Here is a 46410-nt window from a genome sequence, read left to right as displayed (position 1 = left end):
GCGAACCCTCTCTCACCCACCGGGCCCCACCGGCGAACCCTCTCTCACCCACCGGGCCCCACCGGCGAACCCTCTCTCACCCACCGGGCCCCATCGGCGAACCCTCTCTCACCTAACGGGCCCCACCTGAGGCCGCAGCGGTCTGGAACGCAAAACGCTTACCCACAAGTCGATGTGGGGAAGCGTTCGTCGATTGGTGAGAGAGCGTTCCCAGCCTGACCTCTTTTTCCCACGGAGCCTTCTTTCACCAAAAGGGCAGATGACGCCGGAGCGCTAGTCGACTGTCGACGTCGATCCCCGCCTGAGGCTGCAGCGCCTGGAACGCAAAACGCTTCCCCACAAGACGATGTGGGGAAGCGTTCGTCGTTCGGTGAGAGAGCATCCGCTCAAACACAACGATCAGTGAGAGAGCATCCGCTCAAACACAACCATCAGTGAGAGAGCATCCGCTCAAACACAACCATCGGTGAGAGAGCATCCGCTCAAACACCACGATCGGTGAGAGAGCATCCACCCAAACACCACGATCGGTGAGAGAGCATCCACCCAAACACCACGATCGGTGAGAGAGGGTTACTTTTCCACGAGCGTCAGGACGTCGTAAGTGGCTACGATTTCGTCGTTCTGGTTGGTCAGGACGGCATCCCAGGCAACTTCACCGTATTCGTCGGTTTCGCGAGGCGTGATCTTCTTGGCCGTCAGTGTCACCCGGATGGAATCGCCGGCTGCAACAGGCGTGATGAAGCGCAGGCTCTCCAGTCCGTAGTTGGCCAGGACGGGGCCCGGCGCAGGCTCCACGAACAGGCCCGCCGCCCAGCTCAGCAGCAGGTAGCCGTGGGCCACGATGCCGGGGAAGAACGGGTTGGCTTCGGCGGCCTCCTGGTTGGTATGCGCGTAAAAGGTGTCGCCCGTGGAGTTGGCGAAGGCAGTGATGTCCTCGAGCCTGACCTCACGGAGTTCAGACCGGACGGCGTCGCCGATGCGGAGAGTGGAGAGGTGCTTCCGGAAGGGGTGCTCCCCCTCGGTCTCCACCGTGAAGTTGCGATCGGCTCCGGTGTGCCACTGACCGGTAACAGCAGTGAGCATATTCGGGGAGCCCTGGATGGCCGTGCGCTGCATGTGGTGCAGTACTGAGCGGATGCCGCCCAGTTCCTCGCCGCCACCAGCGCGGCCGGGACCACCATGAACCAAGTGCGGAACGGGTGAGCCGTGACCGGTGGACGAGCGGGCGTCCTCCCGGTTGAGCATGTGGACGCGGCCGTGGTGTGCGGCGATTCCGGTGACGAGTTCGCGGGCCACGGCAGGATCGTTGGTGCACACGGAAGCCACCAGGGAACCGGAACCGCGCGCCGCCAAACGGATGGCGTCGGCGAGATCCGAGTAGCCGATCACCGAAGACACAGGTCCGAATGCTTCCAGCGAGTGGACTTCTTCGGTTTCGGCGTCGGCCCAGCTCAGGAGGACCGGGGACATGAAGGCGCCGTCCTCCACCACACCGACGGCGCCGCCGACGGAGGTGACCGACGGCGCGTCGAGAGATCCGTACGCGAGCTCACCACCGGCGTCGAGCATTGACTGAACGGCGGCACGAACGTCCGCGAGTTGCTCCAGTGAGGCCAAGGCGCCCATGGTGACGCCCTCCGCACGGGGGTCGCCCACCACCACGCGCTCGTTGATGCGGGCACCAACAGCGGCCGCGACCTCGGCGGTCAGCGCCTGCGGGACGATGATCCGGCGGATGGCAGTGCACTTTTGGCCCGCTTTAACGGTCATCTCGGTGACGACGGCCTTGACGAAGGCCTCGAACTCCGGCGTACCGGGCACAGCGTCGGGGCCAAGGATGGCGGCGTTCAGGGAGTCGGTCTCGGACGTGAAACGGACGCCGCCCTGAACTACGTTGCTGTGGCTCTTCAACGAGTTGGCGGTGGACGCCGAGCCCGTGAAGGATACGAGGTCGCGGTAGTCGAGTTCGTCCAGGATGGTGCGCGCGGAGCCGGAAATGAGCTGAATGGAGCCGGCCGGCAGGATGCCGGACTCAACGATCGCCTTCACTGCCGCAGCGGCGACGTAGCCCGTGGGCGTCGCCGGCTTCACGATGGTGGGAACACCGGCCAGGAACGCAGGAGCGAACTTCTCCAACATGCCCCACACAGGAAAGTTGAAGGCGTTGATCTGCACTGCGACGCCGGGAATACGGGTGTAAATGTGCTCGCCGGCGAAGGAGCCGTCCTTGGACAGGACTTCCATGGGGCCGTCCACAACAACCTGCGAATTGGGCAGTTCGCGGCGCCCTTTGGAGCCGAACGTGAAGAGCACGCCGATGCCGCCGTCGATGTCGATCATGTTATCGATCTTGGTGGCACCGCTCTGCGAAGAGGACTCGTACAGCTCCCCGCGCCGGCTGTTGAGGTACTGGGCAAGCTCCTTGAGCTTGAGGGCACGCTGGTGGAACGTCAGTTTCCCAAGTTCAGCCTGGCCTGTGGTGCGTGCGTAATTCACGACGGCGGCAAGGTCCAGTCCGTCGGTGCTCACGTTGGCCAGGACTTCTCCGGTGCTGGCATCGCGGACCGGGACCTTCTTGGCGTCAGGCGCCGGGGTCCACCAGGCATCCTGAACGTAGCTGGGGACGGTTGCAACGGCTGTGGTTTCCGGGGCGACTGCGGTAGTGGTCATCGTCGACGGGTCCTTCCAAGGCACGTGAAATCGGCACGGTCACTGCTGACTGGCGCCAACATTACTGACCGGCCGTTCGGTAATATATACAGGGTACATGAATGCCCGGAGGAGTACAGCAGTAATTTCCCGGAACGCCGAAGGGCCGGCCCCTTTGGCAAAGAGCCGACCCTTCGTTTCCCTTGTTGGACGCCGAGCCTAGTTGGCGCCGAACTTGGTGTTGTAGCGGAACATGAACGCAGCCATCGCGTCACGGTTCACCGGCTGCAACGGACGGAACGACTTAGCGTTGCCCGTCTCCGCCCAGCCCGTGGAAATCCCCTGCGCAGCAAGCCACGTGATCTCCTTGTAGAACTGCGCACCCACCGGAACATCAACAAACGGCGAAACCTTCGGCGCCGTGAACTCAGGCTCCCCCGCCAAGCGATACATAAAAGCAGCCATCGCATCACGGTTCACCGGCTGCAACGGACGGTACGTCTTGGATTTATCGGCCTCAACCCACCCCGTGGAAATCCCCTTGTCCGCAAGCCAGGTGATCTCCTTGTAGAACTGCGTACCCACAGGCAGATCCTTGAACGGAGACACGGCAGGAGCCGTGAAATCAGGTTTCCCAGCCAACCGATACATAAACGCCGCCATCGCATCACGGTTCACCGGAGATAACGGCTGATACGTCCGGGACCCATTGGCCTCCCACCCCGTGGAAATGCCTTTATCCGCCAACCACTGGATCTCATCCTGGAACTGCGCCCCCAACGGAACATCATCAAAACCCCGGGCACCCTGCGTCGCCGTGGCGTAGCTCAACGTCCCAATATCCGAATTCTGACCCACGGCGGCAGCAACCGACCTGGCATTAGCCTCAGTAAGAACATTCCCGGAGAAAATCGGTCCGGACTGGCCCGCAGGCTCAGCCGAGACAAAGTACAACCCCGTGGTCAGACCAGTGACCTTGAACGTGCCGTCAGGCGCGGTGTACGCACGGCGCGTCACAAGGAACCCGTCCTTCGTGTAGACGTTGACCCGGGTGTCGAACAACGGAGATCCGTTGGAGCCCAGCACCTTGCCTGTGAGTGTTCCGCCCAAGCGAACCGTTGCATTGATGTTGGAGACACCCTGTCCGGCAGCAACCGTCACAGGTGTCGCATTAGCGGTGCCACTGGACTCGGGAAGATCCCTGTACGACTGGGCCTCATACGCGGATACGAATCCGAGGGTCCGGTTGAACTGGATTTTGTAGGATCCGGGGAGCAGGTTCTTCAGCGCGTAGGTCGTTTGCGACGTCTCCATGACCGTGGAAGAAGCCACGGTTCCGTTTGCAGTCACCGCGGTGATGCTCATACCGGGGCCATTCTGTACTTGCCCCGGCGCCGGGGCACCAGCGATGGAACCAGCGATACTGGCAGCTGCCACTGCAGAGTCTTGGATTCCGGTGAGCTTCTGTCCGTCGGTCACGGTGATCCATGGCGAGTTGGCGGGGTCGGCGACACCTTTGTGCCACATGGTGGCCCAGGTGTCGTCATAAGCGCGGTAATGGAGCTTGTACGTTCCTGCTTTGAGGCCACCAATAGTGAAGTTTCCCGCGTTGTCCGAGCTGAGGAAGGCTGAGCCAGCGAAGTCATTCTTAGTGAAGTCCGGCCCGGCCTCCACCATGACCTGGCCGTTATAGGCGGCAGCTCCAGCCGGAACCGAGATTTTTCCGGAGATCGTTGCTGCTGGTTTCAGCGTCTCATTGATGCCGCTAACAGTGGATCCTTCGGTGACAGCAACCAAAGTTGCCGTCTCTCTGGAAGCATTCGGGTAGTACGAGTTCAGGACCGGCGACGATGTTCCTCCGTAGAAGAAGGCAACTTTGTACCCACCCGTTTCAAGCCCTTTCACCACGTAGGATCCGTCGGCGGTGACAGTGTCCGAACTCGTGCCACCGGGGCCCTCGGCTATCACGGTAACCGCTGTCGGATCGACTCCGGAGGGAACGGTCACCTTACCGGCAATGGCACCTCCCATACGCATGGTCTGGTTGATGCCAGTGACAGCCGCGCCCTCGGCCACAACAACCACTGTCGCCTGCTCCCTGGTAGAGCCCCCATAGAAGGTGGAGAGCGTCTGAATCGGGTGTCCAGCCTCTGAAAATTGCAGTTTGTACTGCCCGGCGACCAGTGCCGGAAAGGTGAACTTTCCGTCCGCATCCGGCCGAACGTCTTCCTGGCTTGGTCCCTCCAGGGTGGCGATGTCAATCCTGGTCACATCCACGCCCGCGGGAACAGTGACCGTTCCTGAAATACTTCCCGTTGCCGCTGCAAACGCCGGGGATGCGAACCCGGCGGGCAGTGCACCCAGGACAAGTGCTCCTAACAGAGCGAGAGCGAGCCGAAAACGGCCGCGAGCAATACCCTTCATGGGTCCCCCAGTTTCATGCGAATGAAGGGGTCGCAGAGTTGGCGACCCGTCGCGATCCTAGTGCACCAAACGGGTTAGTCGAAACGCCGCAGATATGTGAAGTGAGAGAAGGCTTCGGGCCGTACTAGCCCTTGCCACCCAGCTTCTTCGCCAACAGCAAGGGCTTCTTGAGGAATTCCCCCACGCTGGTCCTCGCAATGACGGTGGCGTTGAGGGCGTCCAGGCGCTCCAGCACATGGTCAAGCTTCGCCGCGGATTCGTCGAGGCGGCGCTGCTGGGCCCGGATCAGCTCCTCCTGCTCAGCAAGGACACGGGACACGTACAGCATCGCGCCCAGACCGCCCTGGGCGACTCCATCGCGGAGGTGGTCATCGCGCACCAAGGCGTCGTAACGTGCGTGCTCTGCGGCCTTCGCGAAAATGCTGTTGCCGTCATGCCCCTCGGATTCGGGCCGCTGCGACCAGAAAGCCAACGGATCACCGTCCAGGAACCCCACGCGTGAGTGGCTCAGGACCCGCAGGTGGAACTCCCAGTCGCCCACCACGGGCAGGTCCTCGTTGTAGTAGCCCACGGCGTCGTGAAGGCTGCGGCGGTACAGGAAGGAAATGGGGACGGCCCGGTTGATTCTAAGCATGTCCGCAAGCGTTATCTGGCGCATGTCCGCCCAGAAGATTTCCCGGCGGATCGGCTCAATCCTGTCCCCCACCAACTCTTCGATGACGATCTCCGTGCGGACCATGACACCGCTCTCGGCGCCATGCGCAGGATCGTCCAGATAAGCCACCGTGTTCGCCAGGAAGTTCGGTGCCCAAAAGTCATCGTCATCGTGGATGACAATGAAGTCGCCTGAGCCGGCTTTGATGCCTGCGTTGGACGCTGCCTCCATGCCCACGGATTCGGCGTGGTGGAGAGTGGTGATGCGCTCCCGTTCGGATTCCGGACGCTGGGAGGTGAGGTGATCGACGTCGGCCGGGTCGCCGCCGTCGTTCACAATCACCAACTCGAAATCCTGGAAGGTCTGGCCGAAAATATCGTCCAGGGCGCGGGCCAGGAAAATCGGGCGGTTCTTGGTTCGGGTCACGATGGTGACGCGGGCACCGGCATTCATGGCAGGTCCATTCCGTTCGGGAAGTGTGATCAATCCTGCATGGTAGCAGCGCGGGAGTCACCGGACGTGAGCTTCGCCCGAACCGCCTCGATCTGATGTGCCGAGACGCCATTGACTGCCAGGAAACCGCTCGCGTCGAACGAAGCAAGGAGCTCCCGCAGGCCTGTCCGCCGTTGCGCCAGCATCGCCTCGAGATCGTCCTCGGCAAGGTACGGATCATGGGCGTGTGGCGCACCGTGGGTACGATGCCGCTCGTTGATCCCGCGGGCGGCCAGCTCGTAGCCGTGCACGATCTGGTCATCGTCGACCCCCGCCAACTTCTGCAGTATCAATGCGATGACGCCGCTGCGATCCCTGCCCGCTGAGCAATGAACCACTACTTTTCCCGGTGACGCGGCAATGGCCTTAAACACCGCCGCGACCTTTTCTCCGAAAAGCTCCAAATAGTCCCGGTACTGCGACGGCTCCTTCAGGTAGGGGCCGAACAGCTCGCTGAAGCGGCTATGGTCCGGATCCTCCGTGGGGCAATGTACGACGTCGATCCGCGCCTTCACATTCTCCGGCACCTCGGGATCGGTATCGCGTAGATGACGCTCGCCCGAGGCGCGGAGATCAATCACGGTGCGGACGCCGTCGTCGTACATTTGCCGCCAACCGGCCTCGGTGACCCACTCGTGCCGGCCCATCCGGTACACATCCCCGGCGATCCGCCAGGCGTTCACGGCCCCGTCCCAGTGGACGCTGGTTGTCCCATCCATAGGAGCCAGCTAAGCACATGGACCGTGGGCTCGCCGAGGGGTTGCGTCCAGGGACTTGGACCTGCGCTGAGTGTCGAAAGCTCAGCCCTTGGCGCGGTATTTGGCCAACCGGAACTCCAGCCCGTTGCGCACCGCGGACCACTCGTGCTCCAGGATGGAGAACACCACTGTGTCCCGGAGAGCACCGTCGGCACTGCGGGAGTGGTTGCGCAGCACGCCGTCCTGCTTGGCGCCAAGCCGCGCAATGGCGTCACGGGATTGCTGGTTCAACCAGTGAGTGCGGAACTCCACAGCCGGGCAGCCCAGCGTTTCGAAGGCATGCCGCAGGAGCAGCAGTTTGGAGTCCGGGTTGGTCCCGGAGCCGTGGGCCGAGGCAGCATTCCAGGTTGAGCCGATTTCCACGCGCGGCGTTACGGCGTCGATGTTCATGTAGGTGGTCATGCCGATGAGCTTGCCGGTTGCATTGGAGCGGGTGGCAAACGGCAGCATGGATCCTTCAGCTTGCAGACCCAGGCGCCGCTCAATCTCGGCGGCCATACCGTCCGGGGTAGGAACGGACGTGTACCAAAGCTTCCAGAGATCGCCGTCGCGGGCCGCATCCACCAGCCCGTCATGGTGTTCCTGGCTCAACGGCTCCAGCGTCACGAATTGTCCGGTCAGGGTGATGGGTTCGATTGAAGTCACCCGGATAGCCTAACCGCCCGCGTGGTTTAGTCGGTCCAGTCGAAGAAGCCCTTGCCCGTCTTGCGCCCGAGTTCACCGCGGGCCACTTTGTCCCGGAGGATCTGCGGCGGTGCGAACCTGTCGCCCAGCGTGGAGTGCAGGTATTCAGCGATGCCGAGCCGGACATCCAGGCCCACAATGTCGGTGGTCTTCAGCGGGCCAGTGGGGTGCTTGTAGCCAAGGACCATGGCGGCATCGATGTCCTCCGCGGAAGCCACACCTTCCTCCACCATACGCATGGCCTCAAGGGCAATGGCGACGCCAAGTCTTGAGGACGCAAAGCCGGGTGCGTCATTAACGACGACGGCGGTCTTGCCGAGTGCCTCGGTCCAGCTTTTCGCCGCTTCAGCGAGTTCGGGAGACGTCTCCTTGGCCAGCACCACTTCAATGAGGGTGGAAGCGGGCACAGGGTTGAAGAAGTGAAGTCCCACGAAGTTGGCGGGACGGCGAAGTTCGTTGGCGAGGCCGGTCACTGACAGGGAAGACGTGTTGGAGGCCAGGAAAGCGTCAGCGGACAAGTGTTCCTCCACAGCTTTCAGTGCCGTGACTTTGAGGTCGAAGTCCTCGGGCACTGCCTCCACCACCAGTCCGCAGTGGATGAACGACTCGTAGTCCGTTGAGGTGCTGAAGCGGGCCATGGCTTCATCCGGGGTTTCGCTCAGGGTGCCACGGGCGGCGGACTTGGCTACGGCTTCAGCCACGCGGCCTTGGGCTCCGGCAGCTGCCTCGTGATCGCGTTCCACCACGATGACCGTGGATCCCTTGGTGAGGAACGCGTGTGCGATGCCCGCACCCATCCGGCCACCACCCAAGACTCCAACGACGTGCGGGATGGCGGGAACTGCTGTCATTTCTGGGTCCTGTCTTGCGTGGTAGCGGCCGTATCCGGAGAAGCCTTGGCCGATTTCTTATCGAGGAATGCCTGCATGCGATCGAACTTGGCCTGGGACTCAAACAGGATTCCCTGGGCGAGTGTGTCGATCAGCGGGTGGGCTTCAGCCGGGGCATGGAAGACGGATTTGGTGATGCGTACGGCCAAGGGGTCCTGGCGAGCGATCCGGTCAGCGAGCTTGTGCGCTGCGTCCATGAGTTCCGGGGCCTCGTGGATCTCGGTGATGAGGCTGATGCGCAGGGCTTCTTCGGCGCGGAGTACGGCGCCGGCCAGGAGGATTTCTTTGGCCTTCGGCTCCCCGACCAACTCTTTGAGCCGCCAGCTGGCACCAGCCGCGGCCAGGATTCCCAGACCGGTTTCCGGGTTACCAATGCGGACACTCGGCGTGCCGATTCGGAAGTCGGCTGCATAGGCAAGTTCAGCCCCGCCGCCCAGGCAGTAACCATCCAGGGCCGCGATGACGGGCATGGGCAGCTTGGCGATGCGGACAAAGATCGTGGAGTTGATCCCCTGCAGTGCATCATCGCGGCGGCGTTCGCGCAGCTGCCCAATATCGGCGCCCGAGGCGAAGACGCCATCGGTGCCGGCAATGATCAGCACCTTGGGGTTCCGCTCCAGCTCAGCGCACACGAGGTGGAGCTCATCCACCATCTGTTGGTCGATCGCGTTGCGGACCTCGGGACGGTTCAAGAGAACCGTCAGGCGGTCGTCGCGTTCCTCGATGAGGAGCGTGGTGAAGTCTTTCGGATCCAGGGCCATTACACGCCTTCCAGCAGCATCGCGGTGCCTTGGCCGACGCCGATGCACATGGTTGCCAAACCAAGCTTCGGTCCGGTGGCGGAAGCGAGTTCGCGCTCCATCCGGCCCAGCAGCGTGATGGCGATGCGTGATCCGCTGGAACCAAGCGGGTGCCCCAGACTGATGGCGCCGCCGTCGTTGTTCACAATGTCGGGATCCAGGCCAAGGCGGCGCATGCTCGCCAGCGACTGCGTGGCGAACGCTTCGTTCAGTTCCACAGCGCCGAGCTGGTCCACAGTGAGGCCCGTGCGTGCCAGGATCTTCTGCGTGGCCGGAACCGGGCCGATTCCCATGATTTCCGGTTCGCAGCCGGCCGATGCGCCGTCCACGATGCGTGCGCGGGGCGTCAGGCCGAACTTCTTGATGGCGGCCTCGGACGCGACGATGATTGCGGATGCGCCGTCATTCAGGGTGGAAGAGTTGCCGGCCGTCACCACGGAGCCACCCTGCACCACGGGCCGAAGCGCAGCCAGCACGTCCATGGTGGTACCCAACCGGGGACCTTCATCAGTGTCCACCACGGTCTCCGACTTACGGGTCTTCACGGTGACCGGAACGATCTCATCCTTGAAGCGACCCCCGGCGATGGCCGCCAGCGCGCGTTCGTGCGAACGGACCGCAAAGGCGTCGGCGTCCTCGCGGGAGATGTTGTCCACCCGGCCAACTTCCTCGGCCGTTTCCGGCATGGAATAGGTCATCTTGCCGTCGCGGGAGAGCTCGCCCTTGGTGAAGAGCGGGTTGGCGAAGCGCCAGCCAATGGAGGTATCGAAAATCTGGCCCGGCTTGGCGAAGGCTGTGGCCGGCTTTTCCTGGACCCACGGAGCACGGCTCATGGACTCGACACCGCCGGCCACCACAATGTCCGCAGCACCGGACTTAATCATCTGGCTTGCCATGATGATGGCGCTCAGGCCCGAGGCGCAGAGGCGGTTCACGGTGATGCCGGGGATGTGGAGGGGAAGTCCGGCCAGGATGGTTGCCATGCGGGCCACGTTCCGGTTTTCCTCGCCTGCGCCGTTGGCGTTGCCGAGGATAACCTCGTCGATGGCGTCAGGATCGACGCCGGCACGGGCCACGGCTTCCCTGACCACCAGTGCTGCAAGATCGTCCGGGCGGACGGAGGACAGTGCCCCACCGTAGCGACCTACAGGCGTGCGTGCGCCGCCAACAAGAAAAGCCTCGACCATGAGAACATCCTTCGCGAAGTGAAAGGGGCCGGTCCGGAATAATATACCGACCGTTCGTTCTATAAAGATTACACGGCACAGCGGGCCGGTCAACAGATGAAGCCCTCAGTGAAGGACAGCCTGCCCCGGCCCGCCCCACCATCAAACCACCCGGATCCCCAAATGACCGGCCAACAGCGGCGCCATGAGGCTCAGCTGATAGTCATCGATGACCACGCCCGCCAGACCGGCCAAACCGTTGATTCCGCGGAACTCAGATGTCCGCAAATCCACGTCCTTCAACTTGGCTCCGGTGACGTCCAACGACCCGATGGTGCAGTTTTTCAGGGCCACCCGCGTCCCCGCGCAGTTTCCAAGATCGAGCTCGTTGATGATGCAGTCGGAGATCTGAACATCCATGAGCTTGGACCCCCGCAGGTTCACGTAATCCAGCTTGCCGCCGTCGATTCGGACCGACCGCCAATTGCCCTCATAAAGTTCGGCCGACCCCCACCGCGGGTTGCTGATCTCCACGTCCTGCCAGGAACTCCGGGCCGCGGTAAACACCGGAGCGTACGGCTCGGCAAGGACGCACTCACGGAACGTTGCTCCGCGCAACTGGGCCTCATTGAAGGAGACCCCGTTGAACTCACACTCGATGAAATCCGAGCCACTCAGCTCTTCCCCATCAGCGGAGACCTTGGTGAACCTGACACCGTCATACCGTTCGCCACGCTGGAAGTCCGGAGCGTCGTCGTCGCGCAGTTCATCCAAACGCACCGGCGAAATCTTGGGCGCTGCAACCTTCGCTGCCGCCATTAGAGCGATTCCGCTTTCGCCGCGATCTCGGACAAGTCCTTAGCCAGGGCTTTCCGGGTCATGCTCATACCAATTTTCCCGAACAAGGCCATGGAGACCTTGCTGACAACGGTGGGTTTGATGACCTCCGCGCCGAACGTCATGGTGAGGTCCGTCCCGCCGTCGCGCTCGGACAGGTTGAAGCGCGTGGTGTAGTCCGCGCCGCCTTGGAGCGCCTTGATGGTGGTGCTTCGGGGCGGGTCGGTGTGGGACACCCACATTTCGACCGTTTCCTGCCTGCCCATCATGGTGCGGGTTTCCTTCCAGCGGGTGCCCTCACCGTACGGGCCCTCGCTGAGCATTTGAATTGCGTTGATGCCGGACAGCGTGCCGGCCGAACCTGGAATGTCCGAAAGGACGGCCCAGACCTTCTCCGGGCTGGCATTGACGTGCTGCGTCAGGGTGGTGGTGTGTTCCATACATCGAGCCTAGACCTGCCCCCTGACACTCCCAACCGAACGAGCTCCTTGCGAGGCCCGCTCTACGCCCCACACGCCCCGCCAAAGGCGCACAACAGGCCCCACAACACAGCACCCACCCCTTGCCAGGCCCGCTCTGCGCCCCACACGCCCCGCCAAAGGCGCACAGCAGGCCCCACAACACAAAACGGCGGGCGCCCCGCAAAGGAGGCACCCGCCGTCGAGCGTTTACGCTGTGGAACATTTACGCGGCGGAACCCGCGCCCAGTGGGAGTTAGCTGAACAGCTCGCTCTTGGGTTCGTTGTTCTTGACCTTCTGCCATCCCAGCCACAGGATCAAGGCGAAGAACGGAATGGTGGCCAGGGTCCAGAGGCCCAGCAGGAAGACCTCGCCGGTTTCCTTGTCCGTCATGGAGTCGAAACCGATCAGCACGGTGATCGCCAGCAGGGCAACCAGGCCCAACCAGCTGGTCCACGGAGAACCAGGCATGGGCAGGCTGGAAACCTTGCCACGCTTCTTCCGCAAGGCGATCTGGCTGGCAAAGATGGAACCCCACGTGAAGATCACGCCGATGGAGGCGGTGTTCAGAGCGAGGTCGAACGCGTGCGAGCCGCCCAGCCAGATGTTGAGGAGGATTCCGACGAGGTACACGCCGCCGATGGCCAGGATTGCCGCGTACGGGACGTGGCGGGTGGACATCTTGGTGAGCCACTGCGGGGCGTGGCCGTTGTTGGCCATGGTGCGGAAGATGCGGCCGATCGAGTAAAGGCCCGAGTTGCAGGAGGACAGCGCGGCGGTGATGACGATCATGTTCATGACGTCACCCATCCAGCCGAGACCCATCTGCCCGAACACGGTAACGAACGGCGAGGTGCCGGCCACGTACTGGTCGGACGGCAGCAGCATCGCGAGCAGCGTCACCGAACCAACGTAGAAAACCACAATACGGATAACGACGGCGCGGATCGCCTTGGGAACTTCACGTTCCGGGTTTTCCATCTCGCCAGCGGTGATGCCGACGAGTTCGATGGCGTTGTAGGCGAAGATCACGGCGTTGAGGACCAGGATCATCACCAGGCCGCCCTTGGGGAACATGCCGCCGTCTTCGTGGAAGAGGTTGGCCACAGACGCGTTTCCGTCGCCTACCTTGGCGTTGGTGACAACCATGAAAGTACCCACGGCCAGGAAGATCACGATTGCTGCGACCTTGAGGCAGGATGCCCAGAATTCGAATTCGCCGAACGCCTTGACGCTGAACAGATTCACGGCCACCAGCAGCACCAATGCGGCAATGGCGGACAGTTCAATGGGCACATTGGGGAAGAAGAACTGGAAGTACAGGCCGATCGCGATCAGTTCGGCGATGCCCGTCATGGCCCAGTTGATGAAGTACATCCATCCGGACAGGAAGGCGCCCTTCTTGCCGAACATTTCACCGGCGTAGCTCACGAAGGAGCCGGAGGTCTGGCGGTACATGATGAGTTCGCCGAGGGCGCGCATCAGCAGGTAAGCGATGACGCCGGCAATGGCGTAGGAGAAGATCAGGGCCGGGCCGGTGGAGGCCAGACGGCCACCGGCACCCATAAACAGGCCGACGCCGATTGCGCCACCCATGGCGATCATGGTGACGTGGCGGCGGCTCAGGGTCTTCTGGTATCCCTCAGCGCTGAGGGTTGAGCCCGCAGCTGCGGATGAGGCTTTGGAGCTCTGGAGATCTGTGGGAGTACTTTGCGGCACAGCTGTTCCTTGTGGGTTGGGGTATTGCTGTTGGGGTCACGCCCATGCCGGAACACAGGCGGCTTTGGCACACAAAATTCGAGCTTTTCCTCGTTTGAGGATCCCGAAGTGTGACAAAGAACGCAGAACATCGAAGGTTCGCGCAACCCGTCTATCTTACGGGATTAACCCCAATGCCCGTGACGCAGGCAACAAGAGGCCCGGGAGCCCACTCCGGAACAGGCGAACCCAGGTACTGCGACGACGTGTCAAAACCCGTCACGTGATCTGCCAGGACAGCAGCCTGCTCCCACAATGGCGCCACCGTCCCGTACACCTCGCCGCGGTGCTGGGCACACTCCCCCACGGCGTAAATATCGTCTTCGTCCAGCACCCGCAGGTGATCATCCACCACTATTCCCCGCTCTACTGCCAGTCCGCTGACGACGGCGGGAGCAACGTTGGGCCTGCTGCCTGCGGTGATGATCACCATGTCGCAGTCGAGGTCGGGTTGGTCGCGGAGGCTCATCCCGGTGACCCGCGCGGAACCCAGCACAGCGGTGGCCCGGCTCGCCGGGTGGACCATGGCAACGTCCAGGCCGCGGGCCTGCAGTCCCCGGGCCGCTTCGAGCCCGGGCAACCCGTCCCCCATCACCACGGCCCGCCGATGGTTCTCCTGGCGGGCGAACCGGATGATCTTGCGGGCATCCTCCAGACACCCAAAGGTGAAGACCCCTTGCCGCACACTTCCGCTGGGCGAGTAGAGCCCGCTGATGTGGGGCAGGAACGGGCGGCTGCCAGTGGCAATGATGAGGATGTCGTAGGGCACCACCCGACCATCCGCGGCGAAAACATGCCTGCTGAATTTGTCGATGCGGTCAACCCGGACCCCGGAATAGAGGGTGATGTTGTTCTCCCGGTACCACGGCAACGCGTTGAGGAAGATGTCGGCGTCGTCCGCCTGGCCGGACAGGACGTGGCCAAGCATGGCCCGGTTGTAGTTCCCGTGGGGTTCCTCCCCGATCATGGTGATCTCAAAAAGGTCCCCACCACCCCTGGCCAGGATCTCCTCCACAGCGCGGGCCCCGGCCATTCCATTGCCGATGACCACCAGCTGCGTGGCCATCAGAACTCCACCATGCCGAGGTCCACCACCACGGTTCCCCGGACTCCGGCGGGCGCCACGACGAAGAGCTCAATGACCGAACCGCCGTCGATGTCTTCAACCACCCGCAGGGGCACATGAACGTCCCCTTTCGCGCCAATGGGGAAATAGCGCATCGGGATGCGGTCGCGCATGAGGACAACGGTGATCAGTTCGGCACTGGAATTGCCGCCGCGGAAGTACAGGGTCTGATTGACCACGCCGTCAGGGACAAAGTGGGAGAGCTCGCTGTGGATGGGTACCGGCTTCTCCAACCCGGTGCCTTCAAAGTGGTAAATGCCCTGGAGGAAGAGGTTCTGGGAAATCACGGACACATCCTTTCGGCCAGCGTCCTTCCATGGTGCTCTTCCGTTGTTTCAGGATGCTCGCCGCTGTGTTTCCGGGTGCAGTCCACGCTGTTACGGTCGCCTTGCCGGGTGCTCACCTTGTAGGAGACCAGCAGCAGGGCCTACAGCAAGCTGCCGCCCTGCATGCCGTAACGCACCCAGGTGCCAGCGGGCGCTGGGCGGGCGCAGTGATCGAACCAGTCCGCCAGTGCGCGGTCATGGCTGACGATCACGAGGGTTCCGGCAAACGAGGCGAGCGCCGCCTCCAGTTGTTCCACCAGTACGGGTGCCAGATGGTTTGTGGGTTCGTCCACGATCATGGTGCGGTACCCGCCCAGAAGCAGGCGGGCCAGCGCCAGCCTGCGTTGCTGCCCCGCCGAGAGTCCGCCAACCGGCACGTGGAACTCCGCGGGTCGGAAAAGGCCCAGCCGCAGCAGCCCTTCGGCGTGTTCGTCAATGTTGCCGCCCAGGCCCGCAGCGAACGCCGGCAGCAATCGCAGGCCTGGCCTGGCCGGCACTTCCAGTTCCTGCTGCAGGTAACCCACCTTGCCGTGGACGTTAACGGACCCCTGTTCGGGTTCCAGGTTGCCCGTCAACACCGAGAGCAGCGTGGACTTCCCGGCACCATTGGGGCCGGTGATGAGGACCTTCTGCCCGGCCTCCGCCCTGAAGTCCGTGGGCTGGAGCCGCCCGGCCACGCTGATGCCATGGGCTTCCAGCGCAGGTTGGTTCGCGGCAACGGCCACTGCTCCCAACGGTGCTGCCAACTTCAGTGGAACGGGTGGCCGGTCCACAGGGTTTTCTTCGAGCCTCCGGAGCCGTTCCTGGGCATTCCGGACTTTGCTGGCCGCAGCGCTCTGCCACGTCCCCGCCTTGAAACCAAAGGCCATCTTGTCGTTGTCGCGCTTCCGACCGTAGCCCATGCCGTCTGCCACCGTGGCGGCCTGGAGGCGTTCAGCGGCCATGGCATCGAGCCACCCCTCGTACTGCTGGATCCAGCGGGCGCGTTCTGCGGCTTTCTCGCGGAGGTAGCCCTCGTAGCCGTTCCCATACCGGTTCACAGACCGTCGGTCGGCATCCACTTCAATGATGGTGGTGGCTACTTTCCGCAGCAGGACGCGGTCGTGCGAGACAACCACCACCGTCCCGCGATGTGCGGCCAACCTCGACTCCAGCCAAGCGGTGCCGTTCGCGTCCAAGTGGTTGGTGGGCTCGTCCAGAAGCAACGCCTCCGCCGGATCGGCCAGGAGGCAGGCGAGCGCTACCCGCTCCTGTTCGCCGCCGGACAAAGAGCCAAGCGTTCGACGCCGGTCCAGGCCTCCCAGCCCCAGTTTGTCCAGCGCTGCTTCCACCCGGGATTCGGCAGCGTAGCCCTCGCGGAGCTGGTACTCCGTCTGCAGGCTTCCGTAGAGTTCCAGGTCCTCGGAGTCGGCGTCAGCCAGGTCTCGTTCAAGTTGGGCGATCCGGTCTTCCAAGGAGCGCAGGGCATTGAGGGAAGCATCAATGGCATCACCCACGGTCAGTGACTCAGCAAGTCCGTGGGTTTGGGCGAGGTAGCCCACGCGGTAGCCGGGGTTGCCTGACAAACCCGCCGTGCCGTCGTCGGGCGTCTCTACCCCGGCCATCAGACGGAGCAGCGTGGATTTACCTGCGCCGTTCTCCCCCACGATGGCGACGTGTTCGCCGTGGTGTATGACCAGGTCAACGCTGTGCAGAAGTTTGCGGTCCCCGTAGCCGTGGGAAACGCCGGAAAGGTGAAGGTGGTCAGTCAAGAGGAATCCTCGCAAGTCCGCAGTGGGTGGCAGAAAGCCATGGGGGTACTGGGGATGCAGCCGAAAGTGGGGCTGCGCTCAAGACTTCATCGCTCCAGCCTGCCCGGCGAAAGCGGACCCGTCAAGCCGAGACGCCACGGATGGCACCATTCCCGGCAAGAAGCCCTTGGCATGACACCAAAATGGCGTCACAATGGTGTCATGCAGCTCAACCAGTACGTCACCGCAGTCCAACGCCAACTGGACACCGCCGCAGAAGCCGGGGGTCCGGAAGCCCGCGCACTCAGTGAGCGGCTTACCGCGACCCTTGAATCAACGGTGAGATTGGTCCTCCTGGAAGCCCTGTCCGACGCCGCACGTGAAATCACGCTGGAGCTCGCCCCCGGTTCCGTGGAGGTGAGGCTCCGCGGCCGCGACCCGGAATTCGTGGTGAGCAATCCGCCCACAGTCAACGACTTCGAGGCCATCTTGGAACCACGGCAGCCAGCCTTGGCCGTCGAGGATTTTGATGGGACCAACACTTCCCGTACCACGCTCCGGCTCCCGGATCACCTCAAGCAACACGTCGAAGAGGCAGCCGGCAAAGCGGGGCTGTCCGTGAATTCGTGGCTGATCCGGGCTGTCGCTGATGCCCTGAACGGCCGGCCGAACCAACGGAAAGAGCGCCGCGAACCCGGCGAACAAAATTTCACAGGATGGGCACGCTAATGGCAACCTTTCAGACTCCGCAACCCATCGCCGTCGTGGTTGATGTTTCAGTCCGCGCCGACATCTGGGTGGTGGCCCGCGACCGCGAGGACACCGAAGTGACCGTCCGGCCACGGAAAGCAAAACGTGCCTTGGACGCCAAGATGGCAGAGCAAACCACGGTGGATTACTCGGATGGCCGCTTGCAGGTCCGGCTTCATCCCGCCATCCGCCACACGTGGTTCAGTGATGGTGGCGCCGTGGAGGTCACCGTGGAAGTTCCCGTGGGCTGCAGCCTGGAGTTGAAGTCGGGCATGGGCGATCTCCGTTGCGAAGGCGAATTCAGCACCGCTGACGTGAAGACCGACTTGGGCCACATCCACATCGACCATTGCTTCGAGCTCCGTGCCCACACAGGGATGGGGGACGTCACGGTGGAACGCGCCTCAGGACGGTCCAGGATCAAAACCGGCTCCGGCAAGATCCGCATCCGGGAAATCGACGGTGTTGCCACGATCAAGAACGGCAATGGCAGCACTTACATCACGGCTGCCGCCGGCGAGCTCAGCATCAGCGCCGCCAATGGCGACGTGACCCTGGAACGGGCAGGGACATCCACCACCATCAAGGCATCCAACGGTGACATCACGGTGGGCGACGTTTCTGCAGGCACCCTCACCGTCCAGACTGCGGCGGGCACCTTGTCCATCGGCGTGCGGGAAGGCACCGCGGCCTGGCTTGACCTCAACACCAAATATGGACGGGTCCACAACGCTCTGGACGCCACCCAGGGGCCGGGCGGGTCTACGGACCAGGTGGAGATCCGCGCCCGCAATGCCTACGGCGACATCACAGTGACGCGCGCCCCCGCAGCCGCCGATCACCGGTGATGAGCCGGAGAACAAGCGCTCAGGCCGCGGCCAGCAGCCGCTTCCGGCGGGCTTTCGCCAGACGCGTTCCGATCAGTCCCTGGCGGGGGCTGAAAAGATACACGACGGCGAACACCACGCCCTGGGTGAGGACCACCATGGCGCCCGAGGCTGTGTCCAGGTAGTAGCTCAGGTAGATACCGGCCACGGAACACACCACTGAGATCACCGGCGCGATGACCAGCATCCGGGAGAAGCGGTCCGTCAGCAGGTAGGCCGTTGCGCCGGGGATGATCAGCATGGCGACCACCAGCACCACGCCCACTGTCTGCAGTGCCACCACCGAGGTCAGGGCCAGCAGGCCAAGGAGCAATGCGCCAAGTCTGCGTGGCGAGAGTCCGATCGCGTGGGCATGCGTGGGGTCGAAAGCGTAGAGCGTGAGATCCCGGCGTTTGAGGATCAGGATCGCGAAGGCCACCACCCCAAGGACCACCACCTGGATGAGGTCCGGCACGCTGACGCCCAGCAGGTTTCCGAAGATGATGTGGTTCAGGTCGGTCTGGCTGGGAGTCACGGAAATCAGCACCAGGCCCAGCGCAAACAGCGAGGTGAACACAATCCCGATCGCAGCGTCCTCCTTCACCCGGCTGGTATTGCGGACCACGCCGATCAACGTCACCGCAATGAGGGCGAACACCAGGGCACCCAGGGCGAACGGCGCACCGACGATGTAGGCGAGGACGACGCCGGGCAGCACCGCGTGGGAGACGGCGTCACCCATCAGCGACCACCCGATCAGGACCAGCCAGCAACTCAGGACGGCACAAACGACTGCGGCGATGGCGGTGGTTGCCAGCGCGCGGACCATGAAGTCGTAGGTGAGCGGTTCCAGGAGAAATTCCATGGCCTAGCCCCTGTTCATGACGTCGAGGCCGAAGGCCATGGCAAGGTTTTCCGGCTGGAGCACCACCTCCGGGCTCCCGTGCATGAGCACTTTCCGCATCAGGAGCACGGCTTCGTCGCAGAGTTGCGGAAGCGCATGGAGGTCATGGGTGGAGATCAGGATGGTGGCGCCGTCCTCAGCCAGTTCGCGGAGGAGCCTGGTGATGGTGGCCTCTGAACGTTTATCTACGCCCGCGAAGGGTTCATCCAGCAGCATCATGGTGGCCCCTTGGGCGATGCCCCGGGCCACGAAGGCGCGTTTCTTCTGTCCGCCGGACAACTGACCGATCTGCCGGTCGGCGAACTCGCTGAGTTCCACGCGTTCCAAGGCATGCTCGACGGCGTCCCGGTCGGCTTTGCGGGGCCGGCGCGTGAATCCAAGGTGCCCGTAACGGCCCATCATCACCACATCGCGGACGGACAACGGGAAGGCCCAGTCCACGTCCTCGCTTTGGGGGACGTAGCCAATGCCGGCCTCCTTGCGCATCTTCATGGGCGGTTCCCCGTTGATGAGCACGCGTCCGGAGTCGGGCTTCACCATGCCCATGATTGCTTTGAAAAGCGTGGACTTTCCCGAGCCGTTCATGCCCACCAAACCGCAGATGCGCGAGTGTTCCAACGTCAGGGAGGCCGAGTCCAGGGCGAGGACCTCACCGTAGTGGACAGTGACATTCTCAACAGAGATGGCCGGAGTGCTCATGGCTTTCCTCCCGTGAGTGCCGTGGTGATGACTTTCGCGTCGTGGCGTATCAGGTCCAGGTAGGTGGGAACGGGACCATCTGCCTCGGACAGCGAGTCGACGTACAGCGTCCCACCGAACGTAGCGTCCGTGGCGCCCACTACTTGCTGCATGGGCGCATCCGAAACAGTGGATTCACAGAACACGGCTGGAACCTGGTTGTCCTTCACGAACCCGATGGCCCGTGTGATCTGCTGCGGCGTGGCCTGTTGCTCCGCGTTGACAGCCCAGATGTAGACCTCTTTGAGACCGGCATCGCGGGCCAGGTAGGAGAACGCCCCTTCGCAGGTGACCAGCGCCCTTTGATTCTCCGAGAGGACGGACAATTTGGACACCATTTCGTCCTGAACGCTTTGGAGTTGCGCGTTGTAGGCCTTCGCGTTGGCCTCGAACTCCGCGGCGTGGGCCGGTGCCAGCTTGGCGAAGGCTTTGGCCATGTTGTTGGCGTAAATCTGGACATTCTTGGGCGACATCCACGCGTGCGGATTCGGCTTCCCCTGGTACGAATCCTCGGCGATGGGCATGACGTCCACTCCATCGCTCACCACTGCGTGGGGTACGTCCAGGTCTTCCACGAACTGAGCAAACCAGGCCTCAAGATTGAGTCCGTTGTCCAGGATGAGGTCGGCCTGGGCGGCTTTGCGGATATCTCCCGGCGTTGGCTCGTAACCGTGGATTTCCGCACCGGCCTTGGTGATGGAATCCACGCGGAGCTTGTCCCCGGCCACGTTGCCGGCCACATCGGCCAACACCGTGAATGTTGTGAGCACCACTGGTCTGTCATCCCCACCTGCGGTGGAATTGCCGCCGCAGGCAGATACCCCCAGCCCGAGAGCCAGGACGGCAGCTGCGGCGGCGAAACGGCGGACGTCTTTGGCGCACCGAAACAAAAAGTTAGGCATACCGAAAAGTGTAGCCAAGCGAGGCTCTTCCAGCAAAGCTAGGCTGGTCACATGGGCACTCTTTCCACCAAGGCAACTCTGTACAGGTTCTCTGCCCTCGATGCCATTGCCGTGGCCGCCTATCTTGGCTTCACTGCATACTTCACCCTTGACGGCGAAGGGGTGGAACGGCTGATGCTGCAGTTGTTTGCCGACCCCGCCACGGCGTCCTACGCCGTCAACGCGATCTTCTATGCCGGCGTCGGAATATTCGCGGTGGCGTCTGCTTGGCGCGTGGCCGGCCGCGACCTCAGGATCCTGGGCACCCGTCCGTGGTTCACGCTGGGCATGGTCCCCCTCGCCATCGTGGTCATGCTGATTTTGACGGCCATCCTGGTGGCGGCGTTCGGCACCGCCCAAAGTTCGCAGAACCAAGTGGGCATTCAGGGCCTGCTGCAGCAGGTACCGGCATGGCTGATGGTGCCGCTGCTGGTGATCCTTGGACCGTTCGTTGAGGAATACCTCTTCCGGCACCTGTTGATCGGCAAGTTGTCACGGTATCTGAACATCTGGGTGTGCTGCGCCATCTCCGTGCTGGTCTTCGCCTCCATCCACGTGGTGGGCCGGGAGGGCCTGGCGTTATCTGCCTTGGCACCCTATCTGGGCATGGCCGTGGTGCTGGTTGCGGTCTACGTCTGGACCGGAAAGAACCTGATGTTCTCCTACTTTGTCCATGCCACCAAGAACCTCATGGCGGTGGTGCTCATCTACGCCATTCCGCCCGAACTGTTGCCCAGCTAGGACACACTCCTCCCCCTTATCGCCAAGCGGACGCTCCCCGACGTCCTCCCGGTGATGTAAACCTTCACGCCGTCCGTTGCATTGGTGCCCGCCAGGTAGCGATACGCCTCCCCAGGGTTGTAAGCCGGAGGGTTGTCCGCGTCGGCCGCGATGCCGGGACCAAACTCGATCACGTCCTCTCCCACCCGGTACTCCCCTGTCCCTGTCGTCAACTGGTAGGCGCCTGGCTGGCCGCGGGTCTCCTCCTCCACCCCGGACAGCAAACCACCCGGCCTGAACGTCAACTCGATGGCGAACGATGTGTGTGCACCCTCAAAGCCCAGCTCAAGTTCCACCGTGCCTTCAGCCATCTGCGGGATCACCGTAATGGATGTGGCCAGGCGGTGCTCCACGGCAGGCCGGTTCCCGAAGTCCATGCCCGCGCTGAACCTGCCCTCATGACCCAGCGCGTAGAGGCCGTCCTCCCGGTGCTTATCAACAGGAAGGGGCAGGTAGAAATTTGCCGAAACGTCCTCGGTCAGGCGAACGCCGGAACCGCGGAGGGTGACCCCTTGGCTGCGGAATGGGCCAAGGTCAAAAAAGCTCCTGGAGAGCCGTACATCCGTCAACACCGCGTCGCCGTGGGCGAACCGGAGGAAGGTGGGATTGCTGGCGAGTCCCGACCCAACACCGGAGGCTACGTCGTCGCAGCCGCCAAAGATGGTAGCCACACAGCGGGCCTCGCGGTAACGGTGGATCCCGCAGCTTGAGAGGACAGCATGGCCGGGGGTCATTGCCGCCGGGAGCTCTCCGCCGCCCAACGCCGATTCCCGCTCAGGCAGCTGGAGGTGGAGCCAAGGGTCCAGACGGGTCCTCGCCAACGCCTTGGCCGGTTCCAACAACGGAAACTGCCGGAGCCAGGCCGCAGCTGCGGCAAAGTCCCCGTTACCGTCCTGGCTGGCGAGCCTGCGGTACAACAGCTGAAAGGCCTCGCCGTTGAAACGGAACCACTGGTCCTGGCGCCGGGAGAACAAGGACTCCGTGACGCCATCACTGCTGAACCATGGCAGGAAGGCGGCCAGGTTGGCCCGGACGTGCTCCAGGAGTTCAGGCCTGTTGGCGTGGTCGGCAATGGCCACCAAGGACGGGTTGGTCACCGCACTGGCATAGAGGGGACTCCGTTCGGAGTACATGCCGTCCGGCAATTGGTCGACTCCTTCGGCAAGCCACTGGTCAATGCGCTGCAATATCTCCGGGCGGGGCACACCTTCGGACTGATGCAGGGAATGTATCCGCGCCAGCGCGGCGCACAGCTCCCAACGATGGTTGGGCGTGTGCACTCCCCCTGTGAGCAGGGCGTCGGTAATACGTCCGACGACGGCGCGCAGCCGGGTGGCGATCTCGGCCAGCCCGCCGCCGGCAGAAAGTCCAGCGGGCGCATCCATGATCTCCAGGGCCATGCACGCATCGTTGATAGTGAAGGCCGAGTCCGGCGGGGAGCTCAGGTTGGTGCCGTCGAACAGGCCAGTGGGTCCTTGCAGGTACTCAAGCCGTGCGACGCACCCCATCATCAGCCCGGGAAGCCCCGCCGAAAGGTAGTGGCGGGAGTCGGGCTGGGTGTAGACAGTGGCCATGGCCAGCAACCTGCCCATGGCGGGACGATGCGCCAAAGCCGCCGCCCCGCCGTCGGGCGCGTCCACCAGGGTGTCGATGGAGCGGTCCGCGGCGTCCACCAACCCGCTGATAAAAGCAGGGGCATCTTCCATCACCAGGTGATGATTCATCGGAGCACTAGTCCTTCAGTCCGGCGCTGACATCAGCATTGAGTACGTATCTCTGGAACACCGCAAAGACCAGCACCAAGGGCAGGATGGAGATGACCGATGCTCCCAGCAGAACGGGCCAATCGATGTTCTCCGCACCCACAATGCTCCGGAGCGCCACCTGCAGGGTGTACCACTTGGGATCGTTCAACACGATCAACGGCCAGATGTAGTCGTTCCACCGCCACTGGAAAGAAAAGATGGCCAACGTAAACAGGATCGGCTTGGACAGCGGCAGCATGATGCGGAAGAAAATGGCAAGCTCGCTCGCGCCATCGATCCGGGCAGAGTGCAGCAGGTCATCCGGAACAGTGAGGAAGAACTGGCGGAACATGAAGACCCCGGTGGCTGTCAGCACCGACGGCACAATGATGCCCGCCAGGGAGTTGTAGAGGCCCAGATCCCGGATCACCGAGAAGGTGGGATTAAGGATCACTTCGGTAGGCAGCATGGTGGTGGCCAGGATGCACACGAAAAACAGCCGTGTGCCCTTGTTGTTGTACTTGGCCAGCGCGTAGCCGGTGCAGGCGCTGAAGAACACCGTCAGCACAGTGGTGACCAGGGCAACCGTGGCAGTGTTCAGGAAGTATCTGGCGAAATCAACGCGTTCCCACGCATCCACAAACCCCTGGAACGTCCATTCACGGGGAAGCATGGACAGCGGATAACTGAAAAGCTCACTGCCCGGCTTGAACGAGCTGAGGAGGAACCACAGCAGCGGGAGGGCATAGATGGCCACAATGACCCACAACACGGCCGTCAGCGGAGCGGACATCTTCTTCGGGTTGGCCCGGGCTCTGCGGTTTCCCCGCGGGGCACTTCCACGCGGGGCAGCAGTGGGGGGCATCTTGGTAGCTGTTGCCATGGTTCAGCCCTTCTTCTTGTTGAAGCGCAGCTGGATGAGCGCGATGGCCAACAAGACCACCATCAGCACCATGGAGGCCGCACTGGCGTAGCCCACCTTGGATTGCTCAAAGCCGGTCTTGTAGATGTACTGGACGATCAAGGTGTTCTCGGTTCCCGGACCACCATTGGTGAGCGCCTGGATCATGGCGAACTCCTTCATGGCGTGGATGGTGGACAGCAGGATCACCATGAACGACGTCGGCGCGATGCCGGGCAGGATGATGTGGCGGAACCGTTGCCACGCGTTGGCTCCGTCCAGTTCGGCCGCCTCCAGAAGAGCCTCCGGTATGTTCTTCAAGGCAGCAATGAACAGCAGCATGTTAAAGGCCGTTCCGCCCCAGGCCGAGGCGAAAATGACCACCATCAGTGCGAGGTTGCCATTGCTGGACCAAGGAACAGGGCTCCCGCCCACCGTGGAGATCACGAAATTGACGAAGCCGAAGTCCTGGCCGAACATCCACTTCCAGATGACACCCACCACGATTGGAGAGATCAGCCAGGGGAGGAAGATGATCACCTTGGCTGCGGTCCTCCCCCTGGTGGCTTTGCTCACCAACAGTGAGGCAATGCCGAGGGAAGACACGTACACCAAGGGCACTGACAGTACGGTGTACAGGAATGTCCGGGTCAGCGCCGCATAGAACGTGCTGTCCGCAAACAGTTTCTGAAAGTTGGCCAAGCCAATGAAGTTCAGCTTGCCAACGCCGCGGTAGTCCGTGAACGAATAGATCAGTCCAAGGGCACCGGGCCAGACGAAGAACACCAGGAACAGCACCACGTTGACGCCGATGAGGATCAGGGGAGCAATCACATAGCGGTTGCGCCGCCGCTGCCGGGACTTGCTCCGCACCACAGGTGAGCCAGGCATTTCCGGCTTCAGCGCCGGGCTCAGGGTCGAATTGGCCATGGCCTAGGCTCCGTTGTAAAGCTTCACGATGTTCTCCACCGTGGTCTTGGCATCCTGGCTGCCGCCCAGCATCTTCACCGTTTCCTCCCTCAACGGATCACCGGAGAAGGGGGTCTCAGCGTAGGCTTCGGCCACGACGCGCTTGATGGCGTTGTCACCCTTGGCCTCGTTTCCGGCGATCTGCTGCTGGTAGAGCTCGAAGGAGGCCTGCTGGAAGGGGTACTTCACTGTGAGGCTTTCCTTGACCGGCAAGTAGCCGCCGATTTGTGCGAATTCGGTGTAGTTCGCGTCGTCATAGAACCAGTCGATGAACTTTTTGGCTTCCTCATCGGCCCCAGTGTCCTTGAACGCCACCATGAAGCCGCCACCGAGATTGGTGGCGTTGACTACCTTCCTGGGGAGCGGCACGGACAACCATTCAAAGTCCTTGATGTTCTTGTTGAAGTCCGCAACCTGCCAACTGCCCGAGTAGTAGGCAGCCACCTGCCCGCTCTTGAACATGGCATTGCCGTCCTCGCCGCTAAGCCACACGGACTTGGGCATGGTGGCGTCGTCATTGATTTTCTGAAAGTACTCAAGGGTCTCCACGGCTTGGTCGTCCCACGCGTACTTATCCCCGTTCTTGGCGAAGGCGTCACTGCCGAACTGGTACATCATGGCGCGGAGGCGGTGGCCGGAACGGTCCATCACCACTCCGTACTTGGCTCCGGCCTTCTCGCGGACCTGGTTCACGGCTACCACGAATTCGTCCCAGGTCCAGCTGTTTTCGATGGCGGTGGGATAGGCCACCCCGGCTTTGTCGAAGAGGCTCTTGTTCACAAACAGGCCTACGGCGGTGAGGTCCGACGGGATGGCCGGGAGTGTTCCATCCGGTGCCGTCTGCAGGAACTTTTCATCGATGTTCCTCGCCTTCGCGATATCGCTGAGGTCCTGGAGTTGGTTGACCCAGATAGGGTCCAGGCCTGTCACCCGGGCCAGCGCCGGGAGGTCGTTGGCAGTGGCTGCGTTCTTCAGCTTGGTGGTGATGTCCGCGGTGGGTACATCCACCACCTCAATGGTGATTCCTGTGGCTTCCTTGTATTTCGCGGCGGCGGCCGCGAAGGCTCCGCCCTGGTTGGTATCCCCGGAAAGTACCAACTGGAGGGTCTTGGCTCCTCCATCAGTGGAGGCACCCCCGCCCCCACAGGCAGAAAGACCAACGGCAAGGGCTGAGAGGCCCAAGGCCGTCAATCCGAACTGCCGGCGGCTGATGCTGGAGATGCGTGTCTGCTCTGACAATGCTCTGTCCTTTTCTCACGGGGCTTGCCGGCCATGGCGGCCTGGCTAAGGAAGCAGGGCGCGGTTCCGGAGGCCGCACTGGCTGCTAGGAAAAGCCTTTCCTGCACCAACTGTGATCTATGTCATGACAATATGTCAAGATAATGTGCGCACATTTTCCAACGTTGGAGAAAATCACTCCCTTTCAGCGGCCAGCCGTCCCAACCAGGACCGGAACTGACCGCGAAGCCCTACCCAGCCCCCAGCGCGGGGAATAGCTTAGGGGCATGACACTCAACATCCAGGTAGTCGTCGACTGCCAAAAGCCCCATGTGCTGGCCGATTGGTGGGCCCAGACCCTCGAGTGGAACGTAGAACCACAGGACGAGGCATTCATCCGCTCCATGATCGAGCAAGGGTTCGCCACCGAAGACCAGACCATCACTCACAACGGCAAGCTCGTGTGGGCCGAAGGCTGCGCGATCGTTCCCGCCGAAGACACCGATCCCAAGACGGGCCGGCGCATACTGTTCCAGACAGACCCGCATCAAAAGAGCGTCAAGAACCGGGTTCACTGGGACGTGAGACTGGACGGCAGGGACAAGGACGTGGTGCGCAAGGAACTGGAAGCCCGCGGCGCCAAACACCTCTGGACAGCCAACCAAGGACCGCACGAATGGCACACCATGGCCGACCCCGAGGGCAACGAGTTCTGCATCAGCTAAGGCCATTACTAGACTCGGACTGTGAACAACCATCTCCCCGCCAAGGTTTCCGACGTCTTTGACCCCTCGCGCTGGCGCACTGTATCCGGCTTCGACGACTTCAAGGACATGACCTACCACCGGCAGGTTGAACGCTCGGCGGACGGCACAGTCAAGGACCTTCCCACGGTCCGTATCGCCTTCAACCGCCCCGAGGTGCGCAATGCGTTCCGCCCGGGCACCGTTGACGAGCTCTACCGGGCCATGGACCACGCCCGCATGACACCGGACGTCGCCACGGTTCTCCTCACGGGCAACGGACCGTCCGAGAAGGACGGCGGCCACTCATTCTGCTCCGGCGGCGACCAACGGATCCGTGGACGGGACGGCTACCGCTATGCAGAGGGGGAAACCCAGGAGAGCATCGATCCCGCCCGTGCCGGCAGGCTCCACATCCTTGAAGTCCAGCGGCTCATGCGGACCATGCCCAAGGTGGTCATCGCCGTCGTCAATGGTTGGGCGGCGGGCGGCGGCCACTCGCTGCACGTGGTCAGCGACCTCACCATCGCTTCGCGCCAGCACGGCAAGTTCAAGCAGACAGACGCCACGGTGGGAAGTTTCGATGCCGGATACGGCTCTGCGCTGCTGGCCCGCCAGATCGGACAAAAAGCCGCGCGCGAAATCTTCTTCCTGGCCCGCGAATACTCCGCTGAAGACATGGTCACCATGGGTGCCGTCAACGAGGCCGTGGATCACGAGCGCCTGGAAGAAGTCGCTTTGGAATACGCGGCGGACATCGCCCGTCAATCCCCCCAGGCCATCCGCATGCTCAAGTTCGCCTTCAACCTGGCCGACGACGGCTTGGCCGGCCAGCAGGTGTTCGCCGGCGAAGCCACCCGCCTGGCCTACATGACCGACGAAGCCGTTGAAGGCAAGGAAGCGTTCCTCCAGAAGCGCGACCCCGACTGGTCAAACTTCCCCTACTACTTCTAGGACTCACCCGTGGACATCGATCCCATACTGAAGGCCTTGATGGCTGCCCTCCACGGTGAGGGCCCCGCCGTCGAAATCGTCGTGGATGAAGACGGCGTGCCGCGCGCGGTTCCGGTGGAGACCCACGTGGACGAGGCAGCCGTGGTGGTCCGCACCTCTGGATCCACGGGGACACCCAAGGCGACCGTCCTCACTGTTGACGCCCTCGCAGCATCCTCCGTGTCCACGGCCATGGCGCTGCGCGGCGAAGGCCAGTGGCTGCTGGCGCTCCCGCTGCAGTACGTGGCCGGCGTTCAGGTCCTGGTCCGCTCGCTCTACGCCGGCACGCGTCCGTGGGTAATGGACCAAGCGAACGGCTTCACCCCCGAGGCCTTCACCGCTGCCGCTGAGGAATTGACGGACAAGATCCGTTTCACGTCCCTGGTGCCCACGCAATTGCAACGGCTCCTGGACTCCCCCGCGCCGGAAACCCTCGCCGTGCTCCGTCGCTTCAACGCCATCCTCCTGGGTGGCGCCCCGGCGTCCCCGGATTTGCTGGCCACCGCACACGCCGAAGGCCTCACTGTGGTCACCACCTACGGCTCAGCTGAGACCTGCGGCGGGTGTGTCTACGACGGTGAGCCCCTTGACGGCGTCGAGGTCCGCATCGGCGAAGGCGAGTTGGAAGGCCGCGTTCTTCTGGGTGGCGATACCGTGGCGGCGGGCTACCTGGACGCCGCCCGCGCCTCAAAGGCAGCGTTCTTCGAGGAAGACGGCGTCCGCTGGTACATCACCGGCGACCTCGGCGAACTGTCCGACGACGGCAAACTCACCGTGCTGGGCCGTGCCGACGACGTCATCATTACCGGCGGCGTCAAAGCCTCCGCCGCGTACATCCAAAGCAAGCTCGAAGAACTCGACGACGTCACCGCGGCCTTCGTTGCCGGCGTCCCGTCGCGCGAATGGGGACAAGCCGTTGCGGCGTACGTGGCAGTGAAGGACCCCAGCCCTGACGGAATCAAAGGTTTCACGTCCCGCCGCGAGGCCGCGCTCGGCAAACTGGCACCCAAGACCGTGCTGGCGGACAAGGAATTGCTCATGCTCCCCAACGGAAAACCGGACCGGATGGCCATGATTGACCGGCTTTCCGAGCTGCATCAGGGACAATAGACACGTTCTTCCCCCGCACACCTGACTTAAGATCAACCGCGAAATACACGAGGTACTACACGTGGCGACAGCTGCACAATGGATTCAAGGAGCCCGGCTCCGCACACTGCCCGCGGCGATCGCGCCCGTCCTGATCGGTTCGGCAGCAGCGTACGAACTCCAGGCTTTCCGGCTGCCGAACGCGATCCTGGCTGCACTGGTTGCCTTGCTGCTCCAAATCGGCGTGAACTACGCCAACGACTACTCCGACGGAATCCGCGGCACCGATGAAGACCGGGTGGGTCCCCTGCGCCTGGTCGGTTCCGGCGCCGCGAAGCCGGAGCAAGTTAAGTGGGCTGCGTTCGCCCTGTTCGGAGCAGCAATGGTGTGTGGCCTGATTCTGGTCATCATGACGCAGGCCTGGTGGCTGATCCTGGTGGGCATCGGCTGTGTCCTGGCAGCCTGGGGCTACACCGGGGGCAAGAACCCCTACGGCTACATGGGCCTCGGCGACGTCTTCGTGTTCGTGTTCTTCGGTCTGGTGGCCACGCTGGGCACCACGTATACGCAGGCCGGCCAGGTGAGCCTGGCCGCCGTGATCGGTGCGATCGGCACAGGCTTGATTGCCTGTGCCCTCCTGATGGCCAACAACGTCAGGGACATCCCCACGGATACGGCTGCCGGCAAACGGACCTTGGCCGTTCGGCTTGGTGACCGCCACGCTCGTGAGAGCTACGTGCTGATGCTGGCCGTCGCCATCCTGCTGGTGATCGTCCTGGCTCCCACCAAACCGTGGATGCTGATCGTGCTGCTGCTGATCCCGGCATGCCTGATGCCGGCATGGCTCATGGTCAACGGCAAGAAGCGCAAGAGCCTCATCCCCGTGCTCAAACAGACCGGCCTGATCAACCTCGGATACAGCCTGTTGTTCTCACTGGGCCTGGTCCTGAGCCAGGGCTTCTAGGTTCTTTTCGTCCGCGTGTTTGTACAGCTAACGCCCCCAGGAAGGCTTCTTGGGGGCGTTAGCTGTACAAAAACGTCTTAAAGGGTGCCGGGGCGTTTGTCGTTGTTGACGGCGATGCCCGGGTTTTTCTCTACCAGGCCGTCCTCCGCTGCGGCGTCTTCCACCTCGCCTGCGGTCCGGATGGGCTTGGCACGCCCCGAGAAACGTTCGCGCATGCTGGCCGTGGCGGCATCGCGCTGTTTCTGGAAGAACAGGTAGCTGATGGCGAAAGCCATGAGCCCAGCGAACACAGCCGCCGGCAGCAGACCCACCTGCAAAAGAGCGAACACGATGAACAACGGCACAAAAAGCGCCAGACGGATGAGGGAATACTTCAGGAAAGCCACCATCCAAGTTTAGCCGTGATGGTTGCACTCTGATCACGGCAAGGATCCAGCGTCCAGTCAAGGGCTTCCGGCGACTAGACTTGGTGCATGCTCCGCGTTGTAGGCGTCGTCGTCGTCCTTGTTGTCTTCGTCTATGCCCTGGTGGATGTTATCCGCACGGACAGCCACCAAACACGCGGCATTTCCAAACCCGCCTGGATCATCGTCATGATCGTGCTTCCGCTGCTGGGAGCAATCCTCTGGTTCATTTTCGGCAGGCCCTACGGCAAACCCTCGGCACAGCCTGTCCGCCGCCATCCCACGGCGCCGGACGACGACCCCGAGTTCCTCCGCAATCTGGAAACCCGCCGCCGCAACCAGGCCGAAGACGAGCGGCTGAAGAAGCTCAAGGCTGACCTCGAAGCCAAGGAGCGCGAGCTCGGTGGCAAGCCGTCAGAGGGCACCGGCGATGCCAAGAACAAAGGTTTCCAAGCCGGCGATGCCAAACGCAGCGAGCCGGACCCCCATGACACCGACGAACTGAAGTAGGCACTCATGGCCCAGCAAGCTGATGGTTCACGGCGATCGCCCTCCCCCACACCATCAGCCAACGGGCCATCAGCACCACCACCCCGGCCGGGAATCTCCCTGTCCGTCCCGCCGCCCATCACCGCCGTTGTGAAGCCACCCGGTCCCGCAAGGCTCTCGCGCTCCTTGTGGGTGGCGAGCTTCGTGGCAGGGATCGCCGTCGTGGTGACCGGATTCCTGGGCCGCGACTCCCACTTTGAACGCCTGAAAGGCGTGATCGGGGGCATGGTCCCCGATGGCGACGCCCAGGCAGTGGACGGCGCCACCGCCGTCGTATTCCTCGGAAGCCTCACGATGCTTGCGCTGGTGGTGGTCATGGAAGCTGTCCTGCTGGCAGTACTTTTCAAACGACGCACCTGGGCGCGATGGGCGCTGGCACCCGTGGTCCTCCTCCACGCGGTGGTGACCGTCATTACCGCAGACTTTGTGGTGGCCCCGGGGGCGGACGGCGCCATGGCCATTGTGCTGTTGGCTGCCCAATTCATCCTGGCCGCGGCTGGGCTGATCCTGTTGTTCCTGCCATCCACCACCACCTGGTTACTCAGCGAACGGCGGGTATAGCGGCCAGCATCCCTTCGCAGCTGCGCAGGACAATGCGGCAGGCGTCCAGTGCCGCCGGTTCTGTCAGGGGATTTTCCGCGATCAGCCGCCACCGGTTCAAACAGCTCCGGGCGGCCTGGCTGATCTGGTCCGGGCCGGCCTCGGGATCCAGCCCGAGCCGCAGCGCCGGTGTACTGCCACGTCCGCCCACCAGGCGTTCGGCTTCTGCCTCTTGCTCGCCAGCCAGTCCTACGCCGCCCGTCCTCAGCGCTGCAAGGAGCTTCAACTCCCGGAACTCGTGGGCACTGCTTTGGAGCCGTTCCAAAGCACCTTTCAGCGGTTCCACGCGCTCTTTGGATGACTCGCGCAGCAATGACTCCAAGCCAACGACGGCGGCACGCGCCTTGAGCGCGTCAGCCCGCGTTTGGAACAAGCGGCTGATGGTATCGAGGAGTACGCCCAGACCGCTGCGCCGGGCGAATTCGTGGGCCAGCTCGGTGGGATTGCTGGTTCCACCCCGGATCAAGGCAACACCGAGCCTGATCCCGAACAGGCCAAACCTGTTGACGAGGGATTCCTTGGTGGCCTGATCCAGTCCGGCGGGCCCGGCAGTGCGCACAAAGCGGTCCGCTGATAACATCATCCGCTCACGCTGGTTCCTGTCCATCTGTGCCAACATATTCATCGCGTCGAAGTCGGCCTGCCGCATGGTCCGCGAGCTTTGTGCCAGCAACCCTGCCACCGGGACGACGCCCAACGCCAGAGGCCTAAGATTCTGGTCCTGGCTGTATCTTTCGGCGATGACGGCCGCAGAGATGAGCGAATCGATCCTGCCGGCGCCGATCTCGTCGGCCCTGGACAGGACGGCCAAGGCATTGACGGAACCGGATTGGCCTGCGGCGGTGTCCTTGAAGGATTCCAGGAACCTGACATCGGAAGCATGCAGGTGCCGCATGAGGTAGATAACGGCATCCGCTGCCATCGGGGCATCCTCGGGAAGCAGGAAAGCGGTGGCCCGCCCGGAGACGTCCTGCGACAGCGAGGCTATGCCCGGGGTGTCAATCAGCGTGAGATTGCGCAGGCCGGCAGATGGCCAGTCCACCACCAGCCGATCCACGTTCTCTGCTTGGAATTCCCCCAATGAGAACACCAAACGGCCATCCTCGCGGGTCACCGGCAGCGACGTAGGGCCGCCCACAAACGGGTAGAGCGTGATGCGTGGTGTGTGACCGTAGCGGTACCACGTGACAATCCGTGTGCACTCCCCGGCGTCGGTAGGTGCAATCTCCTCGCCGATGATCGCGTTCAGGAGCGTCGACTTCCCGGCCTTGACCATACCCGCCACGGCTACACGGAGCGGCCCGGCCAGCCTGTTGTCCAGGTCGTCCACCACTGCGAGCGCCGCCACGTCACCGTGGAAGACCTCTCTTGCCTGTCGCAGGAGCTCCGCGGCTCCCGCGATGCCCGTGTCTATCATCCCGTGGGCACCGCCGACGCCGTTGTGGGCGAGATCAGTTGAGTGGGCACGTCTTCCTGGAGCTGCTGCGCGGCCTTACCCAGAGCTTCCACGGCCTTGAGCTGGTTCCTGATCTCCTTAATCCTCAGGTCCCGTTCCACGGCATAGGTGGCTGCAGCTTTCTGGGCGGCCGCCACGGATTCCGTGAGGGAACGGTGGTGTTCCTCGGCAATCTCCGTGAAGTGGTCCCGGGTGGCACGCTGGACCAGCCTCAACCGGTCCTTGAGTTGCTTTCCCACCTGGAACACCACATCGTCCACTTGCTTGCGGACAAGAACCTTTGCCTCGGCCTGGCGCCGCTTCAGGCGGGCTTCCTGTTCCTCACGGTAGGCCTTCCTGCCCAGGAGGAGCCCTGCGCCCACGGACAACGGGTTAATGAGGGCCATGCCGAAAATGCCGGTCAGGAGGCCGAACATGAGGACCCCACCGTAGGACCCACGCATGCCAATAAGTACCTTTTGCAGTGGTCCCAAACGGCCGTCTTCCATGGCTTGGAGGTCGGCAACGGGATCAAGGACGCCTCCGGTATCAGCCACCTTCAGCGCAGGCAGGGCAACTTCCTCCTCGGAGAAATGCTCCGCAACTTGCCCGGCCAGCCATTGGGCGCGTTCACTGGTCCACACGAACGTCTCAGAAACGGCTGCGGCCGTGCTTTGCTCAAGCCATTGGGTGAATTGGTCCCAGGCCGGCCCAGGATCGCCGTGGTCTATTGCTGTTTCGGCCTCGCGCTGAATCCTCCGGAGCCTGTCCTTGAGGTCGTATTCCATATCCGCAATGAGATCGCCAATGCCATCATTGAGGGTGATCTGCCACCGCGCGAAACGTTTGCGCAACGCGTCAGCGTCTTCCTTCGCCGCCTTCAAGCCGGCGATCATCCGGGGCGTTCCCTCGGGATTCTCCAAAGCCCCCAGCTCGGAATGAAGGGCCAATCCCAGGTGCTCCGTCACGGACAGGACGTCGTGCCCTACAGAGCGCCGTTGGATTCGGGCGGCACCTCCCACGATGTGGTTCCGCAGGTGGGCGATGAGCGCGGGAAACCCGGATTCTTCGTTCAACTCAGTGTCCTGGAGCCGTGCTGCCTGAAGTCGCAGCTCGGAGGAGACCGGGAACAGGGGAATGTCCGGTGCCACGCCTGACAAATGCCCTTTGTCCAAATCCGCGATCTGCCGCCACGTTGGATAGAGATCCGTCTTGGACAGCACGCAGGCGACGTTGGGGCTGACGCGCATTGCCTGGCCAAGAAACCGCATTTCCGGTTCGGTGTATTCCTGGGAGGCATCGGAGACAAACACCATGGCATGCGCTGAAGGCAGCGCTGTCAGGGTGGTCAGTGTGTGAGTGGATCCCAGGCCGCCAACACCTGGTGAATCCACAATGGTCAACCCACCTGCCAGCAGCTTCCGCGGCAGTGAGACCTCGGCCGCCACGATGTTCTTCGCATTTCCGGGATTGCCTTTCTCCGAGACGTAGTCCGCCAGGTCATTGAGGCTCACTGCCTGCCGTTCCAGGCCGCTGTCGGGCCCGGCCGCCTCGCCTTCCGGGCTGGCATCGGCACGGCTTCCTTCGTGGGTGGGAACCAGGACAACGGCCGACGCCGGATCCCCCTGCCGTACCACCGTGGGCACTGTGGTGGCGATGTCGTCATCAACAGGGCAGACGGGGGCGTTCACCAAGGCGTTGATGAGTTGGCTTTTGCCTTGTTTGAACTCCCCCACCACAATGACCCGGACACTGGGATCGCCCAGGCGGTTGAGGGTATTTTCCAGCCGCCGTCTCAGGTCATTGCGATCCCCCACCAAGGCGATTGCCTGCTCTACCAGGGTGGTCATGCGTGCTGTTTCAGCCACGGACTGTCCTTTGCTCTCTGCCCCTCGGGTTGGAAGTCCACGAAGTGCCCGGCAGGTTGTTGAACACCTGCCGGGCACTGCTGGGGACCATGTGTTTGGTATTGGCTACATCGGTGGTGGCGGCGGGCCTGCCGGGCCGCCGTCGAGGTCCACATCCACGTCGTTGTCGGCAACCACGATCGAGTCGTCGATGTCGTTGAATTCGAGTTCGTTGTCCTCGATGTTGGTGTAATCCACATCCAGCTCGTTGTCGGCCACCACGATGCTGTCCTGGATATTGGTGAGTTCAACATCCACATCGCCCACCTCAACATCGGTGGAGTTGTCATTGAACGAGTCAGCAATGTTCACGGAGTTGTCCGAGTTATCGGAGTTGTCCGTCACGGAGTTATCCGAATTGTCCGAGTTATCCACAGAGTTGTCGTTGAACGAATCGGAGATATTGACCGAGTTGTCCGAGTTGTCCGTGTGCGTGGAGTTGTCCTCGTTGAAGGAGTCCTCGATGTCCACGTCAACGTCAACATCCGTGTTGTAGGAGTCGTCGGTGTTGTAGGAGTCCTTGGTGACGGAGTGATCGGAATTGTCGTTGAACGAATCCTTGACCTCGATGTCCGTGTTGCCCACCTCAACGTCGCCGTCACCGGACTCGCTGATGTTCACCGAGTTATCCGTCGAGTGATCATTGGTGGTGGTGGTGTTGCCGGAGTCCTTCACATCGTCGCCGGCTGCAATGGCACCATCGCCGGAAGCAACCACTGCGTCCTGGTTGAAGAGCTGGGTGACGTCGCCATCGGCCCAGATGTTCTGGTTGACGGATTGGTCGGTGATCGTGTCGCGGTCGTCGATGTTGGTGGTGTAGGAGTAGTTGTTCACCACATGGACCAACTGCTGAACGGCGTGTGCATGGTCATCCCAGTCGCCACCACCGCCACCGCCACCGCCGTGGCCGTGATCGTCGTCGTCATCCCAGTCACCGCCACCGCCACCGCCGTGGCCGTGATCGTCGTCATCATCCCAGCCGCCACCGCCACCGCCGCCTCCCCCGTGGCCGTGATCGTCGTCGTCATCCCAGCCGCCGGTGTTGCCGTTGCCCCCACCGTGGGAGGGAGCCGGGTGGCCGCCGGTGGCGCCGCCGCCACCCGTTGAGGCGTGGTTTCCGCCGGTGTTGTATTCGCGGTCGAATGACGAACGTGCGTTGATGGGCGCGTAGTCCAGGACCACCGGACGAACAGCGTCGACGTCTGCCGAGGAAACGTCCCGGAGGCCGGCTGCGGCGAGGGCCGCTTCGGGATCGCGTACGAATTCTTCGGCGGCATCAGGATCGTTGAACAGGCTCATCAGGAACTGCACGAGCTGTTGTGCGAGTGTTGGCATTTCAGTGCTCCCTCAAACTCTGTGGTGGGTGGTAATTGGCCCGGCGCCTTTGCCGGGCTCCCCTTCAACGTAGGGCCGGGGAGTGGGACGGGGCATCGGGGGTAGTCCCCCTGCCGGGGGCCCATCGTTAGGGGATCACGGGGTTTTTCGTTAGGGGGTGGGGGGTGCTTCACCTCAGGGAGGAGGGTACCCCTCCCCCAAGGCGACGCGGAGGCGGACCATCAGCTCGGAGCGGCTTTCGGCGCCCAGGCGCCTGCGCATCCGGGCCACATGGTGCTCCGCCGTCCGGGGCGAAATGTAGATGGCTTCTCCGATCTCGCGGTAGGTTTTGCCCTCCAGGAGCAGCCTTCCCACTTCCCGTTCCCTGGCGCTCAGCCCGGTTGGGTCCGTGGTCACCGCGATGGCGTTATCTGAGAGACCCTGGGAGCGTGCTTCCCCGCGCCCGTCATCGCCCCGCCCGGGCACTCCGCCTGGCGGGGAGCCTTGCGGATGGATGTCCCTGGCGCACGCCAGCAGCCTCACCATGTCGCGACGTTCCTCCGCGTGCGCTGCGGCGTGGCCCGCCAAGCGCGCGCCCTCCCACGGCATGCCGACGGCGGCCAACCCACGGGCCACTGCTTCGACGTCGGACGCTTCAAAGCGGCTGGCCAGAACCGACACCCATGCCTTGCCACCCGCGGCGAGAACCGATGCCAGATGACTGTGTCCGGAAGCCCGCACCAGCGCAGCGGCATGCGGGGCCAGCTCTGCCGGGCTTTCGCTCAGCAAGGCGGCCTGAACAGCAGCCCAGTGCAGGGGTACGGACCACAGAGGCGGATTCCCCAATCCGGCCAACAGATCCCACGCACCGCCCACGTAGTGCGACACACGTCGTGTTTCCCTAAGCCGGGCCGCAGCGATCATCAGTTCACCCCACGGCAGGAGGCTGTAGAGGTCCACTGACACGTGCATCATGGCTTCCCGGGCCCGTTCCCATGCCAGCACCAGCTGGTGTACTTCGCTTCCGCGCCTGGCCAGGCCCACCTCCAATGCCGCCAACAAGAACTCATCCCGTGGTGCCAGCGACCAGTGGTTGGCCTTGACGGCCTCATTGATGGCCAATCGCGCCTCATCAGCGTTGTCCTGTTGCATCATGGACCACGCCTGGAGCAGGAACAGCCTGGGCCGGGCAACATCTCCGCCCTGTCCCGCAGTCAACGCGGCATGAAGCACGTGGGAAGCCACGACGGGCTCCCCACTGTGGAGCGCGCATAAGGCAGCCAACGCGCCGGGAGTCTCAGCCAAGGGAAGTGCGCCCCCTGCAGCGTTCATCATGTCCGACGCCCTGATGAGCTCCGGCAGAGCCAGTTGTGGGTCCGGACCCAGGGTTCGGCGAAGTCCTTCCTGGGTGAGCGACAACGCCACAGCCAGGAGGGTGGGCGAACCGGCAGGCCGGCTGACGGTAAGGAGTTGCTCCGCCTCCGCAGCGTTGCCGGAACCGATCAGCGCCACAGCCGCCAGTGGGGCCGAGCCCGCCATTCTGTCCGCACCCAGCCATGTGTAGGTATCCGCGCTGCGGGAGAGCATCCCGCGTTGGGCCCACACTGCAGCCGCCACGTCCACACCCAAGCGAAGGTCAGGTGGCTCAGGCAACGCCAGGAGCCTGTCCACGATCCTGCCCGCGGCGTCAAGGTCTCCTGTTGCCGCTGCTGCCTGGGCCCGCCGGGCCGCGTACGTGAGTTCCTGGCCGCCCGCAAGGAGCGCTTCAGCGAACAGGTCCATGGCAAGCTGCGGATCCGTGTCCACCGCTTTCTCTGCTGAACGCTCCAGCTCCGCAGCAACCCGGGAATCCTGCAGCCCGCTCTTGGCGAGGTCCCGGGCCAGGTCGCCCAGAGCCCGGCCGTCCGCCAGGACTTTGTCCACCAACTCCCTCTGCAGTGCGCGAAGGCGGCCTGTGGGGGTGCCTTGCAGCAAGGCGTACTGGGCTGTCCCCACCACCGAGCCATCGGAGTGCAGCAAGCCGGCGTCCTTGGCGGCCGCGATGACCTGATCCAGCCCGTCATGGCCTTCGACGCCGTCAGGCAGCGGCCCAGGAAGGGTGAAACCTACGGAGAGGGCCAGCAGCAGTTCGCGGACGGCCAAGGAATCCGCTGCCGGTTCCGGGGCTATGGGTAGTTCCGGGACTACGGGTAGTCCCGGCTCCATAGCGGCGGGAGCTTCATCGAGCGGGTGATCGTCCGCACCGGGCGGGTGGTGCCCGGGCTTATGGTCGTGTCCCGTCATGGACTACACCGCCAGGAGCAGCGCTGGATCCGGAGCAGGACTGGATTCCGTTGGCAGGGGCGTGGGATCCAGCGTGACGGGTGGTGGTGTGGGTGCCTGGGAGAGCGTTGGATCCGGTGACGGTGGCACGGGGTCCTGAGTGACCGTGGGCTCGGGCTGCGGAACAGTCGGTTCGGGCGATGGCGGCGGTGTGACCGGATCCGCCGGGGTGGTGGGAGGCGTTGTTGGTTCGGTCACTGGCGGTGTGGTGGGCGGAGGGGTCACGGGCGGAGGGGTAGGCCCGCTGGCCGCGCCGCCGGTCGGAATCGGAGCCGGCGTGGTGGGCGTTGTGGCGGGGGTGCCGGGAGTGGTGGCCGTCCCAGGCACCGCGGGGGTAGTGGCACTGCCGGTGGCAGCACCCGGAGTGGTGACCGGTCCCGCCACCGCGCCCGCCGCTGTCCCCGATCCCGTGCCTGTACTGCCCTTTCCTGCGGTGGCAGTTCCTGGCCGGGCCGGGCTCTTCCCGGCCCTGGTGACCCCGGTGCCTGCACCCGCTTCGAGTCCCGCCGAGGCATTTCCGGTAGCCGCGGCATCAGCACCGTTGGCCTGCGACGCGGCGGCTTGGGCCCCCGCGCCTTGCGCACCGGCGTCACGCATGACGTCGGCGGCCTGATTGCCGAACATCGTTGCCAGCAGGCCAGCCCCATCGGGACTTTGAGCCGCCGTCGCCGTCACGATCGTCAGCGCGGTTGCAGCTGCGGCCGCGGCCGCGGCCATCCGCACGCGGGGCCTGGGAGCATGCTTGCCAGCTTTGGCGGACGCAGCTTTCAGACCGGTCAAGGTGGGCGCGTTCCTCACGAGGTGCGGCCGCTCCAACGCGGCGGTAGCCGATGCTGCGGTCACCGACGCTGCGCCGGCCTCTGCTGCATCCACCCCGGCGGCTCCCGTGGACGGCAACCCGGCCACTGCCGCCCCCAGGCAGATGGAAGACTTGGGATCGGCGTCCACGGCGATCGGCCGGCCCAGTTCCACGGAAATCATCTCCGCCACCAGAGGAATCCGCGAGGATCCACCAATCAGCAGGACAGCGCTCAAATCCTGCGCGTCAACGTGGATGCTCCGCAGGCTTCGCACCAGCGCATCCACCGTGTCCCGGATAGGTGCTTCGATCATCGCTTCAAACTCGGAGCGAACCAGGCGGATGGACTGCTGAGTGCCCGGCAACGCCACGGCAACGCTGGCCTCACTGTCCATGGAGAGCGCTTCCTTGGCCTCCCGGCATTCCCGCCGTAACCGCGAAAGGGCTGCCAAGGTGTCCGGCGTGCTCGGGTCCACGTCCGCGGAAGCAGTGACGTGACCCATGACGTGACGTAGCACGGCGGCGTCGAAATCGGCTCCGCCCAGGGTTTCAATCCCGTCAGGACGGCCCAGCAGTTCGAAGTTGCCCGCACCGGCCTTGCGGAGGACGGCGGTATCGAACGTGCCACCGCCGAGGTCGTACACCGCGATGATGCTGCCGTTCTCCACCCGTGTCTGGGAGGCATAATGCAGGGCGGCCGCCTCGGGTTCACTGATCAGGGTGACATCCCGTAGACCGGCCACGTTCAGCGCGGCGAGGGTCAAAGAGGTTCGATGCTGCCCCCAGGCGGCGGGGTGCGTCATGATGATGGACGACGGCGAACTTCCCTCGCGTTCCTCGGCCCTGTCCACCACCCACCGGGCCATGGTGGCGTAGATGTCCTCCGCCGCCAGCCATTCCTCCCCCACGGCCAGCGGGACGGAGTCACCGATGCGGCGCTTGAATTCGCGGACCATCCGCTGGGGGTTGTCCAAACCGCGTCGCTCGGCTGCCTCCCCTACAAGGATCCGGCCATCATCTGCGTAGAAAAGCACGGAGGGCACGGCACTGCCGTGCAGTCCCAGCGGGAGGATTTCGGGTGTGGGGGTTGGACTCTGGTCAGGCTTAACCAGGGCTGCTGCGGTAAAACTTGTCCCGACGTCAATGGCGAGAACATAGCTCATGGTTACCTCGAAAAGAACACGACGCGTCGCTGGCGGGCTGCATCACAAGCGGGTTCTGAACAAGTTAGCACTTGCTGTAGGCGGGTGAAAGGCTCGGTTGCTTCACCGGGAAACGGTCATCGATGCCTGAGCCGGAGCGCTGGTGTAACGCCCCTGCTCAGGCCGGTGTGGAGCTTAGAGACCCGAGTATGAGTGAAGGCCGTTGAAAACGGTGTTCACCAGCGTGAAGTTGATGATGACGCAGGCGTAGCCCACAATCGACAACCATGCTGCTCGGGTTCCGGTCCAACCGCGGGTGGCACGGGCGTGCAGGTAGCCTGCGTAGACCACCCAGATCACGAACGTCCAGACTTCCTTGGGGTCCCAGCCCCAGAAACGGCCCCAGGCCTTTTCTGCCCAGATGGCGCCAAACATGAGGGTGAACGTCCAGCCGATAAACGCGATGGCGTTGATCCGGTAGGAGAGGTTTTCCAGGCTCAGCGCATTGGGGACAAGACGCATAAACCCAAGATTGTCGGCGCGGTTCGCTGCAAGGTTCTTCTGCCGGTAGGACTGCAGCAGCTGCAGTATGGACATGGCGAAGGTCAGCGTGAACAGGGCCGAAGAGAGCACCGCGATGGAGACGTGGATGATCAGCCAGTAGCTCTGCAGCGCCGGTACAAGGTGGCCAACCGGGGTCCAGAAAGCAGCCGAGGCCGCCACGAGCATGATGATGGCCAGGCCGATCACGAACGTGCCCAGGAACCGCAGGTCGCGGCGGATGAGGACAATGAGGAATACCGCCACGGCAACAAACGCGCCGGTGGTGAGGAACTCGTACATGTTGCCCCACGGCACGCGGCCTGCGCCGAAGGCACGGGTCACCACGCCCGCTCCGTGGATAAGGACCCCCAAAACCGTCAACGCCACTGCCACGCGGGCAGGTGCGCGGCGGACGCCACCGTACTTCATGTCGCCCGCGGCGGTGCCCCCCTCAACGGTGAGGCCCGACGTCGGACGCTCGGCTCGGCCGGCTGGCCCGCCGGCGTCGGGGGCGCCCAAGCCATCGCTGACGCGACCCGCGGCAACCGCTACTTTTTCGTTGGCGGAGCTGGCAGCGGCCTTGAGGTCCACAGCCCGGAGCATCTTGCTGCTCTTCGCCAGATCCCAGGCAAACGCAATGAAGGCCACGGTGTACGTGCCGGCGGCCAACAGCATGAACAGCTCGCTGTACTGGCCCAGGGTTTCGTTGATGACGGGCATTACTGGTCCTTCGAGGTTGAGGAAGAGACTGCTTTTGTTGTGCCAGTGTCCGGCGTCTCCGGGACGTTCCATTCCCGGGCAAAGATCTCGCGGAGGGCTGCTGCTTCGCCGGCCAGACGGTGGTCTTCACCGCGTGCCAGCAGGCCGTACTCCACCATCGTGCGGCCATCCGCGTGCGTTCCGGTGCGGACCCAGACGCGGCGGCGGTTGATGTAGAGGGACATGACCAGACCGGCAACGGCCAGGAAGCCGAAGATCAAGGCGTACAGCTGGCCGGGGTTGTGGTGGATGTCCACGCCGATGTACTTCTTGACGCCGTCAAAGGTGATGCTGCCCTTGCCTTCGGGCAGGTCCACCGTAGCCCCGGGCGTCAAAGTGATGCCGCCTGCCGCGAGGTCGCGGGCATTAAGCGGTTTCAAGTCCTTGATGTCCAGTTCGAACACGTTCTGGGGCACGCCCTTGTCCAGGCCGAGGTCTCCGTAGAAGGAATTCAGGCTCAGTTGGGGGTTGAAGAGTTCCGGGGAAGCGCTAAACGAGGTGCCGGTCTCAGTAACGAACGCCGTAGGAAGGAAGAACCCTACAAAGCCCAACTGTTCGGGCTTGGCGTCCGGAACCTTGATCACCACGGATGAGTAGTAGTTATCGCCCTGGACCTTGGCCGTGACGGGCCCTTGGAAGGCCACGTTGCCGTCACCATCGCGGACCGTCACCATGGGTGCGTATCCGTTGCCGGTGAGGTAGAGACTGGTGCCGCCAAGGGAAACGGGGTCGTTGACCTTGAGGACTTCCTTCTTGCCCGGCGCATCCGGGTTTTCCTTGGTGGTGACCTCGGCGGTGTAGTCGATGGGCTGGCCGGCTTTGCCCGGCGATTCGCGGTCGAACGTGGCCTCGAACTTGTCCAGCTGCATGGAGTACGGCTGGAGCGAGCTGCTCTGGAAGTTGGTGCCGGGTGTGAATTGGTCGTAGCCCACCAGGGTGTTGACGAAGGTTTCGCCTTCCACGAGGATCCGCTGCCCGCTGTACCCGTACAGGCCTCCGATGGCCACGGATACCAGCACACCGATCAGGGAGGTGTGGAACACCAGGTTGCCCACCTCCTTCAGGAAGCCGCGCTCGGCACCCAAGGACGGCAGCGCGCCGTCGACGTCTCTGACGTCAACGCGGTAGCCGCGCTTCTTGAGCAGCCCGGCGGCATCGTTGATGGCCTTCGACGCCGGGATCCCGGCGTCGGCGGGCAGGGCCAACGTGCCGTACTCAGGCAGGCGCGACAACCGCTTGGGGGTGCGCGGAGGCTGTGACTTCATGGCCTTGTAATGGGCGATTGCGCGAGGTGTCACGCAGCCGATCAGGGAGATGAACAGCAGGATGTAGATTGCCGAAAACCAGGCCGAAGAGTACACATCGTAAAGCTGCAAGGCATCCAGCAGTTGGCCATAGGACGGGTTGTCCTTAATGTACTGCGTGACCACGGAGGGGTTGGCGGGCCGTTGCGGGAACAGCGAACCTGGAACTGCGCCCACTGCAAGCAGGAGCAGCAGGAACAAGGCGGTGCGCATGCTGGTCAGCTGTGTCCAGGCCCACCGGAGCATGCCTTTGAAACCAAGTGCGGGCAGGGCTGCCTCGGACTTGGCCCGCTTGAGTTTTCCTTCGCCTGTTGTGCCTTCTGCGGAGGTGCTCTCAGCGGCTGGTGACTTCTTCTTGGCTTTCACGGACTCGCTCATCAGATTGGCAACTTCACATCGTTTTGGAACCAGTACTGCAACTCGGTCACCCAGGTTCCCCACACACCGGTGGCCATCAGGATGCCGAGCAAAATCAGGATGCCTCCGCCGATCCGCTGGATGGCCAGCCGATGCTTGCGGAAGAAGGACATCACCCCCATGCCCCGGCGGACGGCCAGAGCAATCAGGAGGAAAGGAATACCCAGCCCAAGGCTGTAAACGAACGCCAGGAGCGCGCCCTTGGCTGCCGACGAACCGCCGGACAAGCTCAGCAACTGTACCGCGGAGTACGTGGGACCTATACAAGGCGCCCAGCCCAGTCCGAACGTGAGCCCCAGGAGCGGCGCACCCCACAGGCCTGCCGGCGGTTTGGCGTGGATCTTCGCGTCCCGCTGCAGCCAGCCGAAGCCGCCCATGAACACCACACCCATGATGATCACCAGGATGCCCAGCAGTTGCGTGATCCAGGCGTTTTGCGGACCCGTCAGCAACGTTCCGAGCTGCCCGAAGGCACCGCCCAGGAGAACAAAAATCACCGAGAATCCCAGGACGAACAGCCCGATTCCGGCCAGCATGCGGCCGCGCCGCTGCTTTTGGAGGTCGACGCCGGTCAGTCCCGTGACGTAGCCAAGGTAACCAGGGACCAGCGGCAGCACGCACGGCGAAAGGAAGGAGACCAGCCCGGCCAGCAATGCCACCGGCACAGCCAGCAGCAGTGATCCGTTGAGGATCGTCTCGGCGAAAGGACTGTTCATGGATGCTACTCGGCCACTGCGGAGGTGATGAGGGCCTTCAGGGTGCTCTTCTCAATCTCGCCAAGAACGCGGGAGGCAACCTTGCCTTCCTTGTCCAGGACCAGGGTGGTGGGCACTGCCCCTGGAGGGACAATGCCGGACACGGACAGCAGCACTGCCCCATCCTTGTCATTGAAGCTCGGGTAGGTGATGTTGAAGGTCTTATCGAAGGCCTCGGCGGTAGCTTGTTCGTCGCGAAGGTTGACCCCGAAGAACTGAACGCCCTGGTCCTTGAAGTCCTGGTGCAGGGCCTCAAGCTGGGGTGCTTCGATGCGGCACGGAGCGCAGGCGGCAAACCAGAAGTTCAGGACAGTGACTTTGCCTTGGAGGTCCTCGGGCTTGATGCTCTGTCCGTTGAAGAGGGTTCCCTTAAGGGCCACGGGAGCAGCACGGTCAGCCTTGGCGAACTCCGTCACCGAGCCGTCACCTGCCACGTAGTTCTTGTTGTCGCCGGCCTTGGCCTGTTTGGCGAGGGTGTCTTCCTGGGCGCACGCGGACAGGCCCATGGTCAGTCCGGCCAGGAGGACTCCGCCGGCGCTCAGCACGCCTCTGCGTGAAAGATTCTTGTCCATGCTTCTACGCTCCCGGGGTGCTCGCCGCGCCGGGAAGAAGCACGGCAGCGGGCTCGGTGTATTCGACGCGCACGATCTTGCCGTCGTCGTCGAGCGTCAAGGAAGTCAGGGACGTCAGCGTGCATTCGCGCTTGCGCGGGTCGTGCGCCAACCGCCGTCCCTCCGCGGTCAGGCGAGTGGACCAAATGGGCAACTGGTGGCTGACCAGGATGGCTTCAGCGCCGTCCCCGCCCAACTCGATTGCCTTGACGCGGGCATCCTCTACAGCGGCCAGCACGCGGGCTGCCTGCTCCTTGTAAGGCTCACCCCAGGAGGGTCGCAGGGGATTCCGGAAGTAGAACCAGTGCTTGGGTTTGAGGAACTCGCTCTTGGTGGGGTGGAGACCCTGGAAGTGGTTCTCGGCTTCGATGATCCGCGGCTCGGTGTGGATCTCGAGATTGAGGGCCTCTGCCGTAGGCATGGCTGTTTCCTGGGCACGGGTGAGCGGCGAGGCGACCAGGTGCACGATCTTGGCGCCTTGGCTGGCGCGGGCTGCGAAGTGATCAGCCAGCATGCGGGCCATCTCCCGGCCGCGTTCGGAGAGGTGGAATTCCGGCAGGCGACCGTACAGGACGCCGTCGGGATTGTGGACCTCGCCATGGCGAAGCAGATGGACGGTTGCTTGGGGCATGTTTACCAGTTTCTCAAAGAAGCGGGGCGATCCGAAATCTTCTACCGCTAGTAGAACTCAAAGTTTTCCAGAAATGTTCCATGGAGTTGGAATAAAAGATGCATATGCATGTTTATACTAGACACGAAGCTCGGTTGACGCTTCAAGCAATCGCTTCAACCATGCAAACACGCAGTACCTTCCACCAGACATAGGAGCAACACCATGATGACCCTTCCCGCTACCGTCACCACCGGCACCTGGACCCTCGACGCTTCCCACAGCGAGATTGGCTTCACCGTCCGCCACGCAGGCATCAGCAAGGTTCGCGGCCAGTTCAAGGACGCTTCGGCCACCCTCGAGGTTGGCGAAACCCTCACGGACTCCAAGGTGAGCGCCACCATCCAGACCGCCAGCTTCGACTCCGGCGACGTCAACCGCGATGGCCACGTCAAGGGCGAAGACTTCTTCGACGTGGAGAAGTTCCCCGAAATCACTTTCGTCTCCCGCCACGTCAAGGCCAACGGAAACAGCTTCGACCTCGTGGGCGATCTCACAATCAAGGGCGTGACCAAGGAAGT

At 63.2% G+C, this 46410-nt stretch carries 42 protein-coding genes (1 of these 42 only partly in view); 10 read left to right on the top strand and 32 right to left on the bottom strand.

The genetic code is table 11. The annotated features are described in order from the left end of the window. Window positions 1-573 precede the first annotated feature (573 nt). From paaZ to BLW08_RS20290, 14 genes are all read right to left on the bottom strand, one after another. Complete coding sequence (gene paaZ, locus BLW08_RS20355; protein ID WP_091327638.1) at window positions 574-2673, bottom strand: phenylacetic acid degradation bifunctional protein PaaZ; 2100 nt, start codon at window positions 2671-2673, stop codon at window positions 574-576. 198 nt (window positions 2674-2871) lie between these two features. After that, window positions 2872-5076, bottom strand: a complete 2205-nt coding sequence (locus tag BLW08_RS20350; protein ID WP_091327635.1) for a peptidase associated/transthyretin-like domain-containing protein — start codon at window positions 5074-5076, stop codon at window positions 2872-2874. A gap of 124 nt (window positions 5077-5200) precedes the next feature. Beyond that, a complete protein-coding gene (locus BLW08_RS20345) occupies window positions 5201-6217 on the bottom strand; it encodes a glycosyltransferase family 2 protein (protein ID WP_254779989.1) in 1017 nt (338 codons plus the stop codon). Continuing rightward, window positions 6214-6942: a tyrosine-protein phosphatase gene (locus tag BLW08_RS20340; RefSeq protein ID WP_091327631.1), complete on the bottom strand. Its 729-nt coding sequence runs from the start codon at window positions 6940-6942 to the stop codon at window positions 6214-6216. Before BLW08_RS20340 ends, BLW08_RS20345 begins: the two co-directional genes overlap by 4 nt. An 81-nt stretch (window positions 6943-7023) precedes the next feature. Further along, entirely contained in the window at window positions 7024-7626 is a 603-nt protein-coding gene (locus tag BLW08_RS20335; RefSeq protein WP_091327628.1) for a GNAT family N-acetyltransferase, read from the bottom strand. A gap of 26 nt (window positions 7627-7652) precedes the next feature. Continuing rightward, complete coding sequence (locus BLW08_RS20330; RefSeq protein ID WP_090816936.1) at window positions 7653-8516, bottom strand: 3-hydroxyacyl-CoA dehydrogenase family protein; 864 nt, start codon at window positions 8514-8516, stop codon at window positions 7653-7655. Next, complete coding sequence (locus BLW08_RS20325) at window positions 8513-9316, bottom strand: enoyl-CoA hydratase/isomerase family protein (protein WP_091327626.1); 804 nt, start codon at window positions 9314-9316, stop codon at window positions 8513-8515. The genes BLW08_RS20330 and BLW08_RS20325 overlap by 4 nt, the downstream gene beginning before the upstream one ends. Further along, window positions 9316-10542, bottom strand: coding sequence for a thiolase family protein (locus BLW08_RS20320; protein WP_090816929.1), 1227 nt, complete (start codon window positions 10540-10542; stop codon window positions 9316-9318). The genes BLW08_RS20325 and BLW08_RS20320 overlap by 1 nt, the downstream gene beginning before the upstream one ends. A 141-nt stretch (window positions 10543-10683) precedes the next feature. Beyond that, complete coding sequence (locus BLW08_RS20315) at window positions 10684-11340, bottom strand: pentapeptide repeat-containing protein (RefSeq protein ID WP_091327623.1); 657 nt, start codon at window positions 11338-11340, stop codon at window positions 10684-10686. After that, complete coding sequence (locus BLW08_RS20310) at window positions 11340-11798, bottom strand: SRPBCC family protein (RefSeq protein WP_090816923.1); 459 nt, start codon at window positions 11796-11798, stop codon at window positions 11340-11342. The genes BLW08_RS20315 and BLW08_RS20310 overlap by 1 nt, the downstream gene beginning before the upstream one ends. A 274-nt stretch (window positions 11799-12072) precedes the next feature. Beyond that, complete coding sequence (locus BLW08_RS20305) at window positions 12073-13536, bottom strand: amino acid permease (protein ID WP_090816917.1); 1464 nt, start codon at window positions 13534-13536, stop codon at window positions 12073-12075. Window positions 13537-13687: 151 nt separating this feature from the next. Continuing rightward, the gene (locus tag BLW08_RS20300) at window positions 13688-14641 is read right to left on the bottom strand and encodes an NAD(P)/FAD-dependent oxidoreductase (RefSeq protein WP_091327620.1); all 954 of its coding nucleotides are present in this window, start codon (window positions 14639-14641) and stop codon (window positions 13688-13690) included. Continuing rightward, a complete protein-coding gene (locus BLW08_RS20295; RefSeq protein ID WP_090816911.1) occupies window positions 14641-14988 on the bottom strand; it encodes a molybdopterin oxidoreductase in 348 nt (115 codons plus the stop codon). The genes BLW08_RS20300 and BLW08_RS20295 overlap by 1 nt, the downstream gene beginning before the upstream one ends. 140 nt (window positions 14989-15128) lie before the next feature. Then, the gene (locus BLW08_RS20290) at window positions 15129-16778 is read right to left on the bottom strand and encodes an ABC-F family ATP-binding cassette domain-containing protein (RefSeq protein WP_091327618.1); all 1650 of its coding nucleotides are present in this window, start codon (window positions 16776-16778) and stop codon (window positions 15129-15131) included. A gap of 201 nt (window positions 16779-16979) precedes the next feature. On the opposite strand from BLW08_RS20290, the gene BLW08_RS20285 reads away from it, so the two are divergent. Then, window positions 16980-17486, top strand: coding sequence for a histidine kinase (locus BLW08_RS20285; RefSeq protein ID WP_091327616.1), 507 nt, complete (start codon window positions 16980-16982; stop codon window positions 17484-17486). Next, window positions 17486-18355 carry a DUF4097 family beta strand repeat-containing protein gene (locus BLW08_RS20280; protein WP_091327614.1) on the top strand — a complete coding sequence of 290 codons (870 nt, stop codon included), beginning with the start codon at window positions 17486-17488 and terminating at the stop codon, window positions 18353-18355. Before BLW08_RS20285 ends, BLW08_RS20280 begins: the two co-directional genes overlap by 1 nt. Before the next feature lie 19 nt (window positions 18356-18374). Here the strand turns inward: BLW08_RS20280 and BLW08_RS20275 are convergent, their stop codons facing one another. From BLW08_RS20275 to BLW08_RS20265, 3 genes are read right to left on the bottom strand one after another with little or no spacing between them, the layout of a single operon-like run. Next, window positions 18375-19238: a metal ABC transporter permease gene (locus tag BLW08_RS20275; protein ID WP_091327612.1), complete on the bottom strand. Its 864-nt coding sequence runs from the start codon at window positions 19236-19238 to the stop codon at window positions 18375-18377. Window positions 19239-19241: 3 nt separating this feature from the next. After that, window positions 19242-19976 (bottom strand): metal ABC transporter ATP-binding protein, encoded by a 735-nt coding sequence (locus BLW08_RS20270; RefSeq protein ID WP_091327611.1) that lies wholly within the window; start codon window positions 19974-19976, stop codon window positions 19242-19244. Continuing rightward, window positions 19973-20917 carry a metal ABC transporter substrate-binding protein gene (locus BLW08_RS20265; RefSeq protein ID WP_091327608.1) on the bottom strand — a complete coding sequence of 315 codons (945 nt, stop codon included), beginning with the start codon at window positions 20915-20917 and terminating at the stop codon, window positions 19973-19975. The genes BLW08_RS20270 and BLW08_RS20265 overlap by 4 nt, the downstream gene beginning before the upstream one ends. A gap of 51 nt (window positions 20918-20968) precedes the next feature. On the opposite strand from BLW08_RS20265, the gene BLW08_RS20260 reads away from it, so the two are divergent. Then, the gene (locus BLW08_RS20260; RefSeq protein WP_091327607.1) at window positions 20969-21697 is read left to right on the top strand and encodes a CPBP family intramembrane glutamic endopeptidase; all 729 of its coding nucleotides are present in this window, start codon (window positions 20969-20971) and stop codon (window positions 21695-21697) included. Here BLW08_RS20260 and BLW08_RS20255 read toward each other — a convergent pair. The 4 genes from BLW08_RS20255 to BLW08_RS20240 are packed head-to-tail and all read right to left on the bottom strand — an operon-like array spanning window position 21694 to window position 26590. Beyond that, window positions 21694-23460, bottom strand: a complete 1767-nt coding sequence (locus BLW08_RS20255) for a hypothetical protein (RefSeq protein ID WP_254779988.1) — start codon at window positions 23458-23460, stop codon at window positions 21694-21696. The genes BLW08_RS20260 and BLW08_RS20255 overlap by 4 nt on opposite strands. A 7-nt stretch (window positions 23461-23467) precedes the next feature. Further along, a complete protein-coding gene (locus BLW08_RS20250) occupies window positions 23468-24364 on the bottom strand; it encodes a carbohydrate ABC transporter permease (RefSeq protein WP_254779987.1) in 897 nt (298 codons plus the stop codon). 3 nt (window positions 24365-24367) lie between these two features. Continuing rightward, window positions 24368-25312, bottom strand: a complete 945-nt coding sequence (locus tag BLW08_RS20245; RefSeq protein ID WP_254779986.1) for a carbohydrate ABC transporter permease — start codon at window positions 25310-25312, stop codon at window positions 24368-24370. Between the two features lie 3 nt (window positions 25313-25315). Continuing rightward, entirely contained in the window at window positions 25316-26590 is a 1275-nt protein-coding gene (locus BLW08_RS20240) for an ABC transporter substrate-binding protein (protein ID WP_091327602.1), read from the bottom strand. 266 nt (window positions 26591-26856) lie between these two features. Between BLW08_RS20240 and BLW08_RS20235 the strand changes: the two genes are divergently transcribed. The 4 genes from BLW08_RS20235 to BLW08_RS20220 all read left to right on the top strand — a co-directional run bounded on the left by BLW08_RS20235 (window position 26857) and on the right by BLW08_RS20220 (window position 30358). Beyond that, on the top strand, window positions 26857-27294 hold the full coding sequence (locus tag BLW08_RS20235; protein ID WP_091327599.1) for a VOC family protein: 438 nt from the start codon (window positions 26857-26859) through the stop codon (window positions 27292-27294). A 21-nt stretch (window positions 27295-27315) separates the two neighbouring features. Beyond that, on the top strand, window positions 27316-28266 hold the full coding sequence (locus BLW08_RS20230; RefSeq protein ID WP_091327597.1) for a 1,4-dihydroxy-2-naphthoyl-CoA synthase: 951 nt from the start codon (window positions 27316-27318) through the stop codon (window positions 28264-28266). Between the two features lie 9 nt (window positions 28267-28275). Beyond that, a complete protein-coding gene (locus BLW08_RS20225) occupies window positions 28276-29415 on the top strand; it encodes an AMP-binding protein (RefSeq protein ID WP_090816875.1) in 1140 nt (379 codons plus the stop codon). A gap of 61 nt (window positions 29416-29476) precedes the next feature. Beyond that, on the top strand, window positions 29477-30358 hold the full coding sequence (locus tag BLW08_RS20220) for a 1,4-dihydroxy-2-naphthoate polyprenyltransferase (protein WP_090816872.1): 882 nt from the start codon (window positions 29477-29479) through the stop codon (window positions 30356-30358). Between the two features lie 77 nt (window positions 30359-30435). On the opposite strand, the gene BLW08_RS20215 is transcribed toward BLW08_RS20220, so the two are convergent. Then, window positions 30436-30747, bottom strand: a complete 312-nt coding sequence (locus BLW08_RS20215) for a DUF4229 domain-containing protein (RefSeq protein WP_090816869.1) — start codon at window positions 30745-30747, stop codon at window positions 30436-30438. 84 nt (window positions 30748-30831) lie between these two features. Between BLW08_RS20215 and BLW08_RS20210 the strand changes: the two genes are divergently transcribed. Together BLW08_RS20210 and BLW08_RS20205 are read left to right on the top strand one after the other, a co-directional pair. Then, complete coding sequence (locus tag BLW08_RS20210) at window positions 30832-31272, top strand: PLD nuclease N-terminal domain-containing protein (RefSeq protein WP_090816866.1); 441 nt, start codon at window positions 30832-30834, stop codon at window positions 31270-31272. A 6-nt stretch (window positions 31273-31278) separates the two neighbouring features. Continuing rightward, window positions 31279-31872, top strand: a complete 594-nt coding sequence (locus BLW08_RS20205) for a hypothetical protein (protein ID WP_090816862.1) — start codon at window positions 31279-31281, stop codon at window positions 31870-31872. Here BLW08_RS20205 and BLW08_RS20200 read toward each other — a convergent pair. From BLW08_RS20200 to BLW08_RS20155, 10 genes are all read right to left on the bottom strand, one after another. After that, window positions 31853-33328, bottom strand: coding sequence for a dynamin family protein (locus BLW08_RS20200; RefSeq protein ID WP_091327594.1), 1476 nt, complete (start codon window positions 33326-33328; stop codon window positions 31853-31855). The genes BLW08_RS20205 and BLW08_RS20200 overlap by 20 nt on opposite strands. Next, the gene (locus tag BLW08_RS20195) at window positions 33325-35214 is read right to left on the bottom strand and encodes a dynamin family protein (protein ID WP_091327591.1); all 1890 of its coding nucleotides are present in this window, start codon (window positions 35212-35214) and stop codon (window positions 33325-33327) included. The genes BLW08_RS20200 and BLW08_RS20195 overlap by 4 nt, the downstream gene beginning before the upstream one ends. 105 nt (window positions 35215-35319) lie before the next feature. Then, on the bottom strand, window positions 35320-36588 hold the full coding sequence (locus BLW08_RS20190) for an IniB N-terminal domain-containing protein (RefSeq protein ID WP_091327588.1): 1269 nt from the start codon (window positions 36586-36588) through the stop codon (window positions 35320-35322). 174 nt (window positions 36589-36762) lie between these two features. Then, the gene (locus tag BLW08_RS20185) at window positions 36763-38850 is read right to left on the bottom strand and encodes a LuxR C-terminal-related transcriptional regulator (RefSeq protein WP_091327586.1); all 2088 of its coding nucleotides are present in this window, start codon (window positions 38848-38850) and stop codon (window positions 36763-36765) included. Window positions 38851-38853: 3 nt separating this feature from the next. Further along, complete coding sequence (locus BLW08_RS20180; RefSeq protein ID WP_091327584.1) at window positions 38854-40851, bottom strand: Hsp70 family protein; 1998 nt, start codon at window positions 40849-40851, stop codon at window positions 38854-38856. A gap of 174 nt (window positions 40852-41025) precedes the next feature. Then, window positions 41026-42093 carry a c-type cytochrome biogenesis protein CcsB gene (gene ccsB / locus BLW08_RS20175; RefSeq protein WP_091327582.1) on the bottom strand — a complete coding sequence of 356 codons (1068 nt, stop codon included), beginning with the start codon at window positions 42091-42093 and terminating at the stop codon, window positions 41026-41028. After that, a complete protein-coding gene (locus BLW08_RS20170) occupies window positions 42093-43814 on the bottom strand; it encodes a cytochrome c biogenesis protein ResB (protein WP_091327579.1) in 1722 nt (573 codons plus the stop codon). Before BLW08_RS20170 ends, ccsB begins: the two co-directional genes overlap by 1 nt. Further along, the gene (locus BLW08_RS20165; RefSeq protein WP_014922639.1) at window positions 43814-44569 is read right to left on the bottom strand and encodes a cytochrome c biogenesis CcdA family protein; all 756 of its coding nucleotides are present in this window, start codon (window positions 44567-44569) and stop codon (window positions 43814-43816) included. Before BLW08_RS20165 ends, BLW08_RS20170 begins: the two co-directional genes overlap by 1 nt. Before the next feature lie 5 nt (window positions 44570-44574). Further along, entirely contained in the window at window positions 44575-45180 is a 606-nt protein-coding gene (locus BLW08_RS20160) for a TlpA family protein disulfide reductase (protein ID WP_091327577.1), read from the bottom strand. A 4-nt stretch (window positions 45181-45184) separates the two neighbouring features. Continuing rightward, entirely contained in the window at window positions 45185-45850 is a 666-nt protein-coding gene (locus BLW08_RS20155) for a histidine phosphatase family protein (protein WP_090816834.1), read from the bottom strand. Between the two features lie 207 nt (window positions 45851-46057). Between BLW08_RS20155 and BLW08_RS20150 the strand changes: the two genes are divergently transcribed. Then, on the top strand, window positions 46058-46410 hold the 5' portion of the coding sequence (locus BLW08_RS20150) for a YceI family protein (protein ID WP_091327652.1). 199 nt of this gene lie beyond the right edge of the window; the window shows 353 of its 552 coding nt (coding positions 1-353); the start codon lies at window positions 46058-46060; its stop codon lies off the right edge, out of view.

This window comes from Arthrobacter sp. cf158, from assembly GCF_900106835.1.
In the GTDB taxonomy this organism is placed as follows: Bacteria; Actinomycetota; Actinomycetes; order Actinomycetales; family Micrococcaceae; genus Arthrobacter.
This window is presented reverse-complemented; position numbering and strand designations above follow the sequence as displayed.

Coding starts and splice junctions, on each gene's coding strand:
- BLW08_RS20285 (WP_091327616.1), top strand. CDS start 16,980: ATGCAGCTCAACCAGTACGTCACCGCAGTCCAACGCCAACTGGACACC.
- BLW08_RS20200 (WP_091327594.1), bottom strand. CDS start 33,328: ATGATAGACACGGGCATCGCGGGAGCCGCGGAGCTCCTGCGACAGGCA.
- BLW08_RS20215 (WP_090816869.1), bottom strand. CDS start 30,747: ATGGTGGCTTTCCTGAAGTATTCCCTCATCCGTCTGGCGCTTTTTGTG.
- BLW08_RS20265 (WP_091327608.1), bottom strand. CDS start 20,917: ATGCCTAACTTTTTGTTTCGGTGCGCCAAAGACGTCCGCCGTTTCGCC.
- BLW08_RS20325 (WP_091327626.1), bottom strand. CDS start 9,316: ATGGCCCTGGATCCGAAAGACTTCACCACGCTCCTCATCGAGGAACGC.
- BLW08_RS20270 (WP_091327611.1), bottom strand. CDS start 19,976: ATGAGCACTCCGGCCATCTCTGTTGAGAATGTCACTGTCCACTACGGT.
- BLW08_RS20235 (WP_091327599.1), top strand. CDS start 26,857: ATGACACTCAACATCCAGGTAGTCGTCGACTGCCAAAAGCCCCATGTG.
- BLW08_RS20330 (WP_090816936.1), bottom strand. CDS start 8,516: ATGACAGCAGTTCCCGCCATCCCGCACGTCGTTGGAGTCTTGGGTGGT.
- BLW08_RS20320 (WP_090816929.1), bottom strand. CDS start 10,542: ATGGTCGAGGCTTTTCTTGTTGGCGGCGCACGCACGCCTGTAGGTCGC.
- BLW08_RS20280 (WP_091327614.1), top strand. CDS start 17,486: ATGGCAACCTTTCAGACTCCGCAACCCATCGCCGTCGTGGTTGATGTT.
- BLW08_RS20260 (WP_091327607.1), top strand. CDS start 20,969: ATGGGCACTCTTTCCACCAAGGCAACTCTGTACAGGTTCTCTGCCCTC.
- ccsB (WP_091327582.1), bottom strand. CDS start 42,093: ATGCCCGTCATCAACGAAACCCTGGGCCAGTACAGCGAGCTGTTCATG.
- BLW08_RS20165 (WP_014922639.1), bottom strand. CDS start 44,569: ATGAACAGTCCTTTCGCCGAGACGATCCTCAACGGATCACTGCTGCTG.
- BLW08_RS20315 (WP_091327623.1), bottom strand. CDS start 11,340: ATGGCGGCAGCGAAGGTTGCAGCGCCCAAGATTTCGCCGGTGCGTTTG.
- BLW08_RS20180 (WP_091327584.1), bottom strand. CDS start 40,851: ATGAGCTATGTTCTCGCCATTGACGTCGGGACAAGTTTTACCGCAGCA.
- BLW08_RS20170 (WP_091327579.1), bottom strand. CDS start 43,814: ATGAGCGAGTCCGTGAAAGCCAAGAAGAAGTCACCAGCCGCTGAGAGC.
- BLW08_RS20250 (WP_254779987.1), bottom strand. CDS start 24,364: ATGGCAACAGCTACCAAGATGCCCCCCACTGCTGCCCCGCGTGGAAGT.
- BLW08_RS20275 (WP_091327612.1), bottom strand. CDS start 19,238: ATGGAATTTCTCCTGGAACCGCTCACCTACGACTTCATGGTCCGCGCG.
- BLW08_RS20350 (WP_091327635.1), bottom strand. CDS start 5,076: ATGAAGGGTATTGCTCGCGGCCGTTTTCGGCTCGCTCTCGCTCTGTTA.
- BLW08_RS20160 (WP_091327577.1), bottom strand. CDS start 45,180: ATGGACAAGAATCTTTCACGCAGAGGCGTGCTGAGCGCCGGCGGAGTC.
- BLW08_RS20205 (WP_090816862.1), top strand. CDS start 31,279: ATGGCCCAGCAAGCTGATGGTTCACGGCGATCGCCCTCCCCCACACCA.
- BLW08_RS20155 (WP_090816834.1), bottom strand. CDS start 45,850: ATGCCCCAAGCAACCGTCCATCTGCTTCGCCATGGCGAGGTCCACAAT.
- BLW08_RS20190 (WP_091327588.1), bottom strand. CDS start 36,588: ATGCCAACACTCGCACAACAGCTCGTGCAGTTCCTGATGAGCCTGTTC.
- paaZ (WP_091327638.1), bottom strand. CDS start 2,673: ATGACCACTACCGCAGTCGCCCCGGAAACCACAGCCGTTGCAACCGTC.
- BLW08_RS20210 (WP_090816866.1), top strand. CDS start 30,832: ATGCTCCGCGTTGTAGGCGTCGTCGTCGTCCTTGTTGTCTTCGTCTAT.
- BLW08_RS20255 (WP_254779988.1), bottom strand. CDS start 23,460: ATGAATCATCACCTGGTGATGGAAGATGCCCCTGCTTTTATCAGCGGG.
- BLW08_RS20310 (WP_090816923.1), bottom strand. CDS start 11,798: ATGGAACACACCACCACCCTGACGCAGCACGTCAATGCCAGCCCGGAG.
- BLW08_RS20300 (WP_091327620.1), bottom strand. CDS start 14,641: ATGGCCACGCAGCTGGTGGTCATCGGCAATGGAATGGCCGGGGCCCGC.
- BLW08_RS20245 (WP_254779986.1), bottom strand. CDS start 25,312: ATGGCCAATTCGACCCTGAGCCCGGCGCTGAAGCCGGAAATGCCTGGC.
- BLW08_RS20340 (WP_091327631.1), bottom strand. CDS start 6,942: ATGGATGGGACAACCAGCGTCCACTGGGACGGGGCCGTGAACGCCTGG.
- BLW08_RS20185 (WP_091327586.1), bottom strand. CDS start 38,850: ATGACGGGACACGACCATAAGCCCGGGCACCACCCGCCCGGTGCGGAC.